The organism is Nonomuraea sp. NPDC048892 (assembly GCF_040649735.1).
Lineage (GTDB): Bacteria > Actinomycetota > Actinomycetes > Streptosporangiales > Streptosporangiaceae > Nonomuraea > Nonomuraea maheshkhaliensis.
This window is the reverse complement of sequence record NZ_JBEZFZ010000030.1, coordinates 57672-111078: the sequence shown is the minus strand read 5'-3', so window position 1 is coordinate 111078 and position 53407 is coordinate 57672. Positions and strand designations below refer to the sequence as shown.

45 protein-coding genes and 4 pseudogenes (1 of these 49 running past the window's edge) are annotated in these 53407 nt (G+C 69.5%); 35 read left to right on the top strand and 14 right to left on the bottom strand.

Annotation, left to right across the window (positions count from 1 at the left end):
• Both AB0C28_RS48370 and AB0C28_RS48365 read right to left on the bottom strand, forming a co-directional pair.
• A pseudogene (locus tag AB0C28_RS48370) lies at window positions 1–322 on the bottom strand (IS5/IS1182 family transposase); the annotation flags it as partial.
• Between the two features lie 230 nt (window positions 323–552).
• Window positions 553–2658 (bottom strand): protein kinase, encoded by a 2106-nt coding sequence (locus AB0C28_RS48365; protein ID WP_357849189.1) that lies wholly within the window; start codon window positions 2656–2658, stop codon window positions 553–555.
• A gap of 232 nt (window positions 2659–2890) precedes the next feature.
• Here AB0C28_RS48365 and AB0C28_RS48360 point away from each other — a divergent pair, with 232 nt between their 5' ends.
• Together AB0C28_RS48360 and AB0C28_RS48355 are read left to right on the top strand one after the other, a co-directional pair.
• A complete protein-coding gene (locus AB0C28_RS48360; RefSeq protein ID WP_357849192.1) occupies window positions 2891–3325 on the top strand; it encodes a transposase family protein in 435 nt (144 codons plus the stop codon).
• Between the two features lie 5 nt (window positions 3326–3330).
• On the top strand, window positions 3331–4068 hold the full coding sequence (locus AB0C28_RS48355) for an NAD-dependent epimerase/dehydratase family protein (RefSeq protein ID WP_358083066.1): 738 nt from the start codon (window positions 3331–3333) through the stop codon (window positions 4066–4068).
• Between the two features lie 6 nt (window positions 4069–4074).
• Here AB0C28_RS48355 and AB0C28_RS48350 read toward each other — a convergent pair whose 3' ends face one another.
• A complete protein-coding gene (locus AB0C28_RS48350; RefSeq protein WP_357849197.1) occupies window positions 4075–5826 on the bottom strand; it encodes an ABC transporter ATP-binding protein in 1752 nt (583 codons plus the stop codon).
• Window positions 5823–7601: an ATP-binding cassette domain-containing protein gene (locus AB0C28_RS48345; RefSeq protein WP_358083063.1), complete on the bottom strand. Its 1779-nt coding sequence runs from the start codon at window positions 7599–7601 to the stop codon at window positions 5823–5825. The genes AB0C28_RS48350 and AB0C28_RS48345 overlap by 4 nt, the downstream gene beginning before the upstream one ends.
• Before the next feature lie 297 nt (window positions 7602–7898).
• On the opposite strand from AB0C28_RS48345, the gene AB0C28_RS48340 reads away from it, so the two are divergent.
• The 8 genes from AB0C28_RS48340 (at window position 7899) to AB0C28_RS48305 (ending at window position 17368) form a co-directional block, all read left to right on the top strand.
• A complete protein-coding gene (locus AB0C28_RS48340; RefSeq protein WP_358083060.1) occupies window positions 7899–9620 on the top strand; it encodes a condensation domain-containing protein in 1722 nt (573 codons plus the stop codon).
• Window positions 9617–11080, top strand: coding sequence for an AMP-binding protein (locus AB0C28_RS48335; protein ID WP_358083057.1), 1464 nt, complete (start codon window positions 9617–9619; stop codon window positions 11078–11080). Before AB0C28_RS48340 ends, AB0C28_RS48335 begins: the two co-directional genes overlap by 4 nt.
• On the top strand, window positions 11070–12089 hold the full coding sequence (locus AB0C28_RS48330; protein ID WP_357849209.1) for a MupA/Atu3671 family FMN-dependent luciferase-like monooxygenase: 1020 nt from the start codon (window positions 11070–11072) through the stop codon (window positions 12087–12089). Before AB0C28_RS48335 ends, AB0C28_RS48330 begins: the two co-directional genes overlap by 11 nt.
• Window positions 12089–13057, top strand: coding sequence for a phosphotransferase (locus AB0C28_RS48325; protein ID WP_358083054.1), 969 nt, complete (start codon window positions 12089–12091; stop codon window positions 13055–13057). Before AB0C28_RS48330 ends, AB0C28_RS48325 begins: the two co-directional genes overlap by 1 nt.
• 23 nt (window positions 13058–13080) lie before the next feature.
• Window positions 13081–14271 (top strand): radical SAM protein, encoded by a 1191-nt coding sequence (locus AB0C28_RS48320; RefSeq protein WP_358083052.1) that lies wholly within the window; start codon window positions 13081–13083, stop codon window positions 14269–14271.
• 5 nt (window positions 14272–14276) lie between these two features.
• Window positions 14277–14534, top strand: a complete 258-nt coding sequence (locus AB0C28_RS48315) for an acyl carrier protein (RefSeq protein ID WP_357850245.1) — start codon at window positions 14277–14279, stop codon at window positions 14532–14534.
• Window positions 14531–15586 (top strand): hypothetical protein, encoded by a 1056-nt coding sequence (locus tag AB0C28_RS48310; RefSeq protein ID WP_358083050.1) that lies wholly within the window; start codon window positions 14531–14533, stop codon window positions 15584–15586. Before AB0C28_RS48315 ends, AB0C28_RS48310 begins: the two co-directional genes overlap by 4 nt.
• Before the next feature lie 441 nt (window positions 15587–16027).
• Complete coding sequence (locus AB0C28_RS48305) at window positions 16028–17368, top strand: cellulose binding domain-containing protein (protein ID WP_357849220.1); 1341 nt, start codon at window positions 16028–16030, stop codon at window positions 17366–17368.
• Between the two features lie 36 nt (window positions 17369–17404).
• On the opposite strand, the gene AB0C28_RS48300 is transcribed toward AB0C28_RS48305, so the two are convergent.
• From AB0C28_RS48300 to AB0C28_RS48270, 7 genes are all read right to left on the bottom strand, one after another.
• Window positions 17405–18643 carry an iron-containing alcohol dehydrogenase gene (locus tag AB0C28_RS48300; RefSeq protein ID WP_357849223.1) on the bottom strand — a complete coding sequence of 413 codons (1239 nt, stop codon included), beginning with the start codon at window positions 18641–18643 and terminating at the stop codon, window positions 17405–17407.
• 67 nt (window positions 18644–18710) lie between these two features.
• On the bottom strand, window positions 18711–20171 hold the full coding sequence (locus AB0C28_RS48295; protein ID WP_358083047.1) for an NAD-dependent succinate-semialdehyde dehydrogenase: 1461 nt from the start codon (window positions 20169–20171) through the stop codon (window positions 18711–18713).
• 37 nt (window positions 20172–20208) lie between these two features.
• Complete coding sequence (locus AB0C28_RS48290; protein ID WP_357849229.1) at window positions 20209–21285, bottom strand: ABC transporter ATP-binding protein; 1077 nt, start codon at window positions 21283–21285, stop codon at window positions 20209–20211.
• Window positions 21285–22352, bottom strand: coding sequence for an ATP-binding cassette domain-containing protein (locus AB0C28_RS48285; RefSeq protein ID WP_357849232.1), 1068 nt, complete (start codon window positions 22350–22352; stop codon window positions 21285–21287). The genes AB0C28_RS48290 and AB0C28_RS48285 overlap by 1 nt, the downstream gene beginning before the upstream one ends.
• A complete protein-coding gene (locus AB0C28_RS48280; protein WP_346109047.1) occupies window positions 22352–23263 on the bottom strand; it encodes a carbohydrate ABC transporter permease in 912 nt (303 codons plus the stop codon). Before AB0C28_RS48280 ends, AB0C28_RS48285 begins: the two co-directional genes overlap by 1 nt.
• Window positions 23263–24213, bottom strand: a complete 951-nt coding sequence (locus tag AB0C28_RS48275; protein WP_346109045.1) for a sugar ABC transporter permease — start codon at window positions 24211–24213, stop codon at window positions 23263–23265. The genes AB0C28_RS48280 and AB0C28_RS48275 overlap by 1 nt, the downstream gene beginning before the upstream one ends.
• A complete protein-coding gene (locus tag AB0C28_RS48270; protein ID WP_358083045.1) occupies window positions 24210–25577 on the bottom strand; it encodes an extracellular solute-binding protein in 1368 nt (455 codons plus the stop codon). The genes AB0C28_RS48275 and AB0C28_RS48270 overlap by 4 nt, the downstream gene beginning before the upstream one ends.
• Before the next feature lie 434 nt (window positions 25578–26011).
• Here AB0C28_RS48270 and AB0C28_RS48265 point away from each other — a divergent pair, with 434 nt between their 5' ends.
• The 8 genes from AB0C28_RS48265 (at window position 26012) to AB0C28_RS48230 (ending at window position 34177) form a co-directional block, all read left to right on the top strand.
• Entirely contained in the window at window positions 26012–26755 is a 744-nt protein-coding gene (locus AB0C28_RS48265; RefSeq protein WP_346109062.1) for a GntR family transcriptional regulator, read from the top strand.
• Window positions 26756–26842: 87 nt separating this feature from the next.
• Window positions 26843–27412 (top strand): DJ-1/PfpI family protein, encoded by a 570-nt coding sequence (locus AB0C28_RS48260; protein WP_357849239.1) that lies wholly within the window; start codon window positions 26843–26845, stop codon window positions 27410–27412.
• 19 nt (window positions 27413–27431) lie between these two features.
• Window positions 27432–28241, top strand: coding sequence for an alpha/beta hydrolase (locus tag AB0C28_RS48255; RefSeq protein ID WP_357849242.1), 810 nt, complete (start codon window positions 27432–27434; stop codon window positions 28239–28241).
• Window positions 28242–28392: 151 nt separating this feature from the next.
• Complete coding sequence (locus AB0C28_RS48250; protein ID WP_357849246.1) at window positions 28393–28584, top strand: hypothetical protein; 192 nt, start codon at window positions 28393–28395, stop codon at window positions 28582–28584.
• 265 nt (window positions 28585–28849) lie between these two features.
• Window positions 28850–29293, top strand: coding sequence for an SPASM domain-containing protein (locus tag AB0C28_RS48245; RefSeq protein WP_358083042.1), 444 nt, complete (start codon window positions 28850–28852; stop codon window positions 29291–29293).
• A 147-nt stretch (window positions 29294–29440) separates the two neighbouring features.
• Window positions 29441–32701, top strand: a complete 3261-nt coding sequence (locus tag AB0C28_RS48240) for a BTAD domain-containing putative transcriptional regulator (RefSeq protein WP_358083039.1) — start codon at window positions 29441–29443, stop codon at window positions 32699–32701.
• Window positions 32702–33248: 547 nt separating this feature from the next.
• A complete protein-coding gene (locus tag AB0C28_RS48235) occupies window positions 33249–33398 on the top strand; it encodes a hypothetical protein (RefSeq protein WP_357849255.1) in 150 nt (49 codons plus the stop codon).
• A 77-nt stretch (window positions 33399–33475) separates the two neighbouring features.
• Entirely contained in the window at window positions 33476–34177 is a 702-nt protein-coding gene (locus AB0C28_RS48230; RefSeq protein WP_358083036.1) for a hypothetical protein, read from the top strand.
• A gap of 70 nt (window positions 34178–34247) precedes the next feature.
• On the opposite strand, the gene AB0C28_RS48225 is transcribed toward AB0C28_RS48230, so the two are convergent.
• Complete coding sequence (locus AB0C28_RS48225; protein ID WP_358083034.1) at window positions 34248–35249, bottom strand: zinc-binding dehydrogenase; 1002 nt, start codon at window positions 35247–35249, stop codon at window positions 34248–34250.
• Here AB0C28_RS48225 and AB0C28_RS48220 point away from each other — a divergent pair.
• The 12 genes and pseudogenes from AB0C28_RS48220 to AB0C28_RS48165 form a co-directional block, all read left to right on the top strand.
• Window positions 35197–36075, top strand: a pseudogene (locus tag AB0C28_RS48220) (BTAD domain-containing putative transcriptional regulator); the annotation flags it as partial. The gene AB0C28_RS48225 and the pseudogene AB0C28_RS48220 overlap by 53 nt on opposite strands.
• 160 nt (window positions 36076–36235) lie before the next feature.
• The gene (locus AB0C28_RS48215; RefSeq protein ID WP_358083071.1) at window positions 36236–38422 is read left to right on the top strand and encodes an AAA family ATPase; all 2187 of its coding nucleotides are present in this window, start codon (window positions 36236–36238) and stop codon (window positions 38420–38422) included.
• Window positions 38423–38709: 287 nt separating this feature from the next.
• The gene (locus tag AB0C28_RS48210; RefSeq protein ID WP_357849268.1) at window positions 38710–39294 is read left to right on the top strand and encodes a CHRD domain-containing protein; all 585 of its coding nucleotides are present in this window, start codon (window positions 38710–38712) and stop codon (window positions 39292–39294) included.
• Between the two features lie 82 nt (window positions 39295–39376).
• Window positions 39377–40765 (top strand): PepSY domain-containing protein, encoded by a 1389-nt coding sequence (locus AB0C28_RS48205; RefSeq protein ID WP_358083032.1) that lies wholly within the window; start codon window positions 39377–39379, stop codon window positions 40763–40765.
• A 47-nt stretch (window positions 40766–40812) separates the two neighbouring features.
• Window positions 40813–41259 (top strand): MEKHLA domain-containing protein, encoded by a 447-nt coding sequence (locus AB0C28_RS48200; protein WP_358083029.1) that lies wholly within the window; start codon window positions 40813–40815, stop codon window positions 41257–41259.
• 19 nt (window positions 41260–41278) lie between these two features.
• Window positions 41279–42469 carry an MFS transporter gene (locus AB0C28_RS48195; RefSeq protein ID WP_358083027.1) on the top strand — a complete coding sequence of 397 codons (1191 nt, stop codon included), beginning with the start codon at window positions 41279–41281 and terminating at the stop codon, window positions 42467–42469.
• A 275-nt stretch (window positions 42470–42744) separates the two neighbouring features.
• Window positions 42745–43305: a hypothetical protein gene (locus tag AB0C28_RS48190; protein WP_358083023.1), complete on the top strand. Its 561-nt coding sequence runs from the start codon at window positions 42745–42747 to the stop codon at window positions 43303–43305.
• Between the two features lie 59 nt (window positions 43306–43364).
• Window positions 43365–43799: a hypothetical protein gene (locus AB0C28_RS48185; protein WP_358083021.1), complete on the top strand. Its 435-nt coding sequence runs from the start codon at window positions 43365–43367 to the stop codon at window positions 43797–43799.
• Between the two features lie 92 nt (window positions 43800–43891).
• Window positions 43892–44437, top strand: coding sequence for a peptidase inhibitor family I36 protein (locus AB0C28_RS48180; protein ID WP_357849285.1), 546 nt, complete (start codon window positions 43892–43894; stop codon window positions 44435–44437).
• A 188-nt stretch (window positions 44438–44625) separates the two neighbouring features.
• Window positions 44626–44844 (top strand): annotated as a pseudogene (locus tag AB0C28_RS48175) (hypothetical protein); the annotation flags it as partial.
• A 580-nt stretch (window positions 44845–45424) separates the two neighbouring features.
• A complete protein-coding gene (locus tag AB0C28_RS48170) occupies window positions 45425–46765 on the top strand; it encodes an FAD-binding monooxygenase (RefSeq protein ID WP_358083019.1) in 1341 nt (446 codons plus the stop codon).
• A 526-nt stretch (window positions 46766–47291) separates the two neighbouring features.
• Window positions 47292–47849: a DUF3307 domain-containing protein gene (locus AB0C28_RS48165; RefSeq protein WP_357849290.1), complete on the top strand. Its 558-nt coding sequence runs from the start codon at window positions 47292–47294 to the stop codon at window positions 47847–47849.
• Window positions 47850–47884: 35 nt separating this feature from the next.
• Here the strand turns inward: AB0C28_RS48165 and AB0C28_RS48160 are convergent, their stop codons facing one another.
• Window positions 47885–48154 carry a GNAT family N-acetyltransferase gene (locus AB0C28_RS48160; protein WP_358083016.1) on the bottom strand — a complete coding sequence of 90 codons (270 nt, stop codon included), beginning with the start codon at window positions 48152–48154 and terminating at the stop codon, window positions 47885–47887.
• Window positions 48155–48198: 44 nt separating this feature from the next.
• On the opposite strand from AB0C28_RS48160, the pseudogene AB0C28_RS48155 reads away from it, so the two are divergent.
• Both AB0C28_RS48155 and AB0C28_RS48150 read left to right on the top strand, forming a co-directional pair.
• A pseudogene (locus AB0C28_RS48155) lies at window positions 48199–49275 on the top strand (AAA family ATPase); the annotation flags it as partial.
• A gap of 193 nt (window positions 49276–49468) precedes the next feature.
• Complete coding sequence (locus AB0C28_RS48150) at window positions 49469–49648, top strand: hypothetical protein (protein WP_358083068.1); 180 nt, start codon at window positions 49469–49471, stop codon at window positions 49646–49648.
• Window positions 49649–49748: 100 nt separating this feature from the next.
• Here AB0C28_RS48150 and AB0C28_RS48145 read toward each other — a convergent pair whose 3' ends face one another.
• On the bottom strand, window positions 49749–51032 hold the full coding sequence (locus AB0C28_RS48145; RefSeq protein ID WP_358083013.1) for a CHRD domain-containing protein: 1284 nt from the start codon (window positions 51030–51032) through the stop codon (window positions 49749–49751).
• 426 nt (window positions 51033–51458) lie between these two features.
• On the opposite strand from AB0C28_RS48145, the gene AB0C28_RS48140 reads away from it, so the two are divergent.
• The 3 genes from AB0C28_RS48140 to AB0C28_RS48130 form a co-directional block, all read left to right on the top strand.
• On the top strand, window positions 51459–52148 hold the full coding sequence (locus AB0C28_RS48140; RefSeq protein WP_358083010.1) for a type 1 glutamine amidotransferase domain-containing protein: 690 nt from the start codon (window positions 51459–51461) through the stop codon (window positions 52146–52148).
• Between the two features lie 71 nt (window positions 52149–52219).
• Window positions 52220–52654, top strand: coding sequence for a VOC family protein (locus AB0C28_RS48135; RefSeq protein WP_326641139.1), 435 nt, complete (start codon window positions 52220–52222; stop codon window positions 52652–52654).
• Between the two features lie 539 nt (window positions 52655–53193).
• On the top strand, window positions 53194–53407 hold the start of the coding sequence (locus AB0C28_RS48130; protein WP_358083006.1) for a GNAT family N-acetyltransferase. Its footprint extends 626 nt past the window's final position; only the first 214 of its 840 coding nucleotides appear in the window; it begins with the start codon at window positions 53194–53196; the stop codon falls past the right edge of the window.

Genomic DNA, 53407 nt, shown 5'->3' with positions numbered 1-53407 from the left:
CGTCCAGGATCACATAGGGCAGATCGTCGGCTTGGGCGCGGTCCAGAGCCTCCTGCAGGTCAGGGGCTTGAGCTGCGAGGACGTCGATCCCTTCGATGGTGTAGCGGTAAGCCGTGGCGCGGGAGACGCGGTGATCGCGGCCGAGCTTGGGGATGTCGCGTTCACCCCGGAACCACCGCAGCACCAGGGCCGCCTGCCAGAACGGGGTCAGGGCGCGGCTCCCTTTGGGGGTGCCGAGCCGGCGGCGCTCGTCGTGCAGCAGCCGGGCAACGTAGTGAATGAGCGCGCGGGAGACGTCGAGCGTGGCACGATGAGCAATCACGTGGAGCCTTCCGGGCGACGGGAATTCTTGTGGTGAGAACTCATCTACCGGAGGCTCCACGTCCGTCTCCGGCCTTCGACGACTTCTCCCGAAAGGCCCGAAACGCCACTGCGGGCGTCCCGAACATCCCCTATCACCCGAATTATTTCACTGAGATCACCTCACTGCGCCCGCCGCATCAGCATCCATGCACATCGAGAACAAAACTTACAGCCGAGGCGTCCGCAGCCTCAGGAGAGCCGACGCCGAGCCAGGATCGCCATGCGTTCGCCCGCGAAGAAGGCCCGCGCGAGGCTGCCACGAACCGCCGCTCCGGCGCCCACGCACTTGGAGATGTAATGTACGCCCACCGTGACCACGACGGCGATGAACACGTACGCCCAGATGTCCACCAAGAGGCCGGCGGTGTAGCCGGAGGCGAGAATGATGATGAGCACGGCGTAGATGAGCATCGTCCACCACCACTGCTCGAACCCGCGGGCGAAGACCTTTCCGCGCTCGGGAATGGTGGAGAACTCCTTGCGCGAGTCGCGAATGGTCCGCGTCGCCAGCATGAGCGTGACGCCGTTGCACGCCGTCACCGCGAGGGCGCCCGCCGCGGAAGTCCACGGCCAGGTCCAGTACAGCTCCTTCGAGAACGTCGAGAGAATCGTCGTGGGAACCGCCACCATCGCCATCGAGCGCATGAGGACTTCCGCCGTCGTCGCCAGCCCTCCGGGGACGACCCTGACGGAGAGTCTCGCGAAAATGGTCTGATAGTACTTGGCTGCCGCCAAGCCCTGGCAGAACGCGATGATGTTGGCCGCGAGCCCGGCGTCGGCGGTGAACTCCGCCATGTCCAGCTCGCCCGTGAGAAGGTCGTCGAGCTTCAGCAGCGCGGTCTTCGCCGCGATGAACCACCAGGACACGGTGGCCAGCACCGAGAAGAGCAGAAGGTATTCCTCGCGCCGCGGTCGCCGCTCCCCCAGGTTCCGCCACGCCAGCACCTGCTTGAACTGCGTGGCCACTTCGCGCGAGGTGGGGGCGTATTTCGCGAACGGGCGGGCGAAGTCGTTCTCCTGCACCTCGGATTCCTGCTGTACCAGTTCGAAGTGGAAATCCAGGTGCTCGCCGAGGGCGGCGAACGAGAACTCCTCGCCATCGGGCAGCAGCAACAGCCGTCGTTCGGGGCGCTCGTCTATCAGGTCTTCCAGTACGCGGCCCAGAATGGGGCTCGTCGTCCAGATCTCGTCGGGAGTCCTGCCGTCCCTCGGCGGACTGCCGGTCAGGATCTCCATCAGGATGATGCCCAGCGAATAGGCGTCCGCGGTGACGGATTCCGGCCGCCTGTTCTTGATCTCGGGCGCGATGTAGACCGAGTCGTCGTGCTCGGCGATGCCCACCTGACGGCTGTAGAGGTGATTGATCCCGAGGTCGATAAGGCGTATCTCGGCCGTCTCCCTGTCGAGTATGACGTTGTTGGGGGACAGGTCGAGGTGCTGGCCGCGCGGATTCTTCGCGTCCACCGGGGCGCCGCCGGCCAGCAGGTGGAGGGCGGTCGTCAGTTTCGCGGCGATCTGCTGGGCCTTCCTGAGCCGGGACGCGATGCCGGGCCCTTCGGCCTCGAAGGCCGCCAGGTGCTCGCCCAGCGTCTCCCCTTGCTGGAACGGCATGACGACCCAGCGGTCAGAGGAGGAGATGGGCTTCACCACGACGGAGGTCATCTCGTCGGCGCCGTACGTGGCCGCGTACGTGTCGGTGGCCCTGGCGATGGCGGCGAGTTTGTTCCACGGGAAAAGCACGCACTTTATGGCCAGGAGCGGCCTGACTCCCGCCTCGTTCACCGCCCGGCTGCTGCGGCCTTTCACAATGAACGAGGTGGTGCCCGCTTTGTGGTACTCGACGCTGCCGAAGTCAATGTCGTCCCACGTGCGCGCCTCGGCGGAATGTTCCGGGCGGCTCACCGGCCGGTAAACGACCCGGATCGCCTCCTTCAGCCGCGGGTCGGCGAACAACTCTGCACAGTATTCGTCGGTCTCGCGTTGCGCTCCCAGGTCCGGCGACTTGAAACGGCGGTCCAGCAGCTTGACCGTCACGCACACGAGTGCCATGACGCCGTGGAGCAGCGAGCCGGGCATGGCGGAGATCCTGCGCCGCGCTTCCTCGCAGGCGGTCATGAAATCGGTGCGCTGCTCCATCTCGTAATTGGAGATGTGGTCGAGGATGTCGTTGAGAAAGGCCTCGGCGCCCTTTTGCGTGGTCGCCTCGTCCTGCTCCATGAGGCGGCGCGCGCGCCGCTCGGGGCCGGGCCCCTCGATCTCCTGGAGCAGGGCTTTCGCGTACGTTCTCGCAGACATCCGCGCCATGAGCCGTCCCAGATCCGCGAAATGTGCGTTCGATGAGTCAAGCCCTGACACGGAGAATACGCGGCTCGGCCGGTCGCCATCAATCGGTTCGGATGGACTTCACTGAGGTGATCTCAGCGCGATAATTCGGGTGATTGGGGACGTTCTGGACGACCGTGAGGGCGTTTCGGGGCTTTCGGGAGAAGTCGTCGAGGGTCTGAGATGGATGTGAAGCCTCCGGCAGATGAGTGGCTCGGTCCATGATCTGACCGCTGCCCGCGTGCACGTGCTGGGCGCGTTGTACGCCGCAGCCGAGGCGGGCCTGCCGACCCTCGCCGACAGCGGCTACGACGGCGCCGGAATCGGTATCCACACCCCGATCAAGCAGCCCGACGGTAACCAGATTCGCAGCCCGGACAACCGCACCTGCAGCCGGTTCCTCCGCGCCCTGCGTTGTCTCGGCGAACGCGGGTTCGCCCTGCTCAAAGGCCGCCGGCGGATCCGCCGGCACATCACACTCAGCCCCGGCACCATCGGCGACATCGCCCGCGCGGCGCTTGTCCGCACCCATTTCGAGCGCGACTGTCTACCGGAGGAGAAGACCTGCAACGACATGGTCCGGGCGGATGTATTTTTGGGCAGGCGCACTCCCCGAAAGCCTGTCTGCATACGAGAATAGATTTCATGGAGGTCGTCGGTGACGGAATGATTGCCCGGGCTTTCGTCAATTCAGGGATGAGGATGGACGTGGTGGTGTTCGCCGCCGGAGTGTCGCGGTCGACCACCACCGAAGCGACGGAGTTCGGCCGGGAAGCCGATCTGCTCCATGAGACGATAGGCAATGCCCGAGCCGGGCGGCGCCGGCTCCTCTACTTCTCCACCGCGTCGGCGCATCTTTACGGGAACGGCGACGGGTCGCCCCGTTCGGAAGAGGACCCGGTTCACCCCACCACCGCGTACGGGCGCCACAAGGTGGCGATGGAGCACATGATAAGGACCTCGGGGGTGGACCATCTCATCCTCCGGGTGACGGAGGTCGTCGGGCCGCACCAGCGGCGGCACCAACTGCTGCCCGCGCTGTTCTACCAGGTGAACGAGGGTGTGGTGACCGTCTACCGGGGCGCGCGCCGCGATCTCATCGACGTCGCGGACCTCGTGACCATCGCCGCGGAAATCCTTTGCAGCGACCTCCGTCACGCGACGGTCAATATCGCCTCAGGCCATCCGGTGACCGCCGATGAAATCGTCTCCCATCTGCTGGAGATATCCGGCCGGGCCGCTACCAAGGTCTACGTGGACATCCCGGCCAACGACTACAATGTGTCGACGAAGAGAATGACACGGCACGCGCCCTCGACCGCCCGGATGGGTTTCTCGCCGACCTACTACAGAAACGTCATCGACCGCTATTACCGCCGCTGAGGGAATTCAGGCGTGCGCGGCCGCGTGAATGCCGTAGAGGTCCGCGTACATGCCGTTCCGGGTGAGCAGTTCGTCATGTCTGCCGGACTCCACCAGCTTTCCCGCGGCCATCACGAGAATGAGGTCGGCGTCGGCCACGGTGGAGAAACGGTGGGAGACGATGACGCTGATCGCTCCGTTCAAGGCCGCGAGTTCGCGGGACCGCCGCGCATAGCGGGTGAAGATGGCGTGCTCGCTCGGAGCGTCCAGGGAGGCGGTGGGCTCGTCCAGGACGAACAGCAGGGGGCGCGGCCGTGCGCCGGAGCGGGCCAGCGCCACCTTCTGCCACTGGCCCTCCGACAGCTCGATCCCGCCGAAACGGCGGCCGAGCTCGGTGGCGAGACCGTCGGGCAGGCGGGAGACCAGCGCTTCGGCGTCGGCGTCGCGGACCGTGGAGTTCAGGTCGCCCCGGGCACCCATCATGACGGAGTCCTCGAAGGTGGTGCAGTAGCGGCCGAAGTCCTGGAAGGCGGCGCTCATCGAGGCCCGCCAGCCGGCGGTGTCCAGGGCCGACAGCTCCACGTCGTCGACGAGGATGCTGCCCGAGTCCGGGGCGTACATCTTCGCCAGAAGCTTGACCAGCGTGGTCTTGCCGGAACCGTACTCGCCGACCACCGCGACCACCGCTCCGGCGGGCAGGTGCACGGACAGATCCTCCAGGACGGGCGTGGTGGTCCCCGGGTAGGTGAAGGACACGTTCCGCAGCTCGATCCCGCGCCGCAACCGGACGGGCGGGGTCGCGTCGGCGGTGTCGCGGTGCGTCCGGGCGTACTCCATGAGCCACAGGTAGGGCCGCAGCAGCCGGCGGTACCCGCCGACCTGCATCGATCGGTGCAGCGCGTGCTCGACGACATTGCGGAACTGGACGCCCATGGACACGGCCAGGATGATGTCCCCCGGCTGGCCGGCCGCGGTGACCAGGAAGATCGCCAGGGTGAACCCGGCGCCGAAGACCAGCCAGCCCGCCGACGACCAGCCGGCGGCGATCAGGGCGGCGCGGGCGCGGGAGCGCGTCACCCGTTCCCAGGCTTCGCCCTGCAGCTTGAGCGCTTGCGCCGCGGCGCCGTAGACGCGCAGCTCCTTCAGGGCGGCCGGGTTCACGCAGATGTCGTCGTACAGCTCCCGGTGGAGGCGCAGGTCCTCGGCCGAGGCCAGGTCCTCTTGGGCGATCTTCTTGCGGCCTAGCCGTTCCATGGCCAGCTGTACGGCCGCGCACGGCAGCAGCGCGAGCAGCCAGGGGTTCACTCCGCCGAGCACCGCGAGCGCCACCAGCAGTCCGATCGTGGCGGCGATGGCCTGAAGGACCGCCCACGCCCAGTCCACCACCGCGCCGGACTGGCCGCGCAACGTGGTGACCCGGTCCAGGAACTCCGGGTCCTCCAGGTGCCGCACCTGCGGCAGCTCCGCGCAGGCGCGCAGGATCCGGGGTTCGACCTCGGTCAGGCTGATCCGCTCCACCAGGTGGATGGTCCGCAAGTAGGCGATGTGCTCGACGCCGAGGTTGAGGGTGAGCACCAGCGCGGCGCCCAGCGCCGCCACCCCTATCGCGGTGGCGGTGCCCGCCTGGGTGGCCTCCACCAGCGCGCGCAGCGTGAGCCCCACCGCCGCGAACATGACCGTCGAGACCACGTGCCAGCCGATCAGGAAGGCGGTCGACCCGGGATAGCGCCGCAGGCACAGCACGATCAGCTCGCGCCACAAGCGCGCGTACTTCCTCACGCGAGGTCTCCTTCGTCCAGCCGGTCCTCGTATCCCTGGCTGAAGCGCCGGGCTTGAAGCGCGTACATGGTGGCGTACTGCCCGCCCCCGGCCATGAGCTCCTCGTGCGTTCCGGACTCGGTGATCCGGCCGCCGTCGAGCAGCACGATCCGGTCCGCCTGCCGTACCGTCGAGAGGCGATGCGAGATCAGCACCATGCTGATCTCCTCGGTGATGTCCGGCAGCCGCTGGAAGAGGTCGTGCTCGGTGCGGACGTCCAGGTGGGCGGTGGGCTCGTCCAGCACCAGGATCCTGGCACCCCGGCGGGTGGCGTAGAGGGCGCGGGCGAGCGCGACCTGCTGCCACTGCCCGCCCGACAGGTCCACCCCTGCGGTACGGCTGCGCGACAGCGGCGTGTCGTACCCGCCGGGCAGCCGGCTCACCACGGGGGCCAGCCCGGCGTCCCGGACGACGCCGGTGAGCAGGTCGGGGTCGGCGGCTCCGAGGGCGATGTTGTCGCGCAGGGAGAGGGGGTATTTCAGGAAGTCCTGGAATACCACGCTCAGCCGGGACTGCCAGCCGGGGATGTCGGCGATGTCCGTCCCATCGGCGAGGATCCTGCCCGAGTCGGGCCGGTACAGCCCGGCCAGGAGCTTGGTCAGCGTCGACTTGCCCGCGCCGTTGAGCCCGACCAGCGCCAGCGACTCCCCCGGCCTGATCTCCAGGTCGACGCCGTTGAGCACCTGCCGGCCCGGATAGCTGAAGCACACGTTCTCGAAGCGCACCAGCGGCGGTGCAGCCGCGGCTGTCCCGGCGTGCGCGCGCAGCGGGATCGGCGCGGGGTTGATCCGCTCCAGCTCACCGGCGGCCCGCCTGACCGGCCGAGCCCCTTCCAGGGAGATCACGTCGTCGGTCCTGATGGCCACGCTGAACACCGACCAGGCCGCGGTCACCACGGCCACTTCCAGCGCGATGGTGCCCTGACCGGCCGCCGTGCCGAGGGCCACCCAGGTGAAGGCCACGGTGCATCCGGCCAGCGGGAGGAGCAGTGCCAGCCACAGCCCACGCAGCACCCGCCGGTCGTCCTCCCACACGGGGTCCACGTGGGTGCGCATGTCACGCGTGTAGTGCCCGAGCAGCCATTCGCCCGCTCCGAAGACGCGCAGCTCCCGGCCTGCCGCCGGCGTGGTGGCGACCTCGCCCCAGTACTTCCACCGCCGGTGGTACAGGACTCCCTCCACCCAGATCCGGAAATGCCGGACCCACTGGCGGCCGTGCATCGTGCGGAAGCACACCGCCGGGATGACCGTCGCCGGCACCAGCCACCACGACCACCAGGACAGCACCACCGAGGACGACACCAGCGCGACGGCGTGGCCCACCAGCTCCAGCTGGCTCACGGCGCCGTCGCCCGAGGTCCTGTCGACCCAGTCCCGCGGCTCCGCCGTGGTGGTCTTCACCCGGTCCTGGACGTCCTGCCGCTCGGCCACGTCCACGGTCGGCACGCCCATCACCAGGGCGGCGATCCGCGTACGGTGCGCGCCGTCGATGCGGTCGGCCGCCAGCCGTCCCACGGGGAACCGGAAGGCCAGCGCCAGCTGCCCGGCCAGTACCACGCCGCTCATGAGCAGCACCGGCGCGAGCGCGGATCGGCCGTCCGCCGCCACCAGCTCCTGGACGGCGATCGCGATGCCCGCGGGCACCACCGCGTCGATGAGGACCATCGCGGTCAACGCGATGGACACCGCCGGGCCCGCATAGCGGAAGAGCCCCAGCAGGTCCAGCCTTTCTCGCATGGGCATCCCTCAGGCAAGGCCGACGAAACTTTCTATTCCCTCGCGAAATCTTGCGCAGCGTATGTCCGGTTCTGCGAATCGGTCAATACACCTTTCCCCCGCGGCAGACGCCCGCTCAATGCCGCGATTGCCGATAACACGGCTCTTGACGACCAGAAAGTGCTCACATACGCTCCGGCTAGCTTATCGGGGGTAGTCCGAAACTTTCGGCAGCTTGGCTCCGCGATGGGCTGAGTGCAGGTGAGCAAGGTCCTTCAGTCCACGCAAAGCACGTGTCTGCGAGGGTGATCTGCATCGATGCCGAACGTCTCCACCGCGCTCGCTCACGAGCTCACGCTGACGGAGTGCGAACCGATCGTCGTTCCCTTCCAGGGCGATCGCGCCGGTGACGGGCCCCTGACCCTCGGCCAGCTCAACATCCTCCGCTGGCTGGACGCTTTCCCCGACTCGCACGGCTGGATGCGGTGGGCGCTGGAGCTGCCCGAGGGCACCGACCTGAGCGACGTCACCGAGACCTTCGCCGTTCTGCTGGCCCGCCATGAAGGGCTGCGCTCCACCTACGCGGCCGGCCCTCCCCCGGCCCAGCGGGTCGCCGCGGCAGGCGAGCTGGTCATCCACCGCTTCGACGCCGGCACACGACCGGTCGAGGCGGCGGAGCTCGGGCACCTCCTGGACACGCGCGCGCCGTACAGTCCCAAGACGCATCCGCTGCGCGTCGCCGTGGCCACGCGTGGCGGCAAGGTCCTCGCCGGCGTCATGGACCTCTCCCACCTGACCGCGGACTTCCTCGGCCTGGCCGTCTTCGGCCGCGAGTTCGCGCACCTGTTGCGTCACCCCGCGGACCGCGAGGGCGGGCAGGCCCGCCATCAGCCGCTGGACCAGGCCTGGGCCGAGCGGCGTGCGCCGTTGGCACGCCGTACAGCGAGCGCTCTGACGCTGTGGGAGAGCGTGCTGAACCGGGCGCCACACCACCTCTACACGGCCGCCTCCACGGGCGCGCCGCGCGACTCGGTCGCCGCCGAGCTGTGCTCGCCGGCCGCGGCGACGGCCCTGGCCACGATAGAGGCGCGTACCGGGTCCGGCCGCCCGGCGATCGTCCTGGCCGCGGTCTGCATCGTGCTCTCCCAGCGCACCGGCCAGAGTGCCGGTGACTTCCTGACGCTCTCCAGCAACCGGTACGACAGCCGGTCGGCGGACTACCTCGGGACCCTCGTCCAGTCGGCCCCCATGCGCGTCGACCTGGCGGCCATGAGTTTCGACAGCTGTGTCCATCAGGCCTGGCTGGCGACCGTGAAGGCGGGCAGGAACGGGATCTACGACGTCGAGAAACGCTCGCGCCTCGCCGCGCAGGCCGAGCATCGGCGAGGTGTCCGCTTCTGCTTCGAGCCCCTGTTCAACAATCTCGTGGTGGGCAGGATCGACTCCCCGCCTCAGGAAGCACCGGCCGGGACCACTCTGACCTGGACACCGATGGTGGAGACCGACGTCATGCTCAGGTTCGACCTGTTCGCCGCGGAGGAAACGCTCCGCCTGCGGCTGTGGACCGGCCACCTGGACCGGGTCCCCAAGGGCGAGCTCGAACGGATCCTGCTGGCGATCGAGACCCTCCTCCTGTCGGCGGCCTCGGAGGATCTGAGCCGTCCGAGGATGGACGAGGTCACCGGGCTGGGCCCGCTCCCACGGGACGGCGACTGGCTGCTGGTCGACTCGTGCTGGATCCAGGTCGGCGACGTGCAGCGGCTCCTGGACGAGGTGCTCGCGCCGCTGCCCGCCCGGGTCTTCCCCGAGGTCCGGGGCGAGCCGCTGGTGGCCTTCCTCGCCCGCGGCCCGCGGGTCCGATCCGCCGAGGAGGCGCACACGCTCTGCATGGAGGGCCTGTCCCACCGGCCCACCGCGATGACACCCCGCCGCTACGTGCTCTGCGATCACGCCCCGGACGACGTGACCGACCTGGACGCCTGGTTGAGCCGGCCCGTGGTGGCGGAGGGCGCGGGCCGTACGACGGGGCACCCGGGATGACCGGCGTCGCCGGCCGGTGGATGCGCCACGTACAGACCCATCCCGGAGACGTCGCGATCCACGGCAGGAGCCGGATCGCCACCTACCACGACCTCGCCACCCGGGCATCGGGGTACCTGGCGGAACTCGATGCCGTCCCAGGCGGCGATCCCGTGCTCATCGTGTGCGCCGATCCGGTGGAGACCGTCGCCGCGATGCTCGCGGCCATGGCCTGCGGGCGCGTGTTCGCCCCCGCGGACGTACGGACGCCGCCCGCGCGGCTGGCCATGGCCATCGACGACCTGCGGCCGGGAGCGGTCGTCGTCGACCGGACCGGATCGCCGGTCGTGGCCGCGACCGGCAGGGAGGGGTTCCGGATCCTGGACGCCCGGGACGTACGGGACCACGCGGTGGATCCGGCACGATGGCACCGCGGCGAGCCGGACGGCCCCGGCTACGTCTATTTCACCTCGGGAACCACGGGCCGGCCGAAGGGGGTCATAGGCAGCCTCCCGGCGATCACGCACTTCGTCACCTGGGAGATCGACCTCTTGGGCGTGGACAGGGGCACGCGCGTCTCGTCGCTCACCTCCGCCGGATTCGATGCCTTCCTGCGCGACGCCTTCGTCCCGCTGTGCTCAGGCGGGACGATGGTCGTGGCTCCGCACAGCGCCCGCGGTGGCCAGGGGCTCGCCCGCTGGCTGGAGAGCGACCGCGTCCAGATCCTCCACTGCGTTCCCACGGTGTTCCGCACTCTCCGGGCGGCGGGCCTGGTACCAGGGTCGCTGCCGGAGCTGCGCACCGTCCTGCTGGCAGGAGAACCGGTACGCCCCTCCGACGTCCGCTCCTGGCAGGAGCTCTTCGGGACGGAGAAGGAGCTGATCAACCTCTACGGCCCTACCGAGACCACGATGACCAAGCTCTTCCACCGCATAACCGCCGCTGACGCGACCGCGGACTCGGTCCCCGTCGGCCGACCGCTCCCCGACGTGGCGGTGCGGCTCCTGGAGTCGGGCGAGGTCGAGCTGCGCACGCCCTTCCCGCTCCACGGCTACCTCGGGGAACGGCAGGGCGGCTTCGACCCGTCCGATCCGCACCTGTTCCGGACGGGCGACCTCGGCCGGTTCCGCCCGGACGGCTCCCTGGAGCTCCTGGGCAGACTCGACCGGCAGGTCAAGGTGAACGGCGTGCGCGTCGAGCTCGACGACGTCGCGAACGTGCTCATGCGCTGTCCCGGGGTCCACGACGCCCACGTCGTCCTCACGGGTGAAAAGCTCTGCGCGTACGTGGTCGCCAAGGACGGTCACCACGAGCAGCGGGTGCTGCGCCATCTGCGCGAGCAGCTCCCGCCCGGCGTCATTCCCGCCGTGTTCGTCTGGCTCGACGAGCTGCCACGTACCTTGAGCGGGAAGGTCGACCGCCCCCGGCTGCCCCAGCCTCCGGACAAGCCCCGCGGAAGAGAAAGAGCCGATGCGTTTTAGCCTGTTCTACTTCGCCGACGACAGCACGCAGCCTTCCGCCGACCGCTACGAGCTGCTCCTGGAGGGAGCACGCTACGCGGACGCGCACGGTTTCACGGCCGTGTGGACGCCGGAGCGCCACTTCCACGCCTTCGGCGGGCTCTATCCGAACTCAGCGGTGACCGGCGCGGCCGTCGCCGCGGTCACCGAACGCGTGGCCGTCCGTGCCGGCAGCGTGGTCGCCCCGCTGCATCACCCGATCCGCATCGCGGAGGACTGGGCCGTGGTCGACAACCTGTCCGGCGGGCGGGTGGGCGTGTCCTTCGCCTCCGGGTGGCACGCAGTGGACTTCGCCTTCAACCCCGGCGGGTACGCCGACAGGACCCGTATCACCGTCGAGACGCTGGAACAGGTCCGCCGACTGTGGCGGGGGGAGGAAGTGAGCGTCGTCACCGGGGTGGGCGAGGAGCAACGGGTCCGCATCTTCCCGCCGCCCGTCCAGCCGGAGCTTCCGGTCTGGCTGACGAGCTCCGGCAGCGTCGAGACGTTCCGTACGGCCGGCGCCCTCGGCGTCGGCGTCCTGACCAACCTGCTCAACCAGAGCGTCGACGAGCTGGCACTCAAGATCAAGGAGTACCGTGCGGGACTCGCCGGCCGGCCCGGCGACGTCACGGTGATGCTGCACACCTACCTCGGGCCGACGACCGACGCGGTGCGGGAGGCGCTGACGGCGTACGTACGGAGCTCGGTCGGCCTGCACCTCGGTTCGAGCGCGGGCTCGGCGCGCGGCGTCGACCCCGCCGCGCTCGGGCGCAAGGGCGTCGAGTTCATGACGCGCAGAGCCGTCAAACGGTTCTTCGACGAGGCGGGCCTGCTGGGCGAACTGGACGTCGCGGCGGAACGCGTCCGCCGGCTGGCCGAGATCGGGGTGGACGAGATCGCCTGCCTCATCGACTTCGGCCTGGAGACGTCCGCGGTCCTCGGGAGCCTGGACCAGCTGGGCAAGCTGCTGGACAGCGGTGATCGCTGATGGACGCGCACACCAAGAGGCGCCTGCCCGAGGCCGAGGTCAACGGGCTCGTCCACCGCGCGCTGGGGCGGCGCGCCGTCGCCGCGCGGGAGCTGGGAGCGGGCACGTTCGCCGCGCTGTGGCGGGTCCGGCTGGACGACGGCTGCGACGTGGTTCTCAAGCTGAGCCCTCCCGCCGATGCCACGCTCCTCGCCTACGAGCGGGACATCATCCGGACGGAGGCGATGTTCTACCCCCTCGCCGAGGGGACCGGCGTGCCGCAGCCCCGGTTGCTCCACGCCTGCCTCGACGACCCCGTACCGCACCTGATCATGACCGCGGTCGAGGGACTCCCGTGGTCGGAGGTGGCCGAACGGCTGGCCGAGGAAGAGTCCCGGCAGTTGCGCGCCACACTCGGGCAGTACGTCGCCGCGCTCCATCGCGTCAGGGGGACCGAGTTCGGCTACCCGCACCTGCCCGGGATGAGGGCCGCCACCTGGAAGGATGCCTTCCTGGCCATGGTCGACGGCCTCCTCGCCGACGCCGTCCGGTTCGACGCCGACCTGCCCTGGCCGGCCGGCGAGATCGCGCGTGCCGTACGGGCCGGCGCCGGCGCGCTCGACGAGGTCACCGAGCCGGCCCTGGTCCACTTCGACCTGTGGCCCGGCAACATCCTGCTGGACCTCGACCGCCGGCCGCCGCGCCTCGCGGCGCTGATCGACCACGAGCGCGCGTTCTGGGGGGACCCGCTGGCCGACTTCGTCTCCCTCGACGTGTACGGCAGGGCCGAGCACGACCCGGACCTGCTCCGGGGCTACCGGCAGGCCGGCGGCCGCCTGGAGCTCACCGAGGGCGCGCTCACCCGGCTCGCCCTCTACCGGACCTACCTCTATCTGATCATGATCATCGAGGAGAAGCCCCGGGGATTCGATGACGCCGACCGCCATGACCGCATCGTGAAAGGGCTCCTCGAACAGCTGATCCGCTGAAACCGCGTAGGGAGATGACCAAGATGGAGAGAAGGTTTACGGAGAATCGGTCCAGCAGGACGCTGACCCCGACCGAGTTCGCCGACGTCCGGCGCAAGCTCACGGTGCGGTCGCGGACCAAGAGAGGGGTCGGAGCCGATCCCGGCTACGCCACCGATCTGCCCAGTGAGCTCAGCCTGCAGCTCACCTACTCCTGCAACCTGCGCTGCGACCACTGTTTCCAGTGGAACGACCAGGGCTTCCTGCGCGACTACAGCAGAGACCGGGTGACCGCCGAGCTGGACATCGAGGTGCTCGAACGGCTGCTCCGCGAGACGGACGAGACCAGGCCCAAGACCTGGTTGTGGGGCGGCGAGCCGCTGATGTACCGCCGCCTGCCCGAACTGGCCGAGCTCCTGCTCCGTTACCCGCGCAAGGTCAACATCTGCACGAACGGCCTGCTCATCGAGCGCAACCTGGAGCATCTGCTCAAGCTCGGCAGCAACCTCAACCTGACGGTCAGCCTCGACGGGCTCGAAGCCGACCACGAGGCGCTGCGCGGACCGAGATCGTTCTCCCGGACGGAACGCAACCTCAAGACCCTGCTCGACCTGCGCAGGAGCGGAGAGTATCGGGGCGAGGTCACCGTCAACTCCATGGTCAGCAACGCGACGGCAGGCCGCCTGTACGAGTTCATGGAGTGGGCCGAGGAGCTCGAACTCCACTCGGTCTTCTTCCAGCTGCCCTGGTGGATCACTCCCGAGGCCGCCGCGCGGATGGACGACGTGTACGCGCGTGACTTCGCCTGGCTCAACCCGCCGCCCCCGCCTGGCCAAGCCACCTGGCACTCCTACACCTACCACCTCGAACCGGACAACATCCCCGTCCTGCGGGAGTCGATGAGGAGACTGGCCGGACGCGTGTGGCGGCCCTGGATCCGCTACACGCCCGAAGTGACGCTCGACGACGTCACCGACTTCGCCCTCGGCCGCAGCCGGCTGGTCGCGGGCAAGTCCACCTGCCTGGCGGTCTCCAGCCGGTTGGAGGTGCACGCCGACGGCAAGGTCAGCTCGTGCAAGTTCTTCCCCGAGTTCATCGTCGGGGACATCAGGGACGGGACGCTGGCGGAGGTCTGGCACAGCCCCGCCTTCCGCCGGGTGCGCACCACGCTGCGCGCGACGGGCCTGATGCCCGTCTGCTCCAAGTGCTCGTCGCTCTACGAGAACGGAGTGTGAACGAGATGGACGACCTCCTGCCGCAGATCAAGTCGATGCTGGCCGAGGCCCTGGGCGACGACTGGACCGCGGAGGAGCTCGGCGACGACGCGGACATCATCCGCGAGCTGGGCATGGACTCCATCCAGTTGATCAGCTTCCTGTTCATGGTCGAGGAGAGGTTCGACGTGGAGCTCGACTTCGACCGGCTGGACATCGAGGGGCTCTACTCCATCCGTGCCTTCTGCGGTTTCGTCCTGTCGCACGTCAACGCCCTGGCATGATCGCGATTCTGACCGGCGGCCCGGGGCTGGGCGCCCACGTCACCGGCCTGCTGCTCAGGCGACGACTGAAGGAGCTCGGGGCACCCGGCGAGGTCTTCCTGGCGGAGGCGTTCTGGCAGCCCGAACGGCGCGAAAGGATCTCCGCCAGCAAGGAGGCGTACCAGCGCGACTTCCGTCTCGCCCGGGTCGGCCAGCGCCTCTTCCGCAACCTGTCGGACGCCTTCGACCCGATGCTGATCGCATCGGTGCAGAAGCGCTGGCATGACGACGAGGTCCGCCGTTTCGTCGTCTTCAGCGGTCTCTGGCTGCCCGTCGTGGAGCGTTACGCGGAGGAGTTCGGGGCGGTGCCCGTTGACGTGTGCCACGCCGACTCGGCCAACTCGCCGTCCTTCGCCCGCCGGGCCGGGTCGCTGGACAGGCATCGGGAGGTGTGGCTGTTCGACTCCGCCGGCAACGACATCCCCTGGACGATCAGGGCCACCACCGAGCCGCCGCTGCGCTGGGAGGATCGGGACAGGCGCGTCATGGCGCACGGCGGCGGCTGGTCGATGGGCACGTACCTGGAGCGGGCCGCGGAGCTGAGCGCCGCGGGACTGCCGCTCGACCTCGTGGTGCGCGACGCCGGCGAGGCCCCCGACCTGGCTCCCGGGTCGCGCCGCTTCATGATGGACCCCTCCTGGAACCCCTGGCACGACGACGGCTTCCCTCCCTTCGGCGAGATCGTCGCCGCAGCGCCGCCCGTATATGAGCAGGCCGAGGACCACCACCAGGCACTCGACCTGACCAGGCACGCCGTGGCGGTTATGGCCAAGCTGGGCGGAGGCACGATCCTCGACGCGTTCACCGCGGCGACGCCGATCATCGGCCTGGAGGGGTACGGCGAGCACGAGGATCGCAACGTGCGGTTCTGCGTTGATCTGGGGATCGGCATCACGTTCGAGACGTGGCGGGACACCGGCTTCTCGCTGGAGCCGCTCGCGCGGATGCACCGGCGCCTGCTCGACCTGCGGGACCGGCCCCGCGACTACGCACGGGAGCTGGCCACCACGTAGATCACCCGGCACGTCGGCGACCCGGGCGTTCTCGCCGTGGTGCCCCTGGCGCCGGCACCGCTCGTCGGCCTGAAACTTTCAGTTTGTTTCCGGGTGAACGCCGCGAAACCTGCCAGCAAGAGGGGCATGGGCCGCCGCTTGTCCGGGGCGGAGAGCGGGCCGCGCCTTGACGGCACCTGGCCGCCTCGGATTTGCTCCGTCGCACCACCACCATGACGGAGGACAGGCAGGTGAGTGATGTTACGGGGTAGATCCATCTTCGCCGCTGTCGCGGTCACGGCGCTTCTCGTGACGGCCACCGGTGGTGCGGCGCTGAGCAGCAGCGCGACCACGTCACGCGGAGCGAGCGTCGCCGCACCGACGCAGGGCTGTGGAAAGACTCCGACGCTCAGAAGCGGCACGCAGTCGATGCAGAGCGGTGGCCGGACTCGCTCCTTCATCTTGAGAATTCCCGACAACTACCGCAACGACAATCCCTACCAGTTGATCTTCGGGTTCCACTGGAGAGGGGGCACCGCCAACGACGTCGACTCGGGCGGGACCAGCGGATTCACCTGGTCTTACTACGGGCTCAGGCAACTGGCGAACAACACCGCGATCTTCGTCGCCCCCCAGGGCCTGAACAACGGCTGGGCCAATTCCGGCGGCGAAGACCTGACCTTCGTCGACGACCTGATCAGGCTGATCGAAGCAGACCTGTGTGTCGACACCACGCAGCGGTTCGCCGGAGGTTTCAGCTACGGCGGCGGCATGAGCTACGCCCTGGCCTGCGCCCGGGCGACGGTCTTCCGCGCGGTCGCCGTCTACTCCGGCGCGCAGCTCAGCGGCTGCGCCGGCGGCACCCAGCCCATCGCCTACCTCGGGCTGCACGGTCTCAGGGACGACGTGCTCAACATCTCGCTGGGCCGGTCCCTGCGCGACACGTTCGCCAGGAACAACGGTTGCACTTCCCAGAACCCTCCCGAGCCGGCACAGGGCAGCCTGAGTCACATCGTCACCGCCTACTCGGGATGCCGAGCCGGGTACCCGGTCGTATGGGCGGCGTTCGACGGGGGTCATACCCCCGGCCCCGTGGACGGGTCCACCGCCGACGACGGCGCACGGACCTGGACCAAGGCAGTGGTGTGGAACTTCTTCAACCAGTTCCAGGGGGGCACGAACGACACCACACCACCCACCGCCCCTGCCGGGCTGACGGCCTCCGGCACCACCGCCGGCGGCACCAACCTGTCCTGGACCGCCTCCACCGACGACGTCGGGGTGAGCGGCTATGACATCCTGCGCGCACCCGGAGCCACCGGCGGCACCTTCGCCCAGGCCGGCACCTCGGCCACGACCTCGTTCAGCGACACGGGCCTGACACCGAGCACCACCTACCGTTACCAGGTCCGCGCGCGGGACGCCGCCGGCAACCTCTCGCCGGTGTCCGACACCGTCCAGGTCACCACCAGCGGCGGCGGCACCACCGGAGCCTGCACAGCCACGCCGACCGTGCAGACCCAGTGGGGTACCGGGTACGTGATCCAGCCGCTGACGGTCACCAACACCAGTACCTCGACGATCAACGGTTGGACGGTCACCTTCACGCTCCCGGCCGGGCACACGCTGACCGGCTCGTGGAACGCCACCGTCACCACCAGCGGGCAGACCGTCACGGCCAGGAGCATGAGCTTCAACGGCACGCTGGCCCCCGGAGCCGGCACCACCAGCCTCGGCTTCCAGGCCGGCCGTCCCGGCGGCGACACGGCCCTGCCGTCCGGATACGCCTGCACCAGCCCGTGAACGACATCCAGACGATTTCCGATATGGGAAAGGCCCTCACCATCTCTGCTCCGGAGTCAGGACGTGCCGGGTCCGGTCCCCGAGCCAGGCCGCTTCGAGGATCGCGGTCAGGCTGGCGGTGTCGGTCGGGCCCGGATGGTTCTGGATCAGGCGGGTGACACCTCCGGCCATCTCCGCGAAGCGCGGGAGGTCGGCGCGTGCCACGCCGATGTCCGCCAAGGTAGGAGGGATGCCGATGCCGGCGAGGAGCCCGTCGAGCCAGGTGAGGAACGTCTCCGCGGCCTCGGCCTCCGAGGCGCCGGTCACGTCGAGCCCGCACACCCCGGCCAGGATGGCCAGCCGGTCACCGATGGCGTCCCTGGCCGCGTCCAGCGCGTAGGGCAGCAGCAGCCCGACGCCCAGGCCGTGCGGTGTGTGGGTGGCTGCGCCGATGGGGTACTGGAGGGCGTGCGGAGCCGCGTTGCCCGCGTGGGCGAAGGCGAGCCCGGCCAGCATGGACCCGTAGGACATGTCCGCGCGCGCGTCCTTGTCGCCTCCGTCCCTGACGACCTGGGGCAGGCTGCGGGCGATCCGCTCCGCGGCCAGGAGCGCGTAGTGATCGGTGATCGGGTTGCGGCCGAGGAAGACCTGCTCCACCGGATCGCGCGGTCCGTGGGGCCGGGGCCGCGCGGTGTAGCTCTCCACCGCGTGGCAGAACGCGTCGATGCCGGAGTGGGCGGTGACGGTCGCCGGGCAAGTGTAGGTGAGCTCGGGGTCGACGATGGCGAAGTCGGGCACGATGTGGACGCTGGAGACCCCCACCTTCAGCTCGCGGTCCGGGTCGGTCAGCACCGAGACGGGCGTGAGCTCGGAGCCGGTGCCCGACGTCGTCGGGATCGCGACGAGAGGAATCGTCGGCCCCGGCACCTTCGACTCGCCGTAGAAGTCGCGCGGCGTCCCACCGTGGCATCGGATGACGCCGACGATCTTGGCGAGGTCGATCACCGTGCCGCCTCCGATGGCGAGGATGACGTCGGCGTCCACCTCTGCGGCGGCCGAGACGGCCAGGGCGACGTCGGTGAGCGGCACGTCCGGAGTCGCGTCGGCGAACACCTCGACGGCTTCGACCTTCTCCCGTACGGCGGCCACGATCTCGGCCACGCCCGGCTGCCCCAGAAGAACCCGGTCGGTCACGATGAGGACGCGCGAGCCGCACTCGGCCACCACGCGTGGAATGTTCTGCGCGACCCCTTCGCCCACGATCAGCTGGCGTGGTCCGCGGACGGTCTCAAGCATGTCGGTGCCTCTCTGGAACGTCGGCGGTGATGTGCTGGACCCCCGGGTTCCGGCGGATCCGTGCCGGTCACGGCAGGTCGATCGCCGCGTAGGTGACGTCGAGGTACTCGAGGATGCCCTCGTGCGACCCCTCCTTGCCGATCCCGGACTGATTCACGCCTCCGAACGGAGCCGACGGGTCCGAGATCAGGCCACGGTTGACGCCGACCATCCCCGTCTCCAGCCCCTCGGCGAACAGGAGCGCCCGCCGGAGGTCACGGGTGAAGACGTATCCGGCCAGGCCGTGCTCGGTGTCGTTGGCCTGCGCCATCACCTCGTCGTCGGACGTGAACGAGATGATCGGCGCCACCGGGCCGAAGATCTCCGTCCGCAGCATCCGGGCGTCTTCGGGCACGTCGACGAGGACCGTGGGCGGGTAGAAGTGGCCCGGCCCGTCCGGACGCTCGCCGCCCACCAGGACACGGGCGCCGCGATCGACCGCGTCGGCGACGAGCTCGTCGAGCTTGGTGACCGCCGCCTCGTCGATCAACGCCCCGACGTCCACGCCGTCGTCGAGACCGTGACCCACCGAGAGCGCGCCCATCCGCTCGGTGAAGCGCGCCGTGAACTCCTCGCGCACCGGCTCCTCGACGTAGATCCGGTTGGCCGCGATGCAGGACTCCCCGATGTTGCGCATCTTGGCCACCATGGCGCCGTCGAGCGCGACGTCCAGGTCCGCGTCGGCACACACGATCAGGGCCGCGTTGCCGCCCAGTTCCATGGAGGTGCGCAGCACGTTGTCCGCCGCCTGTCGCAGCAGCAGCCGCCCGACCTCGGTCGACCCGGTGAACGACAGCTTGCGGATCCGGCGGTCGGCCAGCAGCGCTGAGACCACCTCGCCGGCCCGCTCGGTGGTCACGACGTTGACGACCCCCGGGGGAACGCCGGCCTCCTCCATGATGCGGGCCAGGAACAGCATGGTGAGTGGCGTCTGGGCGGCCGGCTTGGTGATCGTCGTGCAGCCCGCCGCCAGCGCGGGAGCGATCTTGCGGGCACCCATGGCCAGCGGAAAGTTCCAGGGCGTCACGAAGACGCACGGTCCGACCGGCTTCGGTACGGTGAGGATGCGATATCCGCCGGCGGGAGCCGTGTTGTAGCGTCCCTCGACACGCACCGCCTCCTCGGCGAACCAGCGGAAGAACTCGGCGCCGTAGGCCACCTCTCCCCTGGCCTCGGCGAGCGGCTTGCCCATCTCAAGCGTGATCAGCCGGGCGACCTCCTCGGATCGCCCGATCAGTGCCCGGTACGTCGCGGTCAGCAACTCCGACCGTTGTCGCGGCGGGGTCGCCGCCCACTCCGCCATCGCCGCGCTCGCCGCGTCCAGGGCGGCGAGCCCGTCCGCGACGCCGGCGTCCGCCACCTCGGCGATGGTCTTGCCGGTGGCCGGGTCCTCGACGGCGAAGGTGGCTCCGCCGGCGGCGTCGCGCCAGGCGTCGCCGATCCGCAGCCGCCGGTGCTCGGGGGCCAGGACGTTCATCGGGTCACTCATCGCGCCGCCTCCTGTGCAGTTCTCGATGCGCCACCGATCACCTTCCGGCTTCGGACAGCGCCAGCCCGGTGCCCGCATCGAACAGGTGCGCACGGTCCAGGTCGACCGTGACGAGCAGCCGCTCGCCCGGCGTACCGGTGACGGTGGTCCGTGCCTTGACCTTGAGGATCTCCGTCCCCACCCGGACGTCGACCACCGTCCGGTCACCGAGCGGCTCAAGGCCGTAGAGCTCACCCGGCAACGACGCGTCCCCCCGCCGCTCGACGGACAGGTCCTCCGCGCGCACGCCCAGCAGCAGCGGGCGACCGTCCTCGGCCGTGGTCCAGCGGGGCCGCGGCAGCGTCCAGCCTTCCGCCCCGACCAGACGATCTCCCTCGGCGTGGCAGGCGAGCAGGCTGATCGGCGGGCTCCCAACGAATCCCGCGACCCACTGGTTGGCCGGACGCTCGTACACTTCGGCCGGCGTTCCGGTCTGCTGCACCTTTCCCTCCTTGAGCACCGCGACCTGGTCGGCCATGGACAGGGCCTCAACCTGGTCGTTGGTGACGTAGACGAAGGTCGCTCCGAGGCTGCGGTGGATGCGGGTGAGCTCGGTGCGCATCTCGACCCGGAGCTTGAGATCGAGGTTCGTCAGCGGCTCGTCCATGAGGAACGCGCGTGGGTGACGTACCAGCGCCCGGGCCAGGGCGACCCGCTGCATCTCGCCGCCCGACAACTGCGCCGGACGACGCTGCAGCAGCCGTTCGATGTGCAGCAGGCTCGAGATCCGCTCGACGGCGGCGGCGATCTCGCTCGCGGAACAGCGGCGTGCCCGCAGCGGCGAAGCGATGTTCTCGTACGCCGTGTGCCGCGGGTAGAGGGCGTAGTTCTGGAAGACCATGGCCAGGTCGCGTGCGGCCGGGGCGTCACCGGTCGCGTCCCTCCCGTCCAGATGCACCGACCCGGCGTCGAGCTTGTCCAGGCCGGCGATCGCGCGCAGGGTCGTCGTCTTGCCCGCCCCGGAGGGTCCGAGCACGACAAAGAACGATCCGTCCGGAACGTCCAGCGTCACCCCGTCCAGGGCCTGGACCTTGCCGAAGGACTTGCGCAGCCCGCGCACCGCCACGGTTCCCATCAGGCCACCAGCTCTTCCGTGTGCACGTCGTAGACCGCCGGAGTCCCGCCGGTGTGCCGCAGCCCGACCGGTGCGTCAGCGGCGAAACGGACGGTCGGCGGCATCCGCACCCGTACGTCCCTCTGTCCGCCGTGGTCGACCACGTAGATGATCTCGTCGCCGAGCCACTCCGCCGAGACCACGCGGGCCGGGACCGAACGTTCCGCCTGTGGTTCGGTGACTTCCAGCGCCTCCGGCCGGACGCCCGCGACCAGGCGACGGTCGCGCGGCAGGCCCGGCGGTGGCGTGAGGACCAGTCCGCCCTGACCGCGCAGCTTCCCGTCGGCCACCTCCACCTCGATCAGGTTCATCGGCGGAGAGCCGATGAACGCGGCGCAGAAGAGACTCGCCGGACGGTCGTAGACCTCCAGCGGCGTGCCGATCTGCTCGACGCGGCCCTTGTTGAGTATGGCGATCCTGTGGCCGAGCGACATGGCCTCGACCTGGTCGTGGGTGACGTAGACCATCGTCGTCCCCAGTTCCCCCTGCAGGTGCTTGATCTCCGTGCGCATGTCCGCTCTCAGCTCCGCGTCCAGATTGGTGAGCGGTTCGTCCATGAGGAACGCGCGCGGCCGTCGCACCAGCGCGCGGGCGAGCGCGACGCGCTGCTGCTCCCCGCCGGACAGCCGGCGCGGCCGCCGGTCCAAGAGCGGACCGAGCCGCATCAGCCGGGCGGCCTCGTCGACCCGCTCGTGCACCTCCGCCTTGGGCAGTCCCTCGGCCCGCAGCGGGAAGGCCAGGTTGTCGCGGGTTCGCAGATGCGGGTAGAGCGCGTAGAACTGGAACACCATGGCGATGTCGCGCTCGGCCGGCGGCAGGTCGTTGACCAGCGTGTCGCCGATGCGGATGTCGCCTGTCGTCTGCCGCTCCAGGCCGGCTACGGCCCGCAGTGTGGTCGTCTTGCCGCAACCCGAAGGGCCGAGCATCACGAACAGCTCACCGTCGCGGATGGACAGGTCCACGTGATCGACCGCGACCGTCCCGTCCGGGTAGCGCTTGTGCAGGGCGCTCACCTCGATGCCGGCCATCAGCGTCGCACCGCCCCGAGCGTCACACCGGCGACGAGGTGCTTGCGCACCAGATAGGCGAAGACGAGCACCGGCAGGGCGAACACCACAGAGGCGGCGGCCACCAGACCCCAGTCCACGGTGGTTCCGCCGATGAGGCCGGCGATGGCGGGCGGGGCCGTCCGCACGCTGTCGCTGGAGGTGAGGAAGATGGCGAACACGAACTCGTTCCACGAGAAGATGAGCGCGAAGACCGCCGTCGCGGCGATGCCGGGCAGCAGCAGGGGCAAGGTGTATCGCCAGAACGCCTGCAAGCGGGTGTAGCCGTCGAGCATGGCGGCGTCCTCGTACTCCGCGGGCACCTCGTCGACGAACCCCTTCATCATCCAGATCGTGAACGGGACGTTGAACGCGGCGTAGATGAGGATCAGGCCGAGCTTGCTGTCGATGAGCCCGACCTGGCGGTACATGAGGAAGATCGGGATCACGACCACCACGGGCGGCATGAAGCGGGTGGACAGGATGAAGAACAGCTGGTCCTTCTTGGCCTTCATCGCGAAGCGCGAGTAGGCCCAGGCCGCCGGCACCCCCAGCACGGTGGCCAGCGCCGTGGAGGCCCCGGCGACCACGACGGAGTTGAGAAACGCGACGGACAGGGTCGAACGACCGCTGCCGGAGGCGACGAACACGTCCTTGTAATGGTCCATGGTGACCTTGAAGTCGAAGAACTTGGCCGGGATGGCGTAGACGTCCCGGTTCTCCTTGATGGACGTCTCGATCATCCACAGCACCGGAAAGAGCATCACGGCGGCCAGCACGGTCAGCAGCGCGACCTCCAGCGCGGAGCGGCCCCGGCCGCCGAAGCGGCGCGTGGGGGACCTCCGATCCCGGGCGGGCCGTGTGGACACGGCCTCGTCGACGGAGACGGCCATCAATCCTCCTTGAGCTTGTTCAGGTAGCGCAGGTAGAGCTGCGTGAGGATGATGACGACGAGGATCATCAGGATCCCGTACGCCGAGGCGGTCCCGGTGTTGAAGCCCAGGAACGCGACCTTGTAGACGTGGAACGACAACGTCTCGGTGGAGACCCCCGGACCTCCGCTGGTGAGGATGTAGACCAGGTCGAACAGCCGGAAGGCCTCGATGGCCCTGAACAGCACGGCGATGAGGAGCAGTGGCCACACCAGGGGAAGCGTGATGGTGCGGAACCGGAACCACTCGGACGCCCGATCGATCGAGGCGGCCTCGTACAGGTACCGGGGAACCGCGGTGAGGCCCGCGAGTGCGATGAGCATGATGAACGGCGTCCACTGCCAGGTGTCGACCAGGATCAGGGAGATCAGTGCCGTTCGCTGCCCGGTGAGCCACTCCACCTGCCCCAGGCCGATCGAGCCGAGCATGCTGTTGACCACGCCGAACTGCGCGTCGAGCATGAACCTCCAGAACAGCCCCACCACGACCGGTGACAGCATCATCGGCACCAGGAACAGCGTGGTCAGCAGCCCTCGCCCGCGCGTGCGCCGTGAGATCAGGTAGGCGATGGCGAAACCGAGCACGGTCTGCAGGGTGACCGCGCCGACCACGTAGACCAACGTCGTCAAGGCCCTCAGGTGAACCTGCTCAGAAGCCAGGATGGCGGTGTAGTTCCCGAACCCGACGAACTGGGCCGGCCCCCCGCGGGTGGCCGAGTAGTCGGTGAAGGACAGGTACACCGCCCACAGCAACGGGAACACCGACATGGCGAGCAACAGCAGCAGCGCGGGCGAGGTGAAGGCCACGGCGAGCCCGCGGTCGCTCAGGCGGCGGGACCGGCCCGGTGCGGGCGGCGTCGCGGACGCCACCCGCCCGGGCTGGTCGGTCGTCAGGGGGGCGGAGTCACTCACAGTCCGCCGCCGCCCTTGCCTCCGGCGGCGTCGAGCACGCTCTGCTGCTCCTTGGCGATGTCGTCGAGCGCCTCCTTCGGTGTCTTCGCGCCGTTGAGAGCCGCGTTCACGTTGGTGTTCTCGATGTCGACGAGGCGCGCGTACTCGGGCACGTTCCACATGTCCCGCATCCGCGGCACCGAGTCGGTGTACACCTGGTTGAACGGCGCGGCGTCGAGGAACTCGGGCGACTCCAGGGCGTCCGTACGCGAGGGCACGCCACCGGCCGCGGCCCACTTCTTCTGGATGTCGGCCTGCTCGAACCACTTCATGAAGCTCAGGGCCTCGGCCTGGTTCGCCTCGGGGGAATAGGCCGACACGTGCATCCCCATGCCGCCGAGAGGCACCAGGTTCGTCTTCTGGCTCGGCAGGGTGGCGAAACCCAGCTTGCCGAGAATCTGCTCCCGTGTGGTGCCGAGCGTCGACTGCTTCGGGTCGAGCAGGCCGCCGCTCGCGGCGATCCAGTTGAACGCGATGCAGGCCTTGCCCTGGGCGACAGCCGCGTTCACCTCGTCGATGAACCAGTTGCCTGAGCCCTTGGCGGTCAGCGGCTTCATCTTGTTGACCAGGACGTCCATCGCCTCCTGGCCCGCGGCGTCGTTGAGGACGCCGTTGATCTTGCGCGTCTTCGGGTTCCAGAGGTTGCCGCCGTAGACGCCGTTGACCGTGTTGTAGGTGACGGCCGCGGCGTCGGAGCCGTTGGCCTGGTGGAAGGCCAGCCCGCTGACGCCGGGGTTGTCCGCCTGGCACTTCTCGGCGACCGAGATCATCTCGTCCCAGGTCTGCGGTGGCTTGTCGCCGATCAGGTCCTTGCGGTAGATCATCGTCCAGGTGTCGCCGAGCAGCGGCAGTCCGTACAGGCTGGCGTTCTCGTCGCGCTTGCCGGTCTCCGCCTGGGGGAACTGGCCGTAGGCCGCCAGGAGGTACGGGTTGTAGGCCTTGACGTCGATGTTCTTCTTGACGAAGTCGGTGATGTCGAGGATGTTGCCGTTCGTCACGGCCTCGCCGATGTGTTGCGAGTCCAGGATCGGGATGTCGAAGTCGGTCTTGTGCGCGGCGAACTGGGTGAACATCGCGTCGTGCCAGTTCGCGTTCGGCACGGTCTTGACCTTGATGGTCACGTTCGGCCGCAGCTTGGTGTACTCCGCGTTGGCGAAGGTTTCCAGCGCGTGGGCGGGGGGCCAGTCGAACCAGATGAAGCTGAGGGTCAGCGGATCCTTGGTGAGTTCCGGAATGGTCGCCGGCGCCTTGGGGGCGCTGTCGTTCTGGCCGCCGCAGGCCGCCATGGTCGTGGCCACCACCATGGCCGCCGTCGCCAGCCGCACTTTTCGCCCTGGAACGGACAGTCGTCCTCTTCGTCGGGGATACCGCATCTTCTCGCCTGCTTTCTGGGCGGGGACTTCTGGAGCCTTGCTGCGTGCTTCGCCGAGCGGTTACTGGGTTGTTCGGGCGTGTCACCGGCCGGCGCAGGGCTGACCCGCGGACCGGAGTCACGCATGCGCCGCGACGTGGTGGGGCTTCAAGCAGTCGGGAATTCGGTCCTTGTACGGTCCGGTGGCGAACCGAGCAGGACGTCGAGCATGCTCATGGAAGCTCCAACTGATCGAAGCGGAGCGATGGCGGACGGTTCCCCGATAGGTGAGGATGGCTGGCATCCGCCACCTTTCCTATACGATCCGGTGGGGAGCGTCAACATCCCGCAGTATGGCGACCGATGTCAACAGGTTCCCGGAGACGCAAGAAAGGACCTCACGTGACGATGGACGACGAAGCGGTGATCGCGCGGCGCCGTGAGGCCATGACGGACGGAACGCCGCCGCCGAGATCTCGCGGCCGGCTCGCCGACGAGGTGTACGACACGCTGCTCGGACAGATGATGTCGCTCCGGATCGAGCCCGGTTCCCGCGTCACGATCGATGTCCTGGCGCGGGAGCTGGGGGTCTCGCAGACGCCGATCCGAGACGCTCTGAACCGCATGGAGGCCGAGGGCCTGGTCGTGCGGGTGCCCCATGCCGGCTATCACATTCCCCCCCAGATCACCCGGCACCGCTTCGAGGACATGCTGGAGGTCCGCCTGCTCCTCGAACCGGCGGCGGCGCGCAGATCCGCCGAACGCGCGTCCTCGGACCAGGTGGCCGGCATGCGGCGGATGCTGGAGGACATGGTGGAGTTGGAGGGGGGCAAGGGCCCCATGGCCTATGGCGCCTTCGGGCTGCGCGACGCCGCTTTTCACGATCTCGTCGCCCTGAGCGCGGAGAACCAGGTCATCCGCGAAGCGCTCGCCCGCCTGCACACGCACGTGCACCTGTTCCGGCTGCACCGCGACGCCCAGGTCACCCACCTGGCCATGGCCGAGCACGAGGAGGTTCTGGCCGCGATCGCCGCGCGCGACCCCGACGCCGCCGCCTACGCCATGCGCCGGCACATCCTGCTGTCCGGCGAGCGGTTCCGGCGATTGTTCGACGAGGCCGAGGGCGCGAGCGGAATGGCGGCGGAGGCTTGACGAGCGGGCTGGGTCGAGAAATGCTAACTCAATCCGATCAGATCGGATTGGATCCACCTCACCCGCCCCAGATGCGAGGAGAAGCAGGTGCCCCGAGCGCTGCTCCTGACCGGCGACGCCGCCGAGGAGCTCGACACCATGTATCCCTACTATCGCGTGCAGGAGGGCGGCTGGGACGTCGACGTCTCGTCACGGACGATGCGTGACGTTCAGCTGGTCATCCACGAGTTCGACCCCGACTCCGACGCCTACGTGGAGAAGAACGGCCGGAAGCTGCCGGTGGACGTGCCCTGGGCCGAGGTCGACGTCGAGCGCTATGACGCCCTCATCATCCCCGGGGGACGCGCTCCCGAGTGGATCCGGGTCGACGCCGACGTCAGGCGCATCACCGAGCACTTCTTCGCGCGCAACCTCCCGATCGCGCTGGTGTGCCACGGCGCGCAGGTGCCGGCGGTGTACGGGCTGCTGAAAGGGCGGAAGACGGCGTGCTTCCCGCCGATCACCGGTGACATGGAGAACGCGGGCGCGACGGTCATCGACGCTCCCGACGTCGTGGACGGCAACCTCGTCTCCTGCCGGGGGTGGCCCGACATGCCGCAGTTCGGCAGGGCGATGATGGAGGTCTTCTCGAAGTCCGTCAACTCCGCATCGGCATGAGCACGCCCGGCCCGTCCCGGTGACGGCAGTTCGGACCGTCACCATCGGCGGCTCCCCCGTCCACGTCCTGGAGAGCGGCACCGGGCCCGCGGTGCTGATGCTGCACGGCTCCGGACCCGGTACGACCGGATCCGGCGCCTGGGCGACGACGGCCCAGGCGCTGAGCACGTCCTGGCACCTGGTGGCTCCTGACCAGGCGGGGTTCGGCCGTACCCCGATCCCGGCGGGCTCCAGAGGCGGGCTCCGGCTGTGGACGGAACAAGCCGCCGGCCTGATGGATGCTCTCGGTGCCGAGCACTACGCCGTGGTGGGCCACTCCATGGGCGGCGCCGTGGCACTGGCGCTGGCGGCCGCGCGCCCCCAGCAGGTCACCCGGGTCGTGGCGGTCTCGACGATGGGCGCCCCCGGGGCGCCGCTGTCCGCCGACCTCGACGCGATCTGGGCCGCCGCCCCCGGCCCGCTCGGGGCACGGGACATGCTGAGCCGCCTCGTCCTCGACCAGGCGCTCGTGACCGAGTCGGCCGTCGCCGCCCGCGCGGCCGCGATGCGCGCGGGGGCGGCCGCATACGCGTCGCTGTTCCCTCCACCCAGGGCACGCTGGGCCGACGACCTCACCCTCTCGGCACGGACGCTGGCGGGAATCCGCGCACCCGTGCTGCTCGTCCACGGCGCCGACGACCGCGTCACCCCGCTCGGGACGGCAGCCCTGCCCCTGCTCGAACACCTGGCCGACGTCCGCCTGCACGTCCTCGGCCGATGCGGGCACGTGCCATCGCTTGAGCACCCGCACGACTTCAGGCGACTCCTGTCGTGCTTCCTCGACCGGTGATATCGGCGGCAGTCGCAAGGCGCGACGCCATCCCGCGCGCGGCCCCCATCGGGGACCAGCCCTGAGGCCCATGCGGTCCTGAGTCGTTCCGGCGGAACGTTCAGCCCTCCTCGCAGCCGCGACTGCATCTCCCGACCAGGGTGGCGCTGCCATGAACGCGAGAGCGGCACGTACGCATGCCAGTTGGCTCGTCAGGGACAAGGGCTCGTTCTACCTCGCGATGGCCACCGGCTGGCTGCGCCTGATCGGAGTCGACTCCGGCCTGCTGCCGACCTCGGACTCCGGCCGGAGTCTCCCGTCCTGGTCGAGAGCTGTGCCGGCCCGCGGAACACCCTCCAGGTGACCAAGATCGAAGGGCGCGGCGGGCGCCGGCTCGCCGGCGGCCGAGCCTACGCCGCGGACGTGCTCATTTAACACGACCCTTTCGGTCCGGGGCGTCCCGGCGCTGACCTCCAGGCCCTCTACCGGTTGCTGGATCGCGGGGTCAAAGTGGTCTTCGTCGACTTTCCGCACGGAATGACCTCTGCCGTGGCTGCCGATCCGTTGCGGAACGCCTACCTGAGCGCGCTGTCGGCCGACGTGGAGACCGTGGTCGCGGCCGGCGCGGAGTGGTGACCAGTCTCAACTGGAGGGAGGCCGAGGAGCTCGTACGCCGGGCGCGGGATCGCAAATGGCAGATCGAGCTGCTCGCGGTGTCGGTGCCGTCCCGTCATCCGCTGAGCATGAGCACCTTGACCCATGCTGAACGCACCGAGCTGCTGCGCGTCATCGACGAGTCGGCGAGCGTTTTCAAGCGCCGGGTGTATTTCGAGAGACTGCGGCATTTCCTGATCTCGGGCCGAATCTCCATGATCCGGTCGTGCACGACAGGCCAGGAGGGCGTGTTCGTGAATTCCGACGGCGAGATCTGGGTCTGCGCCCATCGCGGGGACACGTCGTTGGGGAACATCAGGGACGTGTCACTGCCGGAGCTCCTGGCCGGCAAGGGCGCACTGCTCGCGCGCCGCCCGGCCGGACCGTGCGCGAGCACGGGATGCCTTTCGCTCACCTGATCGCGGGCTCGTCGAACGCGATCGGGCCTGAGGTCCCGTGGGCCCAGGAGCCTTGAAGGAAGCCATAAACTCACTCACCCAGGACGAGTGGTGCGACCTGGCCCACACGGTGACGATCCGTTTCAGCAGCCCAGGAGGTCGGTCGGCGTGACTGTGCCAGTTCGTTCTGCGGGCGGCGAGACGGCATCGGTGGCCGGCGGAGGCCTGCGGTTGCAGATTCTCGGGCCGTTGCGGCTGTGGCGGGGCGATGAGGAACTCAACGCGGGTCCCCGCCAGCAGGCCTACCTGCTCGCGCTGCTGCTGGCCAGGGAAGGGCAGCTGATCAGCACGCCGGAGCTGGTCGATCTGATCTGGGACGACGACGCTCCCGCCAGCGCGGTCAACGTCATCCACAAGTACGTCGGCGCACTACGCCGGCTGTTGGAGCCCTCGCTGCCGATCCGCGGCAACGGCTCCTACCTTCAGCGCCGCGGTAACGGCTACCTGTTCGCGGCCGGGCCCGGCGCGCTGGATCTGGCCGTCTTCCGGGAGTCCGTCGAAGCCGCCGGCCAGGCCGTCGCGCGGCAGCGGCGGGAGGCGGCGCTGGACTGCTATGTGGAGGCGCTGGGATTGTGGCAGGGCTCCACGGGCGAGGGACTGGCCTACGGACCGGCCGCCATGCCGATCTTCGCGGGGCTGGACGGCGAGTTCCTGTCCACGTGTGCGGCGGCTGCCGAACTCGCCGTCTCGCTCGGCCGGCCTGAGCGCGTGCTACCGCCGTTGCGGCTGGCCGCCTCGATGTCGCCGTTGCACGAGCCCGTACAGGCGAGCCTGATCACCACCCTGGGCGCCGCAGGACAGCAGGCACAGGCGTTGTCGTTGTATCAGAAGGTCCGTGAGCGCCTGGCCGAGGAACTCGGCGTCGATCCCGGCCCCGTGCTGCGGGCCGCCCAGCAGCGCGTACTGAACGACGCCCCTTCCCCGCCGGTGCGGATGACCGACGGACAGCCCTCCGGGCGGCCGCCCGCGCCCTGGCAACGAACTCCTGCATCCGCCACGCCGCCCGCTGCGGGCATGGTCGGCCGCGCCGCGGAGCTCGCCGTGCTGCTGCAGGCGGCCGGGACGGCGCTGACCGGTGGCAGAGGGCTCGCCATCATCGACGGTGAGCCGGGGGTGGGCAAGACTCGCCTGCTGGAGGAGCTCGCGGCCGAAGCGGAGGCGGGTGGTGCGCTCGTCGTGTGGGGCCGCTGCATGGAGGGCGAAGGCACGCCTTCGATGTGGCCGTGGGTGCAGGCGGCCGGCACGGTGCTGGGGGCGCTGCCCGCCGCGGTACGACAGAACCGGCTGACCGCCGAACTCGGCCGCCTGCTCGACCCGGGTGACGAGGGCGTCACCGCACGGGCCCTGCCGGACGGCCGTGCCCAGTTCCGGCTGTTCGAACAGGTCGTGGCCGCCGTCGGCGAGGCCTCCGCGCTGCGGCCGACGCTGCTCGTCATCGACGATCTCCAATGGGCCGACGTCACCTCGCTGCGGTTGTTCGGCCACCTGGCGGCGCGGTTGCCGGCCCGCACAATGGTCGTCGGAGCACTGCGTGACCGTGCGCCCGTGCCGGGCACTGAGTTGTCGCGGATGCTCGCCGCGGTCAGCCGGGTCTCGGGCCGGCGCCGCGTCCATCTGGGCCCGCTCAGCCCTGCCGAGGTGGCCGAACTCGTCTGCGGGGAGACCGGCCGGGCGCCCAGCCCGGAGGCCGCCCGCGAGATCCACGCCCGCACCGCGGGCAACCCGTTCTTCGTCCGCGAACTGTCGCAGCTCCTCAGCACCGGCGGCCTGCTCGGTGAGGACGAGGCGCCGGCTCGGGCCGGGGTGCCGTCCACTGTGCTCGACGTGGTGCGCGACCGGATGGCCGGCCTCGACGACGGCGCCCGGGGGCTGTTGCGGATCGCCGCGATCATCGGCCGCGACATCGACCTCCGCCTGCTTGCCGAGGTCGCCGATCTCGATGTCCAGATCTCGCTTGACCGTCTGGGGCCCGTGGAAGCGCTCGGCCTGCTCGAACCCTCACCTGGGAATCCGTTCTCCCTGCGCTTCTCGCACGACCTGGTCCGCGAAGCGGTCGCCAGGACGACCCCGCAGTCGCGCACGTCCCGGCTGCACCTACGCGTCGCCGACGCGCTCGAGCGCACCGGCTCGCCCGGCGACCATGCCGCCGAACGGGTCGCCCACCATCTGTGGTCCGCCGGCCCGCTCGCCGATCCGCGCCGGACCGTGGCGGCGCTGGTACGCGCGGGCCGCCGCGCCGCGATCAAGTCGGCGTTCGAGGCCGCCGAGCGGCACCTGCGGACCGCCGTGCAGGTCGCGCGGGCGGCGAGCCTGGCCGAGCCGGAGTTGTCCGCCCTGTCGCAGTTGATCGCGATCAGGGGAATGCTCACGATGTACGGCACCTCAACGGTCGATCTGCTGGAACGAGCCGAGCACCTGGCCAGGAGCCTTGACCGGGAACTCGACGCCACCGTCTTCCTCTACTCCCGCTGGGCGGCGCATGCCCAGGGCTTGGAGCGCGATCGCAGCAGGCCGCTGGCGCGGCGGATGCTGGAACAGGGCGAGGCGTCCGCCGATCCGCTCGTACGCGCGTACGGCCTGCAGACGTGGGGACTGCAGCAGTTCACCGAGGGAGACAACGAGGAGGCGTTCCGCTGCCTGAGCGAGGCGGGCCGCATCCTGATGACCCGCGGCGGCCCGCGTGAGGAGGACCCCGTCTGGTACGACCTGAAACTGCTGATGATCGGAAAGCTCGCGGAGACGACCGCGCTGCACGGGGACGTCGAGGGGGCGCGATCGTTGCTCACGATGCTGGAGGCCGCCGGCGACGACCCGTTCACCGTCACCGTGTGGGCCACCCACACGTCGAGGACGGAGGCGTTCATCGGCGACCCGGTCCGGGCCCTGCGCGCGGCGGAACGCGGGATCGCCGCGGATCCTCACTTCTCCTTCGTGTTCCTCGGCACCTACCAGCGGCTGGTCCGGTACTGGGCGCTGGCCAAGACCGGCCGGGATCCGGCCGGCGCGGCGGCGGAGGCCGAACGGCTCATCGCCACCAACCTGCTCGATCCGCTGCGCGCGAGTATCACGATCTTCATCGGACTCCTCTGTGAGATGTGGCTGACCGCGGGGGCGCTCGACCAGGCCGCCGCGGCCCTCGACCGGGCCGAGGACTGCCTCGACCGCTACAACGAGGGCTTCGCGGAGGGCCTGCTCCTGCTGCTGCGGGCCCGGCTGCTGCACGCGAACGGGAAACCCGTCGCCGAGGTCAGGGCGGTCGCCGACCAATGCCGCAAGCTGTCCGCCGAACGCGGCAACCACTTGTACGCGCGGCGCGCGGAAGAGTTTCTGGCCACCTTGGACCGTCTGCCGAGCGGCGGCGCCGGATGAGTCGCGCGGTCTGAGGCTCGGAAATCGAACTTCCAGCATGGTCGGCGCATCTTGAGAGCCGGGGGATGATCACGCGTCCCCCCGCTCTCTCGTCCACGGCCCGCGACGAGGCCGGCGAGCCATCACCGACACCATGGGAAGAAGACTCGTGATAGCTGGAAAACTCCTCCGCGCGCTCGGCATGAGCGCGACGGCGGCGCTCGTCATGACGGCGATGCCCCCGGCGGACGCCGCCTCCGCTCCGGCCGGCGGATCCGTCCAGTATGCCAGGCGGCAGGACGCCGCCGGTGAGAGCGGAACCACGGCACGGCGTAAATGCCGGACCGGCCCCATCTATTCACACACGGCAACATGGTCAGCGCCGAAATGAACTACCCCGGACGCTACAAGGGGATGCTCCGGGCTCGCACCTCAGGAAACAAAGACCCGAAGAAATGGGAGCTGTTCAGGGTCTGCGACGAGGCGACGTACAGCACCATCCAACTGATGAGCACCGGTCTCTACGTGAGCGCCGAGCTCGACTACGCAGGAGCCGACTACGGCATGGGTGTCGGTCGAGCGGGCCTACACCGGCGACGGCGCCAACATGCTGCGCGCCCGCGCGAAGGACTTCGGAAAGTGGCAGGCCTTCTACTCGACCACGCTGGTTTTCCAGCACGGCGATTACGAGAATGCCCGGCCGCCCGCCAAGAGCTGACCGCCGTCCATGACCAGGGCCTCCCGCGCCGCCCCCAGCCGGGAGGCCCTACCCTTCGCCGAACCTCGAGGAGAAGCATGACGAGGCCTACGGCGGGCCGGCGGCTGTCCAGCCGCATCGCCATCGCGGCCAACGCCCGCCAGTTCGACGCACGCGTCAAGGCCTGCGTCGCGGCTGCTGTCCGGGTGGACACGGAGGAGATCACCGTACGGGAAGGCGGCGTCTGGGCCAGCCTGTATCGGTATCAGGTCTACCATCCCGGCGGGGACCACCTGACTTTCTGGGAGGTCGTCGACCGCTACACCGTTCCGCCTGAGCGGGAGACGCTCCTGACACCAGGTGGCGTCGGCCAGACGGTGCGCGTGTACACCTCTGGTACGGCCGCGGCCGCCGTCTGGACGCGCATCCTGGCCGGGGTCGACGGAGACTCCGGCATCGTGGCGGACATCCTGCGGGAGTCACTGGCCGCACGCGTGCGAAGGCTGGCGCCCTACCGCGACGACGCTCCTGTTCCCGATCGCGTCCAGGACGGCGACGATCCACGTGATACCGGCCGGCGGGACGCCCTGGCCGAACTGGACGCGGCGCTGGAGGCCGAGCAGGCCACCGGCGAGGTCCCCAAGAGGCGGCTGCGCAGGTACGCGGTGGCGATGTGGCGAGCCGGCAGACACAATGTCAAGGCCATCGCCGACCTCACCGGCCTTGATCGTTCTAACACTGTTTATCCCGCTCTGCGGGAGGCGGGCATCGACCCTGCGACCGACCGTATCCGTAACTGATCAGTGCTGGGGCCGGGCCGGCGTGCTCGGGTTTCGAGCCCGCCGCCCGCCGGCCCCGGCCCGTCGCTGGTCAGGGGCGCAGGATGAGACGGACCGGGTCGCCCTCCTTACGGGCCAGCCGGTCCACGGCCACCGGTGCCTCCGCCAGCGGCAGAACGTCGCTGATGGACCCGGTCAGGTCGAGCCGGCCGCGCATGGCCAGGCCGATGAGCTGATGCAGGTGGTCGGGGTGGGAGCCGTAGTGGCCGCGTACGGATTGACCGAAGTAGGCCAGCGCGATGTCGTTGGGCACGGTCAGCGGCTCGTTGGCCAGACCTGCCACGATCAACCGGCCGCCCTGGCCGAGAAGCAGCATGGCCTGCTCGCGTGCGTGGGCGACGCCGGCGAAGTCGAAGGCGGCGTCCAGCCCGAGGCCGCCGGTCATCGCGCTGACGATGTCACGCAGCCGGGGGTCCGCCGGGTCGAGGACGGCGTCGGCTCCGGCGTCGATCCCGCGCAGCCGGGCCGCCGGGAGGGGGTCGACGGCGATCACCGGCGCCGCGCCGATGAGGCGTAGCAGCTGCACCGCGTGCGCGCCGAGCCCGCCGACGCCCCAGACCGCCACCGCCTCGCCGGGCCGGACGGCCGCGGTGGCGGTGATGGCCGCCCAAGGGGTGGAGACGGCGTCGGGGATGATGCAGGCCTGCTCGAACGGCAGGCCGGCGGGGACGGGCACCAGTGAACGGGCCGAGGCCAAGGCGTACTCGGCGTAGCCGCCGTCGAAGTCCACACCGCGGGTGCCACGGTCAGGCTCTCCGGCCTGCAGCACTACCCGGTCGCCCACCGCCCAGCCGGTCACACCCGCGCCGAGGGCGTCGATGACGCCGGACACCTCGTGGCCGAGCGTCACCGCATCGCCGCTCAGCAGCTTGGGCGTGAGTGTCCCGTCGGTGAGGTGCACGTCGGACAGGCACACCCCGGCCGCCCGCACTTTGACGCGGGCCTGCCCGAAACCGGGTTCAGGCACCGGCACCTCCTCCATGCGGACCTTGCGGGAGGGTATGTGCAGCCGGGCTGCGAGCATCTCGGCCATGGTCACCTACATTCGCTTCCAGTGCCGGCCCAGCCGCCGATCGTTTCGGCATCAAGATGCTTCGACGAGGCCGAAAGTTCGATCCCGCTCCTGCGGGATCGGCCTGCCGATAACGGGTGCGGCCCAGCCCGCATCCGGCGGCCTGCTGCGGCTGCAGATTCTCGGCCCGCTGCGGCTCTGGCGCGACGGCGTCGAACTGGACGCGGGTCCCCGTCAGCAGGCTTACCTGCTCGCGTTGCTGCTGGCCCGGGAGGGGCGGCTGGTCAGCATGGGCGAGCTGGTCGATCTGATCTGGGACGACGATGCTCCGGCCAGCGCCGTCAACGTCATCCACAAGTACGTGGGCGCGTTGCGGCGGCTGCTGGAGCCCTCGCTGCCGATTCGCGGGACCGGCTCCTACCTGCGGCGCCGAAGCAACGGCTATCTGTTCGTGCCCGGAACCGGCATGCTCGACCTGGCCGTTTTCCGTGAGCGCACCCAAGCCGGCGAGGCAGCCCTCACGGAGCAGCGGCGGGAGGCGGCACTCGACTGCTACGTGGAGGCCATGGGGCTGTGGCAGGGCTCCGCGGGTGAGGGGCTGGCCTACGGGCCCGCCGCCGTGCCGATCTTCGCCGGGCTCGACAGCGAGTTCCTGTCCACGTGTACGGCGGCGGCGGAGCTGGCGCTGTCAATGGGCCGGCCGGAACGCGTGCTGACGCCGTTGCAGCTGGCCACCTCGATGTCGCCGTTGCACGAGCCCGTGCACGCGAGCCTCATCTCCACTCTGGGCGCCGCAGGGCAGCAGGTACAGGCGTTGTCGCTGTACCAGACGGTCCGTAACCGCCTGGCCGAGGAACTCGGCATCGATCCCGGCCCCGTGCTGCGGGCCGCCCACCAGCGCGTACTGAACAAGACCGTGGCGCCCGAGCCCGTACGCGACAACCGACGGGCGACCGCCCGCGTCATGGCCGGCGGCTCCGGCATCCGGGGCGCGGCCCGCCACGGGCCTGGTCGGCCGGAGCCAGGAACTCGCGGTGCTGCGGCACGCGACCGAATCGGCGCTCGCCGGCGGCAGCGGGCTCGTCGTCGTCGACGGCGAGCCGGGGGTGGGCAAGACCCGTCTGCTGGAGGAGATCGCAGCCGAGGCGGAGGCGCGTGGCGCGCTCGTCGTGTGGGGCCGCTGCCTGGAAGGCGACGGGACGCCCTCGATGTGGCCGTGGATGCAGGCGGTCGGCACGGTGCTGAACGCGCTGCCCGCCGGCGCGCGGGACAAGTGGCTCGCCACCGAGCTCAGCCGGCTCGCCGACCCGCACGGCGACGGCTCCGCCGCACCGGCGATGCCGGACAGCGGCGCCCAGTTCCGCCAGTTCGAACGAGTCGTGGCCGCCGTCGGCGAGTCCTCGGCGCTGCGGCCGGCCCTGCTCCTGTTCGACGACCTCCAGTGGGCCGACGTCGCGTCGTTGCGGCTTTTCAGCCATCTGGCGGCCCGGCTACCGGACCGCGTCGCCGTCATCGGCGCACTCCGCGATCACGCGCCCGCGCCCGGCACCCAGCTGTCGCGCCTGCTCGCCGTCGCGAGCCGGATCCCCGGCCATCGCCGCATCCACCTCGGCCCGCTCAGCCTCGCCGAGGTGGCCGAAGTCGTCCGCGGCGAGACCAACCAGTTCCCTGCCCCCGGTGTCACGCGCAGCATCCACGCTCGGACCGCGGGCAACCCGTTCTTCGTCCGGGAACTGTCGCGGCTGCTGGCTGACGGAGGCGTGCTCACGCAGGACGCCGTGGCCCGGACGGGTGTGCCGTCGACGGTGCGTGACGTCGTCCGCGACCGGATGGCCGGCCTCGACGACGGCACCCGGCGCCTGCTTCAGGTCGCCGCGCTCATCGGCCGCGACGTCAGCCTCGCCCTGCTCGCTCGCGCGACCGGGCTCGACCTCCCGACCTGCCTCGACCGGCTCGAACCCTTGGAAGCACTGGGCCTGCTCGGCCCGGCCGCCGGCGATCCGTACGCGTTCCGTTTCACGCACGACCTGGTCCGCGAGTCGGTCGCCGAGACCATGCCGCTGTGGCGGACCCCCAGCTTGCATCTGAGCGTCGCGGACGCTCTGGAGCACTTCAACGCGGAGGGCGAGTCCGTCGCCGAGCGGCTCGCCTTCCACCTGTGGGCGGCCGGCCCGCTGGCGGACTCCGCGCGGACCGCCCACGCCATGGTGCGCGCCGGCCGCGACGCGGCGGCCAAGTCCGCGTTCCAGGCCGCCGAGCGGCACCTGCGCAAAGCCGTGGAGGTCGCGCGGACGGCGGGTCTGGCGGAGCTGGAGCTGGCCGCGTTGTCGCAGCTCACCGCGGTTCTCGGAATGAGTTCGATGTACGGCAACCTCATCCCCGAACTGCTGGAACGGGCCGAGCGACTGGCCCTTGACCTCGGCCAGGAAGTCGAAGCCACCGACTTTCTGTACTCCCGCTGGGTCGTGCACCAGCAGGGCATCGAATTCGATCGCAGCGGTCCGCTGGCGCGGCAGCTGCTCGATCAGGGCAAGGCCTCCAGCAATCCGATCGTGTACGCGTACGGTCTGGAAGCCTGGGGGCTGCACCCGTGGAACCTGGGCAATGTCGGCGACGCTTTCCGCCTGCTGTCGGAAGCCCATCGGATCATGCTGCGCGACCAGGCCCGGCGTGCGGACAACCAGGTCCGCCACGACCTGCAGTCGCTCATGGTCGGAATGCTCGCGGAGATCTCCGCGCTGCACGGTGACGTCGATGCGGCGCGGGCACTGTTCGACACCCTGAAGGCGGACGCCGGCGACGACCCCTATGCGGTCACGATCTGGTCCGCCATCGCCGTGCGGACCGCGGTGATCGTCGGCGACCCGGAGTGGGCGTTGCGCGCGGCCGATCGGGGGATCGCCGTGGATCCCGACTTCTCCTTCGTCTTGGCGGCCGCGGCCCTTGACCTGGCCGACCGCTGCCTCGACACCTATGGCCAGCGCTATCCGGAGGGTCTGCTCCTGCTCCTGCGCGCGAGATTGCAGCAGGCTCTCGGCGAGCCCGTCGCGGTCGTCCGGGCCACGGCAGAAAGAGCCCGCGCGCTGTCGGCCGAGCGTGAGGCACATCTGTTCGCCCGCCGTGCCGAGATGTTCCTGGCGGAGCTCGAGGATGAGCCGCCCGGTCGTCAGAACAATAAGGCACCCCGTTTTTGAATTGACCTCAGGACAGGCGTCCGGAGAATAGGGGTAAATAAAACTCGCGGCGGCAGGAAAGGGTTTGCCGCAGCACCGGAAAAACAAAGATCGACTTGCTCGGACGCATTGACTTCCGAGTCGTCCGATCAACTGGATCAAGAGCATGACCTGCAGGTTCAGCAGAATCGGGCATTTATGTGGCATTGATCACAGGCTTTACGTGAATTTATCCGCAGAAAGCCCACTAGGGTCCTTTCTACTGTCCGTAGCGACAAACGGTTCCCAGGGACAGCAAGGAAAGGGTCATGATGAACACGTTTAAGCCGGTGAGCGGCCAGCGGATGTCGGGCGGCCGTAAGGTCGCCGGCGCGGTGGCGGCGGGAGCCGTCGCGGCGCTGGCTCTCGGCACGGTGATCGCCGCGCCCGCGGCCGCGGCTCCCCAGACCGCGCAGGCGGTCACGGTCGCCTCCTCCTCGGCCGGCGCCCACTCGGTCGCCTCGTTCAGGAAGTACTACTTCTCCTCCACGCTGTTCGGCAGGAACGAGGTGCCGGAGCCGGGCAAGAAGGTCAACGATCCGAACGGTGTGGCCGCCGCCAAGTTCCGGATCAGTGGCGACCGGTTCTACTTCTTCGTGCAGTGGCGTAACACCGGCAGGCCGACGGCTCTGCACATCCACCGCGGCAAGGCCGGGGTCAACGGCCCGGTGGTGATCGATCTGCTGTCCAACAGCCGTATCCGCGGCAACACCGCCTTCGGCTCGGTCCGGGTCAAGAGCAGCCTCCTGCGCGGCATCAAGGCCAACCCGAAGAAGTGGTACGCCAACCTCCACACCGCCCAGTTCCCCGACGGCGCCGTACGCGGCCAGCTCCACACCGGCAACCGCTGGTAACCCACCCGCATCCGGCCGGGCATGCCACAGCAACGACGGCATGCCCGGCCGGATGCGTCCGAGTCGAACGGAGAACCGCTTCATGACCTCCTCTGTCGGCATGTCATCCACGCCGGGGGCGACCGACGTGCCGGGAACGGCATCACCACGGACGCGCAGGCCGGCCTGGACGGACCTGCGCCCCCTCGTGGTGCGGCTGCACTTCTACGCCGGACTGCTCGTCGCGCCCTTCCTCCTGGTCGCCGCACTCACCGGCTTTCTGTACGCCGCCTCCCTGCAGATCGAGAAGATCGTCTACGCGCACGAACTGACCGCGCCGGCCGGGCGGACGCCGCTGCCCCTGTCCCAGCAGGTCACGGCCGCGCAAGCCGCTCAACCCCGCGGCAAGGTCAGCGCCGTGCAACCGGCCGCCGAAGCCGGTCTCACCACCCGGGTCCTGTTCGACGCCCCCGGCCTGCCGGCCGGCACCAGACTGGCCGTCTTCGTCGACCCCTACACCGCCGGCGTCCGCGGCACGCTGGAGAGCTACGGCAGCTCCGGCGCGCTGCCCGTACGGGCCTGGATCTCCGGTCTGCACCGCCACCTGAACCTCGGTGAGCCCGGACGCGTCTACAGCGAACTGGCGGCGAGCTGGCTGTGGGTCGTGGCACTGGGCGGCCTGCTGCTGTGGCTCGCCAGGCGGCGCAGTCATCGCCGCCTGGCGGTCGTGCCCGAACGCCGCACCATCGGTTCCCGGCGCATCCTGTCCTGGCACGGCAGCATCGGCGTGTGGACCGTGCTGGGCCTGTTGGCGTTGTCGGCCACCGGGCTGACCTGGTCGACCTACGCCGGAGCGAACGTCGGCACCGTGCGTGCCGCTCTCGGCTGGCAGACCCCTAAGATCTCCGCCGCTTCCGGGGAGCACGCCGCCCACCACCCGGGAAACCACCCTGGATCGGCCCCCGTGATCGGCGTGGATCACGTCGCGGAGACGGCCAAGCGCGCGCAGATGCCCGGCCCGCTGGAGATCGCCTGGCCGGCCGCGGCCGGCGCCCCCTACCTGGTCAGCCAGATCGACAAACAGTGGCCCGTGCACCTGGACCAGATCGCGGTCGACTCCGTCACCGGACAGGTGAGCGCGCGCCTGCCCTTCGCCGACTACCCGCTGGCCGCCAAACTGACCCGCTGGGGTATCGACGCCCACATGGGGCTGCTGTTCGGTCTGCCCGGCCAGATCATGCTCATGGCGCTCGCGGCCGGCCTCGTGACACTCATCGTGCTCGGATACCGGATGTGGTGGCGGCGACGGCCGCGCGGCGGCCTCCCCCTGCCACCCGCGCGCGGCCGATGGCGCCGCCTGCATTGGACGACGCTGGCTCCTCTGGCCCTCCTCACCGTGATCGCCGGCGTCTTCCTGCCCTTGGTGGGCATCTCCCTGGCCGCCTTCCTCATCATCGACGTCCTCCGGGGAAGACGCGCCCGGGCTGTCTGACGAGGCGGGCGCTGTGCCCTCGCGGCTCCGGACCAATGAATGTGACGATGAACGGTTTCTACGACGTGAATCACCACTTTTTCTCCCTGCTCGCGGCCTGCCATCTGCGCTTCGTCGGCACCGCGCTGGCAGGCCCCGACGCCACCGCACGCTGGCTGTACGAGGACGCGCCCTTCGGCGTCCTGGCCCATGACGGGGCGGACGACCCTCGCTTCACCTACGCCAACCTCACCGCCCAACGCTGCTTCGAGTACGACTGGGCCGAGTTCGTGGGCCTTCCGTCCCGGTTCTCGGCGGAGCCGGACCGGCGCGAGGACCGGCAGCGACTCCTGGACGCCGTGCACGAGAAGGGTTACGCGACCGGCTACCGCGGCCGGCGCATCGCCAAGTCCGGCCGCCGGTTCTGGATCGAGGACGTCACGATGTGGAACCTGGTGGAAGACGGCCTGCTCGTGGGGCAGGCGGCCACCTTCCCCCGCTGGACTGACGCCTGATGGCCGGCTGACTCCATGGATGGCCACGCCCGGGGGCGAGGGCGGATTCACCGCGGCTTCACTCTTCTTCAACTCGCCCTGCGTAGCTTCGTTCGGCAGCAACGGCATCATCCAGCTCTTCGCCGCCGACATGGGCATCACCATCCCGCAGGCGACGTACGCCGTGACCGCCTACGCGGCCGGGGTCATGATCGGATCCCCCGTCATCACGATCGCGGGCGCCCGGTTGAACCGCAGGCACCTGCTCCTCGGGCTCACCATGCTGTTCCTTCTCGGCAACCTGATGTCGGCGCTGTCGACGAACGTCGGCATGCTCATCGCCGCCCGCTTCATCACCGGCACCGTCCAAGGCGCCTACTTCGGCGCCGGCGCGGTCGTCGCCTCCTACGTCTACAGCCCGGGCAAGAGCGGAAGAGCTTTCGCGACGGTCATGGCCGGCCTGACGGTCGCGACGATCTTCGGTTCGCCCCTCGGCACCTTCGTCGGGCAACAGGCCGGCTGGCAGGCGCTGTACGGCGTGGTCACCGCGATCGGCCTGCTCGCCGGCCTGGCCATCCTGGTGTGGGTGCCGGCCACTTCCGATCTCGACGGAGGACCTCTCTCCCATGAACTGGGCGCCCTGCGCCGCCCCATGGTCTGGGTGATCATGGCCGTCGCCGCGCTCGGCATCTCGAGCATCTTCGCCGTCTACACCTTCATCGGCCCCTACGTCACGGACGCGGCGATGACCGATGACTCGCTGATCCCCATCGGCCTGGCGGTGTTCGGCCTCGGCATGGCGGCGGGGAACCAGCTCGGTGGACACCTTGCCGACCGCTACACCTACCGGGGGCTCGTGATCGGCTACTCCAGCGTCCTGGCGTTCCTGCTGGTGATCGTCACAGCGGGTGAGACGGTCTGGGTGCTCATGCCCGCGCTGTTCGGAGTCGGTGCGACCATGATGCTCGCCATCCCCACGATCCAGGTGTTGCTCACCACGTACGCCCCCGAGGCCCCCACACTGATGGGCGCCCTCAACCTCGCGGCGCTCAACCTGGCCAACGCGCTGGGCGCCGTCGGTGGCTCGATCACTCTGGCGGTGGGACTGGGCACCGTCTCGACGGCCTGGGCCGGTGTGGCGCTGACCGTCACCGGTCTGCTCGTCTTCGTCGCCACCGTCCCGCGGCTGACGCCGTCCCGGCCCGTCCAGAGGGCGGCGGGGATCACGTGACGCGTGGCGGACGCATCGTTCCCCTCGAGGTTGAGCAGAACGATCGCGAGTCCGCCCACAGGGCGTCCGGCTTCTACGGTTGTGCCTGGCGGAGTCGACGAACGTGAACCAGGGCCGACGCCCATGGAGTCGAACCCCAGCCATCGAAGGACCGGCCCCCGTGCCCCGCGCCGTTGTTCGATCACGGCCGAAGAGCGTACGGGCCCCTGTACCACTGCCATCAGCGGCCACGCGTAGCCGTCAGGCCGCAGCACGTCATCGCGGAGAGCAGAGACATGAACCTCAAGAAGCTGTTGCGTACCACCGGTGTGACCATGACGGCGGGATCGCTCATGCTGACCACGGCGCCGACGGCGAGCGCCGATGACCTGAGGGTGGACTGTACGCCGAATCAAGTTCTCCGGGCGAAGGAGAACAAGCGCGCGCTCAGCGCCGAACTCGACTACACGGGGCAGAAGGAAGGAATGATCCGTGCCCGGTCGACCGGTATCGGCGCATGGGAGATGTTCAAGATCTGCAACTATTACGGCGGCGAGTACAAGGACCAGTACCAATACACCGTCCTTTACTCGCAGGCCGCCCAGCGTTACGTGAGCGCGGAGGTGGAGTACTCGGGCGCCGACTACGGCATGCTGCGGGCGCGTTCCACCTCGGTCGGGCAGTGGGAGAAGTTCCTGGAGAAGTGCGACTCCCTTCACTGCGCGTACAAATCTGTCGCCAACGGCAAATGGGTGGCCGCGGAGTTCGACTACAAGAACGACGGCGCGGGCATGCTGCGGGCACGCTCGGCGACCATCGGCAACTGGGAACGGTTCAGCATCTCCGGTCTCGCGTGACGACGCGTTCAAGAGTGACAAGGGCGACCGGCCACGTAGATATCGCAGAAAGCAGAAAAATGAGCCTCAAGAACATCGTGCGCGTATGCGGCACCGCCTTGACCGTGGGAGCGCTCTCGCTGACCGGCACGACCCCCGCTCTCGCGCACGTGCATAAGCGCGCCGATTCCCTCAAGGTCGCTCTCGACGGCGTGGACCCCTATCCCGGGGGAGACGATCCGCGTCAGGAGTGGGTGCTGGCGTCCAGCGGCGGCATCGTCAGCGTCGAGCTGGAATACGCGGGCTACAAGCAGGGGATGCTGCGCGCTCGATCGTCCTCCATCGGGCCGTGGGAGAAACTCCGCATCTGCCGGCACGAGAACTTCCAGACCATCTTCTCCGTGGCCGCCCAGCGTTATGTGAGCGTCGAGCTGGACTACGACGGCGCCGACAAAGGCATGCTCCGGGCACGCACCGACAAGGCCGGCGCATGGGAGATCTTCCAGCCGCGATGAGGACGACGGCTCCACGTCGTGACTTCTCCCGGCGGGGACTCGCCACCGGCGCCCGGCTCGGAGTCGAACTTCCGGCTTGTTCGGCGCATCTTGTGACCGAGCAGGTGTCGTCGATCGCCGCCACCGCCCCGACCACGAAGGACATGATGATGACCACCAATATCGTCAGGCTGCTGACGCTCGGCGTGGCCGCCACCGCGACGCTCACCGCGGCCGGTCTCGCCCCGGCCACGGCCGCCGTGAACACTCGAATTGCCGTCAACCAGGTCAGCTACGTGAACGGGAAGGTCGTCCGCACCTTCGCCGGCCGGCTCGACAAGAAACCCTGGTGCAAGAAAGGCAGTTTCTGTTTCTGGTCCGGTGAGGACTTCAAGACCGAGCCACCCTTGACGCAGGTCGGGGTGTATCTGAAGTGCAACGAGTGGATGGACCTCGGCCGTCATGGCTTCAACGACATGATGTCGTCGGTCTGGAACAACACCGGCAGCCGGGTCAACCTCATCAACCATGACGACCACGGCAAGCGCTCCAACGGCCACCGCTACGACAAGACTCTGGTCCGCGTCCAACAGGGCCAGGTGCTCGATTCGCTGGGCCGCTACAACAAGCAGGTCGACCACGTGAAGCGGTTCTGCTGACACCTGGGTGCCGTCACCGTGCGAGACCGGAGATCCCCGCCTCGGCCGAAAGGCTCAGGCGGGGATATCGGCGGTGACCACCAGGATCGCGCGGCCCAGCACATGAGCGGACATCACCCAGCCCAGCCACCCCGGCGTGCCGCCAGTGCCATGAGGGCAACGAACAACTCTGCACGGGAAGCGGCGGATGGATCGGCTTCGGCCCGCCCGGAGGATTCGCCGAGTACGTCACCGTCCCCAACCGCCACCTCATCCGCATCGATGCGGATTCGGGCCCCGACCGACCAGGTGCGGGCGGCCGGGTCAGGCACACCTTCACGGCGATCAGGCTTGACGACATCAATGACCGCCTGGCCGCCCTGGGCCGGGGCGACGTGATCGGCCGCCAGGTCGTCGTCTTCAACTGACAATTCCCGCCGCTCAGGCCAGAATGTGATTAGGCGCGCCCGCAATCTTCGTGCGGCAAGAAACGCATCTGAGGCGTGCGCACAAGACGTACTGGAATAAAACGATTCCATAACGGCGCGCCGGCCGGAAACTGCCCCATCAGCGGACAGGCTGATCGGACCACTCCTTGCGCATGGGCGCCATGACGCACGCCCAGAGCCGGCCGCCAAGGCCAGGGAAGCAGACCTTTCAACTCCCCGGATTACGCAGTCTCGCCGCCGGACCTCAACGAAGGTGTCCGCACCCCGGGGATATTTTCCTCCGCGTCGAGATATTCGGGCCTCCGACCCCGCAATTTATCGGCACCCCATGTCGCTATATGACCGGACGTGTGGATAGCCTGGTCTCGGGCAATCAGCGTAATCGCTGACTTTGAGCGGAATGCGCACATGGTGCTGCCGGTACACGATGCTCGGCGTAGAGCACGGGCCGCCCCCTCGAACGGCTGCACTCGAAAAGCGCGTTTCGCCTCTCCCCCAACGACCCGCGGGCGACCCCGCCACGACTCATCGAGACCGTGGCCGACTACAAAGGAGATCGATGAACCACGCCATCGTCATCGGCGCGAGCATGGCGGGGCTCCTGTCCGCCGCCGCTCTGCACGCGAAGTTCGCACGGGTCACGGTGCTCGACCGCGACGCCATGCCCGATGACGACGAGCACCGCAAGGGCGTCGGGCAGAGCCGGCACGCGCACGCCCTGCTGGCCCGGGGTCACGAGGCCGTCGAGCGGTTGTTGCCGGGCATCACGGCCGAGCTGGTCGCGCAGGGCGCGATCGCCAGCGACGTGCAGCGGAATGCCCGGCACATCCACTGCGGGCAGCGGCACGCCAGGGTCGAGAGCGGCATGACCGGGCTGCTCGCCAGCCGCCCGATGCTCGAAGGTCAGGTGCGGCGCCGGATCACCGCGCTGCCCGGCGTACGGCTGCTGCCCGACAGCGTCGCCGCGAGCCTGCTCGTCGAGCGGGACCGCGTCACCAGGGTGCGGCTCGCCGGTGGCGAGCCCATTCCGGCCGACCTGGTCGTCGACGCGAGCGGCCGCGGCTCGCGCACGCCGTTCTGGCTGGACGAGCTGGGCATCGTGCCACCGGCCGAGGAACACGTCATGTTGGACGTGCGATACGGGACGCGCGAGTTCCGCCGCCGCCCCGGCGACCTCGACGGAGATCTGATCGTCGTCGTCGCCCCCACCCCTGACAAGCCTCGCGGCGGGGTGGCGCTGGCGATGGAGGGCGACCGCTGGATCGTCACCCTGGTCGGCTACGGCCAGGCTCCCGGCCGCAGCCTGGCCGGGTTCGCCGAGTTCGCGGCCGACCTGCCGGCCCTCGATCTGCACCGGCTCATCAGCACCGCCCAGCCCATCGGGAAGCCGCAGGTGTACCGGAACCCGGCCGGGATCAGGCGCCGCTACGAACGGATGACCCGTTTCCCCGACGGTCTGCTCGTCACAGGGGACGCCGTCTGCGCGTTCAATCCCAGGTACGGCCAGGGCATGACGGTCGCCGCGCTGGAGGCGTTGGAACTGCTGAAGACCGACCTGCGCCCGCTGCCGTTCTTCAAGCGGGTCGCCAAGGTGGTGGACGGGCCGTGGCAGATCACCGTCGACGACGACGTGCGGCTGCTCCACGCCGCCAGCACCTTGAGCCTGAAGAAGCGCCTGCTCAACGCCTATCTGGAGCGTTTCCACGCCGCCGCCGCGCACGATCAGGAGCTGGCGTTGCGCTTCCAGCGGGTGGCCAACCTCTACGCTCCGCCGTTGTCGCTGATCACTCCCGGCTCGCTGGTCCGAGTGCTCCGCAACGGCTCACCGCGAGCAACATCCGTGCCCGATCCGGAGTCCGTTCCCAGGGAGGCGAGCGAACGATCTACGCGTTCGACCTGATAGGCATGGCGGCCGGGAATGTGAAAAAGTACATGGTCATCTTCGCCGTGCCCCGGCAGACTTCTCGCAGGCTCCGCCGACAGAGTGGACACAGCCGGAAGGGCGGACGTATGTGCATCGGCATGAGCCGGGGATGCCAGGTAAGGGACGTACTCGCATTGCCGCTCGCCGCCGAGGGCGGCATCGGCGCGGGCGCCTGACCTCGAGCTGGCCGTCGCACCCCGGCACTTACGCGAGCAGCGACCACGGCCGGGCACCATCGCCGGCGGACATGCGACGTCGGTTCGCGCGCCGACCGGTCGTCCAGAGACCCTCGTGAGCCGATCGCATGGCCCTCCGCCTGGTCTCCGTGCGACACATGTCCTCCCCGTTCCGGCTCACCCAGGACACCGCGTTCCCGGCCCGCGGGCCGCTCTCGTCCCGTGCCGTTGAGGACTCGGAACCGGTCGAGCCGAAGCTCAGCCCCTGGCGGGAAGCGCGCAGCCGCCTCCTCACGGTCCGCCAGGCACCCCACGAAGGAGTCCCCTTGTCGAATGCCACCGCGGCCGCGTTCGCCGCCGTCATGTTCGCCGCGCTGTACGCGAGCCACCATGTCGGTGATCATGTAGTGCAGAGCAGCGCTGTCGCAGCCGCCAAGAGTGTCCCGCATCCGGATGCGCTGGCCGCCGGAGTGCCGCCGTGGACCGGCTGGGGCGCCTGCTTGCGTCACGTCGCCGGCTACGCCGCCACGCAGGCGGCGGCTCTGGCGCTGGTGTGTGTGGTGGTGCCGCTGGAGATCGTCGGCATGGCGACGGCGCTCGTGGTGTCGGCCAGCACGCACGCGGTGATCGATCGCCGCTGGATCGTCCACCGGCTGATCGAGCTGAAGAGGTGCCATGACTGGGCGGAGGCACCGTACGTGCTCGACCAGTCGCTGCACATGGGCGCGATGCTGGTCGCGGCGGTGCTCTCGGTCGCGGTCAACGACGTCGCCGGCCTGATCATGGTCTTGGCGGGCGCCGGTGCGGTGGTGGGCGCCGCCTTGACGATGGAGCGCCGCTTCGCGTCGGCGTGCACGCGGTCGATGGACTCACTTTCCCGCTGAAACACGTCTCACCGTACGTGCCGGCGCGTCCTGCCTCAGTCGCCGGCGCTCAGCGGCAGGCGGGCTTCGACGACCCCGGGGTCGTCGGTGAAGCCAAGGGTGGCTCCGAGGCAGACCATGAGGCGGCGCATCCGCTGGTTCTGCGCCATGATGGCGGCTCGGACCTCGGCCATGGCGTGGTCGCGGGCGATGTCGACGAGAATGCGGGCGAGCTGGGCGCCCAGGCCGCGGCCCTGCCAGGCGTCCTCGACGAGCAGGGCGAGTTCGGCCGTGCCGGGTTCGGCGCAGTACATGAGGTTCGCCATGGCCCGCACCTGTCCGTCGTGGCAGGCCACCACGGAGATGCCGGGTGTCGGTCGTCGAGCGCGCCGCGGTCACGCTCACCGGCGCCCACATCATCGGCGGGCAGACCGGTGTCAGCACGACGTCGGCCGCGGCGTCGTTGGTCGCCCACTGCACGGTGACCGGCGTCTCGCGCACCGGGCTGGAGGTCGGCGAGGGCGGCCACGCGGTCCTGGAGGGCAACCGGGTGGTGCGCCCGGGCGCGGCCGGCATCGTCGTCGACGCCAGGGCCGACGTGCGCGTGGACGGCGGCTCGGTGGAGGACGCCCAGGGCTGCGGCCTGGTCGTGTGGACCGGCGCCCGCCCGGTCGTCACGGGGCTGCGCGTCGTACGCCCCGCGAAGAACGGCGTCTTCGTCGCCCCGGGCGCCGGCGGTGTCTACGAGTCGTGCGACGTGGTCCGCTCGGGCTTTCCCGCCCTGCACATCGGCTCCGGCGCGGACCCGCTGTTCCGCCGGTGCGGCACGCGGGACTGCGCCGACGCCGTGGGCGGCGACGAGGGGGCGGCGCCGGTGTTCGAGGAGTGCGGCTTCGGCGGGAGTCCTACGCCGCTTCCTCCCGGCCCCGCTCCGCTGCCCCGGCCCGCCGTCGTGCCGGCGCCCGTGGTGACGGAGCCCGCGGAGGAGAACCTGGAGGATCTGCTCGGCGAACTCGACCGGCTCGTGGGACTCGACCGGGCCAAGCGCGACGTGGGCTCGCTGGTCAAGCTGATGCAGGCCGTACGACGTCGCCAGGACGCCGGGCTGCCCGCCCCGCCGCTCACCCGGCACCTGGTGTTCGCCGGCAATCCCGGCACCGGCAAGACCACGGTGGCGCGGCTGTACGGCCGCCTGCTCAAGGCGCTGGACATGTTGCGGGTCGGCCACCTGGTGGAGGTCGACCGCAGTGACCTGGTCGGCGAGTACGTCGGCCACACCGGCCCGAGGACGGCCGCCGCGTTCACCCGCGCTCTCGGTGGAGTGCTCTTCATCGACGAGGCGTACTCGCTGGTGCCCGCGGGCGGAGGCACGGACTTCGGCCTGGAGGCGGTGGCGACCCTGGTGAAGCTGATGGAGGACCATCGGGACGACGTGGTGGTGATCGCCGCGGGCTACCCGGAGGACATGACCCGGTTCGTCGCCTCGAATCCCGGGCTGTCCTCACGCTTCACCCGTACGTTTGTTGTTCGAGGACTACGATCCGGCCGAGCTGGTGTCCATCGTGGAGCATCAGGCGCGCGAGCACCGCTACGAGCTGACCTCGGCCGCGAGTGCAGCCTTGACCACGCTCTTCGCCGAGATGCCCAGGGACGCCGGCTTCGGCAACGGACGCTACGCCCGCCAGGTCTTCCAGGAGATGACCGAGCGGCAGGCCCAGCGCGTGGCGGACCTGGCCGACCCGGCCCCCGCCGATCTGATCGCCTTGGGGGTGGAGGACCTGCCCGGGACGGGCGACGACGGTCCGGTCCGATCATCGTGACGGCCGCGGGCCGGCGTGGCGGGTGGAGATCCGGCAGGACGTCACACAGGAGTGATCGCCCGCGTGGCGTCCTGCGGCGTACCTGCTACCGGCCGGGACGTCAGCCGAGGAAGAGATAGTCGCTTCCGTAGGCGACCTTGACCTGGGAGCCGGGCTTGCACGCGCCGGCCGGGGCGACGCCGCCGACGGTGTTCAGGCGCAGGATCTGGGTGGCGTGCGCGAGCAGCCCGGTCTTCGCGCCCGCCTGAGTCGCGTCGAGGACGAGTTCGGGGATGTTGCCGTCGCCGTTCGGCGTCTTGGTGACGACCGTGCCGCGCACCGCGCTGTCGTCGGGGGCGATCCACTGCGGCGGACCGGCGGCCGGGGTCACGAACGAGTGGTCGATGCCCCGCCGCAGCTTGGCCGTCACGCCGAGCTGGGTGAAGGCGAAGGAGCCTGACGGCTGCCGGGTACAGGAGTAGATCTGCGAACCGCGCAGCACGTCGGCGGTGACGGCACGCGGATGCGTGAACGATCGACCGGACAGCTGGCCGCGGACCGCTCCACCGGCGAAGTCGGCCGTATGCAGGTTCGTGTAGTAGTTGCCGGGCTTGTCGATGATGCGCTTGGCGATCTTGCCGCTGAGCGGAGCCTCGCCGGCGACGCCGGTCAGGTTCGCCGGCAGGCTGCCCGCGAACAGGTCCGCGACCACCGGCCCATTCTTGCCCGTTGTGCCCTTATGCACGTGGCCGTTGGTCACCGCGCCGAGCTTGGACCAGGAGGCGGTGTAGGCGAGGGCGGAACCATTGCGGCGCAACCACCAGGCGGCCTGGCCGTCCTGGTCGCCGCGCTTCTTGCCGTCGTTCTCCTGGACCTCCTGAGCGCCGCTCGCTTCGGCGGACAGTGTGGCCTGGTTGCTGCCGTGCAGCACCCCGCGCAGGTCGATCGGCCTGCTCAGCCGGTGGAACTGTCCGCGCAGCGCGCCCTTGAGGTGCTTCTCGTCGTGCAGGTTGGCGTAGAAGCCGCCGGGCCCGGCCAGCAGCGCCTTGACCAGGTCGGGGCCGGCCTTGACGGTGCCGGTGACGCCGAGCACGCCCTTGGGCATCGGCGTGGTGATGAGGTTGAGCTTGATCTCGCCGTTGGCACCCTTGGCTCCCAGGTGAACGTGAGCGGCGGTCGGCTTGTCGATCTTGTTCCAGCGGATCGCGAACGTGATCTCGTCACCACTGATCTTGAGAACGACCGTCGAGCGCCCGTTCTTGTCACCTGCCGTGCCCACTTCGTTGGCGCCACGCAGCCCGGCGGCGAGATACACGTCGTCGCCGGAGGCGTGCGCGGATGCGGGGACAGCGGACATCACAGAAGCCAGCAGAATGCCGGGAACGACAATTTTGGAAATGGACATGCTGAAACCTCTCATAAAACGGATTATTTCCGGTCGGACACCGTAGACAATACGCACAGGAGACCGAGAGAGATCAGCTGGAACGACCGGTAAAAGTACACACAACAAACGAGCGCCGCACAGACTCCTCCCGCCGGGACCGGATAGGCGATGACGCTTGGGCATGCCGATCCTTCACGGGGCTTGAGCGCTACAAGTCAACCGCAGCGACATCCTGAAACCCAGCGCGAAGGGGCTGTTCCCCTCAAACCCGGACGGGGGTGTCCACAGCCCTCTTCGAGAGGCCGGCGGACCTGACGACTCCACTCCGTGTCCATTCGCCGTCAACAGTGCCTTCAGTGTTCGTCAAGAGCGCCCCCCGTAGGTTTCGGACAGGCGCGATGTCGGCGGACGAGAGTGTCCGCGAACGAGATGAGGAGCGAGACCGTGAAGGTTCTGATCGTGCTGACCTCGCATGACGAACTGGGAGACACCGGGCGTAAGACCGGGTTCTGGCTGGAGGAACTGGCGGCGCCGTACTACCGCTTCAAGGACGCCGGGTGGGAGATCACCCTGGCCTCGCCGAAGGGCGGGCAGGCGCCGCTGGATCCCAAGAGCAACGAGGAACAGTTCAAGACCGACCAGACGCGGCGGTTCGAGGCCGATGCGCGGGCCGAGGCACAGCTCGCCGCGACCGTGCGGCTGGACACCGTGTCGGCCGACGACTTCGACACGGTCTTCTACCCCGGCGGGCACGGCCCGTTGTGGGATCTCGCCGAGGACCAGGCGTCGATCAGGCTGATCGAGCGGTTCGCGGCGTCGGGCAAGCCGCTGGCGCTGGTGTGTCACGCACCCGGAGTGCTGCGTCACGCGAGGAATCCGGACGGCGGCGCGCTGGTGGCCGGCCGGCGGGTGACGGGCTTCACCGACAGCGAGGAGGAGTTCATGGGCCTGACGAAGGTGGTGCCCTTCCTCGTGGAGGACGAGCTGATCGCCAAGGGCGCGGACTTCTCCAAGGCGGGCGACTTCGAACCGTACGTGGTGACCGACGAGCTCCTGATCACCGGACAGAACCCGGCCTCCTCCGGCCCCGCCGCGGCCGAGCTGGTCGCGCTGGCCGGCGACGGGGCGGCCTAGCCCGACGCTGCGCACCATCCGGCCACGGCCGGCGGCGCACCATCATCCGCACTCATGAACGAGGAACCCCAGTGAGCGACGCGATCGCACCATCCTTCAGCGGCCTGCACCATGTCGCCTTCACCGTACGAGACCTGCAGGCCAGCGTGGCCTGGTACCAGAAGGTCTTCCAGGCCGAGCTCGTGGACGGAACGCTCCCGCACTACGGCCGCGAATGGACCGGGTACGCCGAGCTCGTCATCGAGCCCCGCACCGGGCTGGCCATCGGGCTGCACCACAACGCCGGCAACAAGGGCGAGGAGTTCGACGAGGTCCGCACCGGCCTCGACCACGTCTCCCTGCACGTGGAGGGGCGTGCGGGGCTGGTCGCCTGGTCGGACTGGCTCGACGGCCTCGGCATCGCGCACTCCGGCATCCAGAGCGTCAAGGAGCCCTTCGTGTACTCGGTCGTCGTCTTCCGCGACATCGACAACATCCAGCTGGAGGTGATGGCGGTCGGCGTCTGACCTCTGCGGCACCTGACGCGAACCGGCTCCCGCCTGCCGGCGGAAGCCGGTTCGTGCTGTGCCTGACGGCCGCCGGGCGCGCGGCGGTGATCGTCGTCTTGGTTCGCCCACGGGTGAATGGCGAGAAGGCGGGGAAATGGGCTCGCATTTTTGGGCCAATAGCGCGTGACAACGTCCAGGTAAAATTACTCGCACCACACCCGTGTGACAAACCTCACGACGCCGGTCTGACGCGCCGAATTAGCGGTTGGCGTGGCTTTCCACCGCACCGGCGATTCACGCTGCCCTTGCCTCCCGGCGCGCTGCGATAAGCCGGGACCGCGGCTCTGATCGTTTACCCGCGCCATTCACGGCTGGGCGGCGATTTGCCTTTCCGGACGGCGACGGGCAAGAATGAATCCGCCCGGCCCGCATCAATGGCGAGGCGGGCTGTGCCGGCCTGCGGCTTCCGTCGTGCCGCCGTGGCACCGTTGTGCATCCCTTCCCCCTTCGGACCGTGCTGCCGTGCAGCCGTGGTCCAGCCTTGCCATGGAGAGTTCATGTTCACCTTGCGTCCAGAGCCGTCCCTGGCCGAATGGTCCGAGGCCGAGGCCCTGTACCAGTTCCAGTCGAACGCGCCCGCCGAAGTGCGCGACGCCCTGGGCATCACCTGCGCCAGGCTCGCGGGCGGCGTGCTCCTGTCGATGCGCGAAGATCCGGCGCACTATTGGAGCAAGGCGCTGGGCTTCGGTTTCGCCGGGCCGGTCACGACCG

What these genes read in the sequence shown, in the direction of transcription:
- AB0C28_RS48365 (WP_357849189.1), bottom strand. Translation starts at nt 2,658, where the DNA reads ATGTCTGCGAGAACGTACGCGAAAGCCCTGCTCCAGGAGATCGAGGGG.
- AB0C28_RS48360 (WP_357849192.1), top strand. Translation starts at nt 2,891, where the DNA reads ATGAGTGGCTCGGTCCATGATCTGACCGCTGCCCGCGTGCACGTGCTG.
- AB0C28_RS48355 (WP_358083066.1), top strand. Translation starts at nt 3,331, where the DNA reads ATGGAGGTCGTCGGTGACGGAATGATTGCCCGGGCTTTCGTCAATTCA.
- AB0C28_RS48345 (WP_358083063.1), bottom strand. Translation starts at nt 7,601, where the DNA reads ATGCGAGAAAGGCTGGACCTGCTGGGGCTCTTCCGCTATGCGGGCCCG.
- AB0C28_RS48340 (WP_358083060.1), top strand. Translation starts at nt 7,899, where the DNA reads ATGCCGAACGTCTCCACCGCGCTCGCTCACGAGCTCACGCTGACGGAG.
- AB0C28_RS48335 (WP_358083057.1), top strand. Translation starts at nt 9,617, where the DNA reads ATGACCGGCGTCGCCGGCCGGTGGATGCGCCACGTACAGACCCATCCC.
- AB0C28_RS48330 (WP_357849209.1), top strand. Translation starts at nt 11,070, where the DNA reads ATGCGTTTTAGCCTGTTCTACTTCGCCGACGACAGCACGCAGCCTTCC.
- AB0C28_RS48325 (WP_358083054.1), top strand. Translation starts at nt 12,089, where the DNA reads ATGGACGCGCACACCAAGAGGCGCCTGCCCGAGGCCGAGGTCAACGGG.
- AB0C28_RS48320 (WP_358083052.1), top strand. Translation starts at nt 13,081, where the DNA reads ATGGAGAGAAGGTTTACGGAGAATCGGTCCAGCAGGACGCTGACCCCG.
- AB0C28_RS48315 (WP_357850245.1), top strand. Translation starts at nt 14,277, where the DNA reads ATGGACGACCTCCTGCCGCAGATCAAGTCGATGCTGGCCGAGGCCCTG.
- AB0C28_RS48310 (WP_358083050.1), top strand. Translation starts at nt 14,531, where the DNA reads ATGATCGCGATTCTGACCGGCGGCCCGGGGCTGGGCGCCCACGTCACC.
- AB0C28_RS48300 (WP_357849223.1), bottom strand. Translation starts at nt 18,643, where the DNA reads ATGCTTGAGACCGTCCGCGGACCACGCCAGCTGATCGTGGGCGAAGGG.
- AB0C28_RS48295 (WP_358083047.1), bottom strand. Translation starts at nt 20,171, where the DNA reads ATGAGTGACCCGATGAACGTCCTGGCCCCCGAGCACCGGCGGCTGCGG.
- AB0C28_RS48290 (WP_357849229.1), bottom strand. Translation starts at nt 21,285, where the DNA reads ATGGGAACCGTGGCGGTGCGCGGGCTGCGCAAGTCCTTCGGCAAGGTC.
- AB0C28_RS48285 (WP_357849232.1), bottom strand. Translation starts at nt 22,352, where the DNA reads ATGGCCGGCATCGAGGTGAGCGCCCTGCACAAGCGCTACCCGGACGGG.
- AB0C28_RS48280 (WP_346109047.1), bottom strand. Translation starts at nt 23,263, where the DNA reads ATGGCCGTCTCCGTCGACGAGGCCGTGTCCACACGGCCCGCCCGGGAT.
- AB0C28_RS48265 (WP_346109062.1), top strand. Translation starts at nt 26,012, where the DNA reads ATGGACGACGAAGCGGTGATCGCGCGGCGCCGTGAGGCCATGACGGAC.
- AB0C28_RS48250 (WP_357849246.1), top strand. Translation starts at nt 28,393, where the DNA reads ATGAACGCGAGAGCGGCACGTACGCATGCCAGTTGGCTCGTCAGGGAC.
- AB0C28_RS48230 (WP_358083036.1), top strand. Translation starts at nt 33,476, where the DNA reads ATGACGAGGCCTACGGCGGGCCGGCGGCTGTCCAGCCGCATCGCCATC.
- AB0C28_RS48225 (WP_358083034.1), bottom strand. Translation starts at nt 35,249, where the DNA reads ATGGCCGAGATGCTCGCAGCCCGGCTGCACATACCCTCCCGCAAGGTC.
- AB0C28_RS48210 (WP_357849268.1), top strand. Translation starts at nt 38,710, where the DNA reads ATGATGAACACGTTTAAGCCGGTGAGCGGCCAGCGGATGTCGGGCGGC.
- AB0C28_RS48205 (WP_358083032.1), top strand. Translation starts at nt 39,377, where the DNA reads ATGACCTCCTCTGTCGGCATGTCATCCACGCCGGGGGCGACCGACGTG.
- AB0C28_RS48200 (WP_358083029.1), top strand. Translation starts at nt 40,813, where the DNA reads ATGAACGGTTTCTACGACGTGAATCACCACTTTTTCTCCCTGCTCGCG.
- AB0C28_RS48195 (WP_358083027.1), top strand. Translation starts at nt 41,279, where the DNA reads ATGGCCACGCCCGGGGGCGAGGGCGGATTCACCGCGGCTTCACTCTTC.
- AB0C28_RS48190 (WP_358083023.1), top strand. Translation starts at nt 42,745, where the DNA reads ATGAACCTCAAGAAGCTGTTGCGTACCACCGGTGTGACCATGACGGCG.
- AB0C28_RS48185 (WP_358083021.1), top strand. Translation starts at nt 43,365, where the DNA reads ATGAGCCTCAAGAACATCGTGCGCGTATGCGGCACCGCCTTGACCGTG.
- AB0C28_RS48170 (WP_358083019.1), top strand. Translation starts at nt 45,425, where the DNA reads ATGAACCACGCCATCGTCATCGGCGCGAGCATGGCGGGGCTCCTGTCC.
- AB0C28_RS48160 (WP_358083016.1), bottom strand. Translation starts at nt 48,154, where the DNA reads ATGGCGAACCTCATGTACTGCGCCGAACCCGGCACGGCCGAACTCGCC.
- AB0C28_RS48150 (WP_358083068.1), top strand. Translation starts at nt 49,469, where the DNA reads ATGCCCAGGGACGCCGGCTTCGGCAACGGACGCTACGCCCGCCAGGTC.
- AB0C28_RS48145 (WP_358083013.1), bottom strand. Translation starts at nt 51,032, where the DNA reads ATGTCCATTTCCAAAATTGTCGTTCCCGGCATTCTGCTGGCTTCTGTG.